This is a genomic window from Pseudomonas sp. GW821-FHT07G10 (genome assembly GCF_059418545.1).
In genome coordinates, this window is record NZ_JBWKQB010000015.1 from 1 (window position 1) to 57,337 (window position 57,337).

49 protein-coding genes and 6 pseudogenes (1 of these 55 cut by a window edge) are annotated in these 57,337 nt (G+C 57.8%); 35 read left to right on the forward strand and 20 right to left on the reverse strand.

Going from position 1 to position 57,337, the window contains the following annotated elements:
• The 8 genes from gcvP to AC07O1_RS17235 form a co-directional block, all read left to right on the forward strand.
• A partial coding sequence (gene gcvP / locus AC07O1_RS17200; RefSeq protein ID WP_495089484.1) for an aminomethyl-transferring glycine dehydrogenase occupies positions 1-2,453 on the forward strand: 2,453 nt, incomplete at its 5' end.
• 157 nt (positions 2,454-2,610) lie between these two features.
• The gene (glyA, locus tag AC07O1_RS17205) at positions 2,611-3,867 is read left to right on the forward strand and encodes a serine hydroxymethyltransferase (protein WP_495089485.1); all 1,257 of its coding nucleotides are present in this window, start codon (positions 2,611-2,613) and stop codon (positions 3,865-3,867) included.
• Positions 3,868-3,946: 79 nt separating this feature from the next.
• Positions 3,947-5,068: a glycine cleavage system aminomethyltransferase GcvT gene (gene gcvT / locus AC07O1_RS17210; RefSeq protein WP_495089486.1), complete on the forward strand. Its 1,122-nt coding sequence runs from the start codon at positions 3,947-3,949 to the stop codon at positions 5,066-5,068.
• 46 nt (positions 5,069-5,114) lie between these two features.
• The gene (gene lipA / locus AC07O1_RS17215) at positions 5,115-6,092 is read left to right on the forward strand and encodes a lipoyl synthase (RefSeq protein WP_495089487.1); all 978 of its coding nucleotides are present in this window, start codon (positions 5,115-5,117) and stop codon (positions 6,090-6,092) included.
• A 624-nt stretch (positions 6,093-6,716) separates the two neighbouring features.
• The gene (locus AC07O1_RS17220; RefSeq protein ID WP_495089488.1) at positions 6,717-8,147 is read left to right on the forward strand and encodes an APC family permease; all 1,431 of its coding nucleotides are present in this window, start codon (positions 6,717-6,719) and stop codon (positions 8,145-8,147) included.
• Positions 8,148-8,244: 97 nt separating this feature from the next.
• Positions 8,245-8,979, forward strand: coding sequence for an SDR family NAD(P)-dependent oxidoreductase (locus AC07O1_RS17225; RefSeq protein ID WP_495089489.1), 735 nt, complete (start codon positions 8,245-8,247; stop codon positions 8,977-8,979).
• Between the two features lie 89 nt (positions 8,980-9,068).
• A complete protein-coding gene (locus AC07O1_RS17230; protein WP_495089490.1) occupies positions 9,069-9,977 on the forward strand; it encodes an NAD-dependent epimerase/dehydratase family protein in 909 nt (302 codons plus the stop codon).
• A 61-nt stretch (positions 9,978-10,038) separates the two neighbouring features.
• Positions 10,039-10,932, forward strand: coding sequence for a polysaccharide deacetylase family protein (locus AC07O1_RS17235; protein WP_495089491.1), 894 nt, complete (start codon positions 10,039-10,041; stop codon positions 10,930-10,932).
• 110 nt (positions 10,933-11,042) lie between these two features.
• On the opposite strand, the gene AC07O1_RS17240 is transcribed toward AC07O1_RS17235, so the two are convergent.
• The 6 genes from AC07O1_RS17240 to AC07O1_RS17265 all read right to left on the reverse strand — a co-directional run bounded on the left by AC07O1_RS17240 (position 11,043) and on the right by AC07O1_RS17265 (position 16,757).
• Positions 11,043-12,146, reverse strand: coding sequence for a sugar phosphate isomerase/epimerase family protein (locus AC07O1_RS17240; protein WP_495089492.1), 1,104 nt, complete (start codon positions 12,144-12,146; stop codon positions 11,043-11,045).
• Positions 12,137-12,844, reverse strand: a complete 708-nt coding sequence (locus tag AC07O1_RS17245) for an HAD family hydrolase (RefSeq protein ID WP_495089493.1) — start codon at positions 12,842-12,844, stop codon at positions 12,137-12,139. Before AC07O1_RS17245 ends, AC07O1_RS17240 begins: the two co-directional genes overlap by 10 nt.
• Positions 12,841-13,869 (reverse strand): ABC transporter ATP-binding protein, encoded by a 1,029-nt coding sequence (locus AC07O1_RS17250; RefSeq protein WP_494993181.1) that lies wholly within the window; start codon positions 13,867-13,869, stop codon positions 12,841-12,843. Before AC07O1_RS17250 ends, AC07O1_RS17245 begins: the two co-directional genes overlap by 4 nt.
• A 9-nt stretch (positions 13,870-13,878) precedes the next feature.
• Entirely contained in the window at positions 13,879-14,649 is a 771-nt protein-coding gene (locus AC07O1_RS17255) for an ABC transporter permease (protein ID WP_495089494.1), read from the reverse strand.
• Positions 14,639-15,526 (reverse strand): ABC transporter permease, encoded by an 888-nt coding sequence (locus AC07O1_RS17260; RefSeq protein WP_495023515.1) that lies wholly within the window; start codon positions 15,524-15,526, stop codon positions 14,639-14,641. Before AC07O1_RS17260 ends, AC07O1_RS17255 begins: the two co-directional genes overlap by 11 nt.
• A 175-nt stretch (positions 15,527-15,701) precedes the next feature.
• Positions 15,702-16,757 carry an ABC transporter substrate-binding protein gene (locus AC07O1_RS17265; protein ID WP_495089495.1) on the reverse strand — a complete coding sequence of 352 codons (1,056 nt, stop codon included), beginning with the start codon at positions 16,755-16,757 and terminating at the stop codon, positions 15,702-15,704.
• A gap of 396 nt (positions 16,758-17,153) precedes the next feature.
• Here AC07O1_RS17265 and AC07O1_RS17270 point away from each other — a divergent pair, with 396 nt between their 5' ends.
• Positions 17,154-17,891, forward strand: a complete 738-nt coding sequence (locus AC07O1_RS17270) for a UTRA domain-containing protein (protein WP_495023516.1) — start codon at positions 17,154-17,156, stop codon at positions 17,889-17,891.
• A 783-nt stretch (positions 17,892-18,674) separates the two neighbouring features.
• Here the strand turns inward: AC07O1_RS17270 and AC07O1_RS17275 are convergent.
• Positions 18,675-19,589 carry a LysR substrate-binding domain-containing protein gene (locus tag AC07O1_RS17275; RefSeq protein ID WP_495023517.1) on the reverse strand — a complete coding sequence of 305 codons (915 nt, stop codon included), beginning with the start codon at positions 19,587-19,589 and terminating at the stop codon, positions 18,675-18,677.
• Positions 19,590-19,787: 198 nt separating this feature from the next.
• On the opposite strand from AC07O1_RS17275, the gene AC07O1_RS17280 reads away from it, so the two are divergent.
• The 4 genes from AC07O1_RS17280 to AC07O1_RS17295 all read left to right on the forward strand — a co-directional run bounded on the left by AC07O1_RS17280 (position 19,788) and on the right by AC07O1_RS17295 (position 23,819).
• Complete coding sequence (locus tag AC07O1_RS17280) at positions 19,788-20,537, forward strand: SDR family NAD(P)-dependent oxidoreductase (protein ID WP_495012139.1); 750 nt, start codon at positions 19,788-19,790, stop codon at positions 20,535-20,537.
• A gap of 97 nt (positions 20,538-20,634) precedes the next feature.
• Complete coding sequence (locus tag AC07O1_RS17285) at positions 20,635-21,933, forward strand: MFS transporter (protein ID WP_495089496.1); 1,299 nt, start codon at positions 20,635-20,637, stop codon at positions 21,931-21,933.
• Between the two features lie 18 nt (positions 21,934-21,951).
• Positions 21,952-22,800, forward strand: a complete 849-nt coding sequence (locus tag AC07O1_RS17290; RefSeq protein WP_495023520.1) for a transketolase — start codon at positions 21,952-21,954, stop codon at positions 22,798-22,800.
• Complete coding sequence (locus AC07O1_RS17295) at positions 22,797-23,819, forward strand: transketolase family protein (protein WP_495001931.1); 1,023 nt, start codon at positions 22,797-22,799, stop codon at positions 23,817-23,819. The genes AC07O1_RS17290 and AC07O1_RS17295 overlap by 4 nt, the downstream gene beginning before the upstream one ends.
• 167 nt (positions 23,820-23,986) lie before the next feature.
• Here the strand turns inward: AC07O1_RS17295 and AC07O1_RS17300 are convergent, their stop codons facing one another.
• On the reverse strand, positions 23,987-24,541 hold the full coding sequence (locus tag AC07O1_RS17300; RefSeq protein WP_495089497.1) for a TetR/AcrR family transcriptional regulator: 555 nt from the start codon (positions 24,539-24,541) through the stop codon (positions 23,987-23,989).
• 178 nt (positions 24,542-24,719) lie between these two features.
• On the opposite strand from AC07O1_RS17300, the gene AC07O1_RS17305 reads away from it, so the two are divergent.
• The 5 genes from AC07O1_RS17305 to AC07O1_RS17325 all read left to right on the forward strand — a co-directional run bounded on the left by AC07O1_RS17305 (position 24,720) and on the right by AC07O1_RS17325 (position 31,480).
• Positions 24,720-25,874, forward strand: coding sequence for an efflux RND transporter periplasmic adaptor subunit (locus tag AC07O1_RS17305; protein ID WP_495089498.1), 1,155 nt, complete (start codon positions 24,720-24,722; stop codon positions 25,872-25,874).
• 24 nt (positions 25,875-25,898) lie between these two features.
• A complete protein-coding gene (locus tag AC07O1_RS17310; protein ID WP_495089499.1) occupies positions 25,899-29,033 on the forward strand; it encodes a multidrug efflux RND transporter permease subunit in 3,135 nt (1,044 codons plus the stop codon).
• Between the two features lie 4 nt (positions 29,034-29,037).
• Complete coding sequence (locus AC07O1_RS17315; RefSeq protein WP_495089500.1) at positions 29,038-30,477, forward strand: efflux transporter outer membrane subunit; 1,440 nt, start codon at positions 29,038-29,040, stop codon at positions 30,475-30,477.
• Positions 30,478-30,519: 42 nt separating this feature from the next.
• Complete coding sequence (locus AC07O1_RS17320; RefSeq protein ID WP_495022522.1) at positions 30,520-31,218, forward strand: pentapeptide repeat-containing protein; 699 nt, start codon at positions 30,520-30,522, stop codon at positions 31,216-31,218.
• A 70-nt stretch (positions 31,219-31,288) separates the two neighbouring features.
• The gene (locus AC07O1_RS17325; protein WP_495089501.1) at positions 31,289-31,480 is read left to right on the forward strand and encodes a TetR/AcrR family transcriptional regulator; all 192 of its coding nucleotides are present in this window, start codon (positions 31,289-31,291) and stop codon (positions 31,478-31,480) included.
• On the opposite strand, the gene AC07O1_RS17330 is transcribed toward AC07O1_RS17325, so the two are convergent.
• Positions 31,470-32,396: a sugar ABC transporter substrate-binding protein gene (locus AC07O1_RS17330; protein WP_495089502.1), complete on the reverse strand. Its 927-nt coding sequence runs from the start codon at positions 32,394-32,396 to the stop codon at positions 31,470-31,472. The genes AC07O1_RS17325 and AC07O1_RS17330 overlap by 11 nt on opposite strands.
• A gap of 90 nt (positions 32,397-32,486) precedes the next feature.
• A pseudogene (locus AC07O1_RS17335) lies at positions 32,487-32,684 on the reverse strand (fatty acid desaturase); the annotation flags it as partial.
• A gap of 182 nt (positions 32,685-32,866) precedes the next feature.
• Between AC07O1_RS17335 and AC07O1_RS17340 the strand changes: the two are divergent.
• Positions 32,867-33,014: pseudogene (locus tag AC07O1_RS17340) on the forward strand (LacI family DNA-binding transcriptional regulator); the annotation flags it as partial.
• Here AC07O1_RS17340 and AC07O1_RS17345 read toward each other — a convergent pair.
• Positions 33,001-33,222: pseudogene (locus tag AC07O1_RS17345) on the reverse strand (integrase arm-type DNA-binding domain-containing protein); the annotation flags it as partial. The pseudogenes AC07O1_RS17340 and AC07O1_RS17345 overlap by 14 nt on opposite strands.
• Before the next feature lie 719 nt (positions 33,223-33,941).
• On the opposite strand from AC07O1_RS17345, the gene AC07O1_RS17350 reads away from it, so the two are divergent.
• Entirely contained in the window at positions 33,942-34,256 is a 315-nt protein-coding gene (locus AC07O1_RS17350; RefSeq protein WP_495089572.1) for a hypothetical protein, read from the forward strand.
• Here AC07O1_RS17350 and AC07O1_RS17355 read toward each other — a convergent pair.
• The 3 genes and pseudogenes from AC07O1_RS17355 to AC07O1_RS17365 all read right to left on the reverse strand — a co-directional run.
• A pseudogene (locus tag AC07O1_RS17355) lies at positions 34,194-34,608 on the reverse strand (alcohol dehydrogenase catalytic domain-containing protein); the annotation flags it as partial. The gene AC07O1_RS17350 and the pseudogene AC07O1_RS17355 overlap by 63 nt on opposite strands.
• Positions 34,609-34,746: 138 nt before the next feature.
• The gene (locus tag AC07O1_RS17360; protein ID WP_495089503.1) at positions 34,747-35,715 is read right to left on the reverse strand and encodes an ABC transporter substrate-binding protein; all 969 of its coding nucleotides are present in this window, start codon (positions 35,713-35,715) and stop codon (positions 34,747-34,749) included.
• A gap of 87 nt (positions 35,716-35,802) precedes the next feature.
• Entirely contained in the window at positions 35,803-36,615 is an 813-nt protein-coding gene (locus AC07O1_RS17365) for a phytanoyl-CoA dioxygenase family protein (RefSeq protein ID WP_495089504.1), read from the reverse strand.
• A gap of 109 nt (positions 36,616-36,724) precedes the next feature.
• Between AC07O1_RS17365 and AC07O1_RS17370 the strand changes: the two genes are divergently transcribed.
• Entirely contained in the window at positions 36,725-37,639 is a 915-nt protein-coding gene (locus AC07O1_RS17370; protein ID WP_495089505.1) for a LysR substrate-binding domain-containing protein, read from the forward strand.
• Positions 37,640-37,705: 66 nt separating this feature from the next.
• On the opposite strand, the gene AC07O1_RS17375 is transcribed toward AC07O1_RS17370, so the two are convergent.
• A complete protein-coding gene (locus tag AC07O1_RS17375; protein ID WP_495089506.1) occupies positions 37,706-38,353 on the reverse strand; it encodes an amino acid ABC transporter permease in 648 nt (215 codons plus the stop codon).
• A 1-nt stretch (position 38,354) separates the two neighbouring features.
• Entirely contained in the window at positions 38,355-39,032 is a 678-nt protein-coding gene (locus AC07O1_RS17380; protein WP_495089570.1) for an amino acid ABC transporter permease, read from the reverse strand.
• Between AC07O1_RS17380 and AC07O1_RS17385 the strand changes: the two are divergent.
• Together AC07O1_RS17385 and AC07O1_RS17390 are read left to right on the forward strand one after the other, a co-directional pair.
• Positions 38,960-39,334: pseudogene (locus AC07O1_RS17385) on the forward strand (NAD(P)/FAD-dependent oxidoreductase); the annotation flags it as partial. The gene AC07O1_RS17380 and the pseudogene AC07O1_RS17385 overlap by 73 nt on opposite strands.
• A gap of 28 nt (positions 39,335-39,362) precedes the next feature.
• Positions 39,363-39,713 (forward strand): RidA family protein, encoded by a 351-nt coding sequence (locus tag AC07O1_RS17390; RefSeq protein ID WP_495089507.1) that lies wholly within the window; start codon positions 39,363-39,365, stop codon positions 39,711-39,713.
• A 123-nt stretch (positions 39,714-39,836) separates the two neighbouring features.
• On the opposite strand, the gene AC07O1_RS17395 is transcribed toward AC07O1_RS17390, so the two are convergent.
• Positions 39,837-40,787 carry a LysR substrate-binding domain-containing protein gene (locus AC07O1_RS17395; protein WP_495012151.1) on the reverse strand — a complete coding sequence of 317 codons (951 nt, stop codon included), beginning with the start codon at positions 40,785-40,787 and terminating at the stop codon, positions 39,837-39,839.
• A 173-nt stretch (positions 40,788-40,960) separates the two neighbouring features.
• Here AC07O1_RS17395 and AC07O1_RS17400 point away from each other — a divergent pair, with 173 nt between their 5' ends.
• The 6 genes from AC07O1_RS17400 to AC07O1_RS17425 all read left to right on the forward strand — a co-directional run bounded on the left by AC07O1_RS17400 (position 40,961) and on the right by AC07O1_RS17425 (position 48,281).
• Complete coding sequence (locus tag AC07O1_RS17400; protein WP_495089508.1) at positions 40,961-42,502, forward strand: HAL/PAL/TAL family ammonia-lyase; 1,542 nt, start codon at positions 40,961-40,963, stop codon at positions 42,500-42,502.
• Between the two features lie 689 nt (positions 42,503-43,191).
• Entirely contained in the window at positions 43,192-44,871 is a 1,680-nt protein-coding gene (hutU, locus tag AC07O1_RS17405) for a urocanate hydratase (protein ID WP_495089509.1), read from the forward strand.
• Between the two features lie 293 nt (positions 44,872-45,164).
• Positions 45,165-45,929 carry a transporter substrate-binding domain-containing protein gene (locus AC07O1_RS17410; protein ID WP_494993365.1) on the forward strand — a complete coding sequence of 255 codons (765 nt, stop codon included), beginning with the start codon at positions 45,165-45,167 and terminating at the stop codon, positions 45,927-45,929.
• 66 nt (positions 45,930-45,995) lie between these two features.
• Complete coding sequence (locus AC07O1_RS17415; protein ID WP_493063474.1) at positions 45,996-46,712, forward strand: ABC transporter permease; 717 nt, start codon at positions 45,996-45,998, stop codon at positions 46,710-46,712.
• 21 nt (positions 46,713-46,733) lie between these two features.
• Positions 46,734-47,471 carry an ABC transporter permease gene (locus tag AC07O1_RS17420; RefSeq protein ID WP_495089510.1) on the forward strand — a complete coding sequence of 246 codons (738 nt, stop codon included), beginning with the start codon at positions 46,734-46,736 and terminating at the stop codon, positions 47,469-47,471.
• A gap of 18 nt (positions 47,472-47,489) precedes the next feature.
• A complete protein-coding gene (locus AC07O1_RS17425; protein WP_494993198.1) occupies positions 47,490-48,281 on the forward strand; it encodes an ABC transporter ATP-binding protein in 792 nt (263 codons plus the stop codon).
• A gap of 149 nt (positions 48,282-48,430) precedes the next feature.
• On the opposite strand, the gene AC07O1_RS17430 is transcribed toward AC07O1_RS17425, so the two are convergent.
• Entirely contained in the window at positions 48,431-49,342 is a 912-nt protein-coding gene (locus tag AC07O1_RS17430) for a LysR substrate-binding domain-containing protein (protein WP_495089511.1), read from the reverse strand.
• A gap of 106 nt (positions 49,343-49,448) precedes the next feature.
• Between AC07O1_RS17430 and AC07O1_RS17435 the strand changes: the two genes are divergently transcribed.
• The gene (locus AC07O1_RS17435) at positions 49,449-50,237 is read left to right on the forward strand and encodes a HalD/BesD family halogenase (protein ID WP_495089512.1); all 789 of its coding nucleotides are present in this window, start codon (positions 49,449-49,451) and stop codon (positions 50,235-50,237) included.
• Between the two features lie 96 nt (positions 50,238-50,333).
• Positions 50,334-51,191, forward strand: coding sequence for a transporter substrate-binding domain-containing protein (locus tag AC07O1_RS17440; RefSeq protein ID WP_495089513.1), 858 nt, complete (start codon positions 50,334-50,336; stop codon positions 51,189-51,191).
• 56 nt (positions 51,192-51,247) lie between these two features.
• Here the strand turns inward: AC07O1_RS17440 and AC07O1_RS17445 are convergent.
• Positions 51,248-51,439, reverse strand: a pseudogene (locus tag AC07O1_RS17445) (integrase arm-type DNA-binding domain-containing protein); the annotation flags it as partial.
• Between the two features lie 36 nt (positions 51,440-51,475).
• Entirely contained in the window at positions 51,476-53,083 is a 1,608-nt protein-coding gene (locus tag AC07O1_RS17450; protein WP_495089514.1) for a tyrosinase family protein, read from the reverse strand.
• A gap of 498 nt (positions 53,084-53,581) precedes the next feature.
• On the opposite strand from AC07O1_RS17450, the gene AC07O1_RS17455 reads away from it, so the two are divergent.
• The 4 genes from AC07O1_RS17455 to AC07O1_RS17470 form a co-directional block, all read left to right on the forward strand.
• Positions 53,582-54,331, forward strand: coding sequence for a DJ-1/PfpI family protein (locus tag AC07O1_RS17455; protein ID WP_495089515.1), 750 nt, complete (start codon positions 53,582-53,584; stop codon positions 54,329-54,331).
• 115 nt (positions 54,332-54,446) lie between these two features.
• Positions 54,447-56,627, forward strand: a complete 2,181-nt coding sequence (locus AC07O1_RS17460; RefSeq protein WP_495089516.1) for a multicopper oxidase family protein — start codon at positions 54,447-54,449, stop codon at positions 56,625-56,627.
• A 16-nt stretch (positions 56,628-56,643) separates the two neighbouring features.
• Positions 56,644-57,069, forward strand: a complete 426-nt coding sequence (locus AC07O1_RS17465) for a hypothetical protein (RefSeq protein WP_495089517.1) — start codon at positions 56,644-56,646, stop codon at positions 57,067-57,069.
• A gap of 133 nt (positions 57,070-57,202) precedes the next feature.
• Positions 57,203-57,337 carry the 5' portion of a hypothetical protein gene (locus AC07O1_RS17470; protein ID WP_495089518.1) on the forward strand. It continues 132 nt past the right edge of the window, so the window shows 135 of its 267 coding nt (coding positions 1-135); the start codon lies at positions 57,203-57,205; the stop codon falls past the right edge of the window.

Consider the following 57,337-nt stretch of genomic DNA (forward strand, 5'->3'; position numbering starts at 1 on the left):
CCGGCCTGCCGATCGCCAACGCCTCGCTGCTCGATGAAGCCACCGCCGCTGCCGAAGCCATGACCTTCTGCAAACGCTTGAGCAAGAACAAAGGCAGCCACGCCTTCTTCGCTTCCCGCCACTGCCACCCGCAGACCCTCGACGTCTTGCGCACCCGTGCCGAGCCACTGGGCATCGAGGTGGTGGTCGGCGACGAACGCGAGCTGACCGATGTCAGCGCGTTCTTCGGCGCCCTGCTGCAATACCCGGCCAGCAACGGCGACCTGTTCGACTACCGCGAGCTGACCGAACGCTTCCACGCCGCCAACGCCCTGGTCGCGCTGGCCGCTGACCTGCTGGCCCTGACCGTACTGACCCCGCCGGGCGAATTCGGCGCCGACGTGGCCATCGGCAGCGCCCAACGCTTCGGCGTGCCGCTGGGCTTCGGTGGCCCGCACGCCGCCTACTTCTCCACCCGCGATGCGTTCAAGCGCGACATGCCGGGCCGTCTGGTCGGCGTGTCCGTAGACCGTTTCGGCAAGCCGGCCCTGCGCCTGGCCATGCAGACCCGCGAGCAACACATCCGCCGCGAGAAAGCCACCAGCAACATCTGCACCGCGCAGGTGCTGCTGGCCAACATCGCCAGCATGTACGCCGTCTACCATGGCCCCAAAGGCCTGACACAGATCGCCCAGCGCATCCATCAGCTGACCGCGATCCTCGCCCAAGGCTTGAGCGATCTGGGCCTGAACGTCGAGCAGGAACACTTCTTCGACACCCTGACCCTGGCCACCGGCGCCAACACCGCCGCCCTGCACGACCAGGCCCGCGCCCAGCGCATCAACCTGCGGGTGGTCGATGGCGAACGTCTGGGTCTGTCGCTGGACGAAACCACCAGCCAGGCGGACATCGAAACCCTGTGGCGCGTGCTGGCCGACGGTAAGGCCCTGCCGAACTTCGCCGCCCTCGCCGCCTCGGTCGAAAGCCGCATCCCGGCGGCACTGGTGCGCCAATCGCCGATCCTCAGCCACCCGGTGTTCAACCGTTATCACTCGGAAACCGAGCTGATGCGCTACCTGCGCAAACTCGCCGACAAGGACCTGGCCCTGGATCGCACCATGATCCCGCTGGGCTCGTGCACCATGAAACTCAACGCCGCCAGCGAAATGATCCCGGTGACCTGGGCCGAATTCGGTGCCCTGCACCCGTTCGCCCCGGCCGAGCAGAGCGCCGGTTATCAGCAGCTGACCGATGAACTGGAAGCGATGCTCTGCGCCGCCACCGGTTACGACGCCATCTCCCTGCAACCCAACGCCGGTTCCCAGGGCGAGTACGCCGGCCTGCTGGCGATCCGCGCGTATCACCAGAGCCGTGGCGAAGACCGTCGCGACATCTGCCTGATCCCCTCGTCGGCCCACGGCACCAACCCGGCGACCGCCAACATGGCCGGCATGCGCGTGGTGGTCACCGCGTGCGATGCCCGCGGCAACGTCGACCTCGAAGACCTGCGCGCCAAGGCCATCGAGCACCGCGAACACCTCGCCGCGCTGATGATCACCTACCCCTCGACCCACGGCGTGTTCGAAGAAGGCATCCGCGAAATCTGCGGGATCATCCATGACCACGGCGGCCAGGTGTACATCGACGGCGCCAACATGAACGCCATGGTCGGTCTCTGCGCACCGGGCAAGTTCGGCGGCGACGTGTCCCACCTGAACCTGCACAAGACTTTCTGCATCCCCCACGGCGGTGGCGGCCCGGGTGTCGGCCCGATTGGCGTGAAATCGCACCTGACGCCGTTCCTGCCGGGTCACGGCACGATGGAACGCAAGGAAGGCGCGGTCTGCGCGGCACCGTTCGGCAGCGCGAGCATTCTGCCGATCACCTGGATGTACATTCGGATGATGGGTGGCGCGGGCCTCAAGCGTGCCTCGCAGCTGGCGATCCTCAATGCCAACTACATTTCCCGGCGCCTCGAAGAGCACTACCCGGTGCTGTACACCGGCAGCAACGGCCTGGTGGCCCACGAATGCATCCTCGATCTGCGCCCATTGAAAGACAGCAGCGGCATCAGCGTCGATGACGTCGCCAAACGCCTGATCGACTTCGGCTTCCACGCCCCGACCATGTCCTTCCCGGTGGCCGGCACCTTGATGATCGAGCCGACCGAAAGCGAAGCCAAGGAAGAACTGGACCGCTTCTGCGACGCCATGATCCGCATCCGCGAAGAAATCCGCGCGGTGGAAAACGGCACCCTGGACCAGGACGACAACCCGTTGAAAAACGCCCCGCACACCGCGGCGGAAATCGTTGGCGAGTGGACGCATCCGTACAGCCGTGAACAGGCGGTGTACCCGGTTGCATCGTTGATCGAGGGCAAGTACTGGCCACCGGTCGGTCGGGTCGACAACGTGTTCGGCGATCGCAACCTGATCTGCGCCTGCCCGTCGATTGCGGACTACCAAGACGCATAAAAACAACGCATTGCCCTGTAGGAGCGAGCTTGCTCGCGATGGTCGCTAACGATAACGCGGGCTTCCTGACGAAACGCGTCAGCTTCAAGTCCATCGCGAGCAAGCTCGCTCCTACAGGTGCACGTCAGCCCCCCAGAGAACAACAGAGGATTTCACTATGTTCAGCAAGCACGACCAGATCAAAGGCTACGACGACGAACTGCTGGCAGCGATGAATGCCGAAGATGCACGGCAAGAGCACCACATCGAGTTGATCGCCTCGGAAAACTACACCAGCCAACGGGTGATGGAGGCGCAAGGCAGTGGCCTGACCAACAAGTACGCCGAAGGCTATCCAGGCAAGCGCTATTACGGCGGCTGCGACCACGTCGACGTGGTCGAGCAACTGGCCATTGATCGAGCCAAACAGTTGTTCGGCGCCGATTACGCCAACGTCCAGCCGCACTCCGGCAGCCAGGCCAACGCAGCGGTCTATCTGGCCCTGCTGCAAGCCGGTGACACCGTGCTGGGCATGAGCCTGGCCCACGGCGGCCACCTGACCCACGGCGCCAAAGTCAGCTTTTCCGGAAAACTGTATAACGCGGTGCAGTACGGCATCGACACCACGACCGGGCTGATCGATTACGACGAAGTCGAGCGCCTGGCCGTCGAGCACAAACCGAAGATGATCATTGCCGGCTTCTCCGCCTACTCGAAAACCCTGGATTTCCCACGCTTCCGTCAGATCGCCGACAAGGTTGGCGCTTACCTGTTCGTCGACATGGCTCACGTCGCCGGTCTGGTTGCAGCCGGTCTGTACCCGAACCCGCTGCCATACGCCGACGTGGTCACCACCACCACTCACAAAACCCTGCGCGGTCCACGTGGCGGACTGATCCTGGCCAAGGCCAATCCGGAACTGGAGAAAAAGCTCAACGCCGCGGTATTCCCCGGAGGGCAAGGCGGCCCGCTGATGCATGTGATCGCCGCCAAGGCCGTGTGCTTTAAAGAAGCGCTGGAACCAGGCTTCAAGACCTATCAGGCACAAGTGATCCGCAACGCCCAGGCGATGGCTGAAGTCTTTATCCAGCGTGGCTACGATGTAGTGTCCGGCGGCACCGACAACCACTTGTTCCTGGTCAGCCTGATTCGTCGGGGCCTGACCGGCAAAGACGCCGACGCCGCCCTCGGTCGTGCAGGTATCACCGTCAACAAGAATGCCGTACCGAACGACCCACAATCGCCGTTCGTGACATCAGGCCTGCGCATTGGCACGCCAGCGATCACCAGCCGTGGTTTCAAGGAAGCTCAGAGCATTGAGCTGGCTGGCTGGATTTGCGACATCCTCGATCATCTCGGCGATGCCGATGTCGAGGCCCATATCGCCAGACAGGCCGCCGCCATGTGCAGTGATTTCCCTGTTTACCGCGACTGATTCGCCTCGCGCTACAAGGTGATCAGGAGCGAGCTTGCTCGCTCTTGCGGATCGTACTTTTCAGTTTGGAGTTTGTTGCATGACCACCGAAACCCTCGCGAAAACATCCTTGCACGCACTGCACCTTGAACTTGGCGCCCGCATGGTGCCGTTCGCAGGCTACCAAATGCCGGTGCAATACCCCTTGGGCGTTATGAAAGAACATCAGCACACCCGCGAACAGGCTGGCCTGTTCGATGTTTCACACATGGGCCAGATCCGACTTCACGGTGCCGGTGCGGCCAAGGCCCTGGAGGCGCTGGTGCCAGTGGATATCATCGATCTACCAGTAGGCATGCAACGGTATGCGCTGTTCACCAATGAAGAGGGTGGCATCCTTGATGACCTGATGGTGGCCAATGCCGGGGATCATTTGTTTCTGGTGGTCAACGCCGCCTGCAAGGACCAGGATCTGGCTCATTTGACCCAGCACCTGGGAGGGCACTGCGAGGTTGAATCGCTATTCGACAGCCGCGCCTTGCTCGCTCTCCAGGGGCCGCGTGCGGCCGAGGTCTTGGGTCGTCTGGCACCCGAGGTGAAGGCCATGACGTTCATGCAGTTCGCTCGCGTGTGCTTGCTCGGGGTCGATTGTTATGTCAGCCGTTCCGGCTACACCGGCGAGGATGGTTACGAAATTTCTGTTCCTGTGGAGCAGGCGATGGTCCTGGCCCGCTCGCTGTTGGCCGAGCCAGAGGTCAAGGCCATCGGCCTGGGAGCCCGCGACTCGTTGCGCCTGGAAGCCGGTCTTTGCCTGTACGGGCACGATATGGAACAGCGTACTACGCCGATTGAAGCCAGCCTGGCCTGGGCCATTTCCAAGTCTCGCCGGGCAGACGGTGTACGTGCCGGTGGCTTCCCGGGCGCCGAGCAAATCCTGGCTCAGCAGCGTGATGGAGTCGTCAGCAAGCGCGTCGGCCTGCTACCCAAGGAGCGTACGCCGGTGCGTGAAGGCACGCAGATCGTCAATGCGAATCAGCAAGTGATCGGTCGGGTCACCAGCGGCGGCTTCGGTCCCAGTCTGGGCGGGCCTCTCGCCATGGGGTATGTGGAGAATGCATACAGCCAGCAGGAGACTGAGGTGTACGCCCTGGTGCGAGGCAAGGTCGTGCCTATGCAAGTGGTCAGAACACCATTCATTGAGCAGCGTTACTACCGTGGTTGAACAGGTGCGCGCTCCATAGCAGAGCGCGACCTTTTGGAGCAGGGATATGACACAAATCCAGATAAGCGACAGGCGCCCCCAACCACTACAGCCCGGCGTAAAACTGCGCGGTGCCGATAAAGTGGCACGCATTCCGGTAAAAATTCTCCCCACTGAAGAGGTCCCGCGCAAACCCGATTGGATACGCGTACCGCTATCGACGTCACCCGAGGTGGCGCGGATCAAGGCGTTGCTGCGCAAGCACAAGCTGCACAGTGTCTGCGAGGAAGCTTCCTGTCCAAACCTGGGTGAGTGCTTTTCCGGCGGCACCGCGACCTTCATGATCATGGGCGATATCTGCACTCGCCGTTGCCCTTTTTGCGACGTCGGTCACGGTCGACCCAAGCCATTGGACGCAGAGGAGCCCGGCAATCTGGCGACCGCCATTGCCGATCTGCGTCTGAACTATGTGGTGATCACTTCGGTAGACCGCGATGACCTGCGCGACGGCGGTGCCCAGCACTTTGCTGACTGTCTACGTGAGATTCGCAAGTTGTCGCCGGACGTCATGCTGGAAACCCTGGTCCCGGATTATCGCGGGCGCATGGATGTGGCTCTGGCGATCACCGAGCAGGAGCCACCCGACGTGTTCAACCATAACCTGGAAACGGTGCCGCGCCTGTACAAGGCTGCGCGCCCGGGCTCGGATTTCCAGTGGTCGCTGGCGTTGCTGCAGAACTTCAAAGAGCGCGTACCCAAGGTGCCGACCAAGTCCGGCCTGATGCTCGGGTTGGGCGAAACGGACGACGAGGTGATCGAGGTGATGCAGCGTATGCGCGAACATCAGGTCGACATGCTGACACTCGGTCAGTACCTGCAACCCTCTCGCAGCCACTTGCCGGTGCAGCGCTTCGTGCATCCGGACACCTTCGCCTGGTTCGCCGAAATGGGGTTGGAGATGGGGTTCAAGAACGTCGCCTCCGGGCCATTGGTAAGATCGTCCTACCGTGCCGATCAGCAAGTACACGACAGCCGCAGTCGCTGACCTTGAGTGGGCTCGAATCTGAATGTCTTCAGCGGGCGCTGGCCAGTCATTGGGTTGTCGATTTGCTCATTTGCTTACTTCGGCAACTCAGATACAAGCATCTGTGATTGTGGATGTTAGGTATTTTTGGCCCGTTCTTATAATGCCCCACTCCCGCTCAGCGTCTAGACGACGCCAGCACATTCGGGTGGTTGCCAGGGAGCAGGCAAAAACAAGAATAATGTAGCCAGTATCGATAGGTAGACCATGAATAACTCTGTGAACGCGACCCCGGCTGGCCCAGGTGTCCAGCTCCCCCGACCCATAATCAATTATTGTCAACTTAATTGCTCAGTCCAAAATTCAACTGTTTACAGACATGGCGCACGTTGCGCGCATTGATGTGGGCAACTGAAAGTAAACCTGAATAAAATTTATTCCCGGCCGAAGATTTTTTCGGGACAACGAGATAAACGAACACAGAAAACAACACAAACCAAGTCGGGGGTAAACCGCCATAATTAGACCTGTTCGGACTTTCAATATCTGCATTCTGCTTAGCTGGATAATAAAAGCGACGCCCAAGTAACTAACTACTACTTGGCGTTATAACACCTTCTATAGCTATTAATCAGAGCCTGAAAAATGAACCTCTATGAAATAATCGGCTATGACCGTAACGGCACTGTCCGTGAGCTGGATACGGCGCTTAACAAAGCAACGCTCAATACCAGGGATGTCACTTTTTCGGCGCTTGGCTTCAATGCGCCAGGCTGGATCGCTGCCTCTTCGATGTCGATACTTTACTCAATATCAGGCCACCATGCGCCGCTGGCCATTTTGATTGCGTACTTCTTTCCGATGTTGGTGATGGCGTTCTGCATGATCTCGCTCACTCGACAGGCGCCGTCAGCAGGTGGAATTTTCACATTCACTACGCGATTTCTGCATCCCAGTATAGGGACGGTGCTCGGCTGGGCGTATGCGGTTGCATGCACTGCGGTGATGGCCATGTGCGCAATCATCGGTACTGAATACATACAGGCGCTGATCCCGGCAGTGGCTGGACTGCTGAGCGCTAAAGTGATCGGGACGAGCCTGATCCTGATCTTCCTGGTCATTTCCTGCAACGGAGTCAATGCCACAGCCAAAGTCGCCAGCGTCTTTCTGATTTTCGAAATCAGCGTTGTCGCTGGACTCGGGTTGCTGGGGCTGATCAATCCTCAGGTCAAAGACTTGTCGATCACCTCCATGTATTCATTGCAGGGCGCTGGTGGTTGGTCCGCGATTGGACCGGGTGTGCTGTTCGGCGTCTGGATGCTCGCCAACTTCGACTCAGCGATCAACTATATAGAAGAGTCGCGTATTCCGGTTCGGACGGTTCAACGCTCCATGCTGCTCGTGCTGACTTCAGCCTTTCTCATTTACAGCCTCGCGGCTATCGGCTGGCAGTTCGCGGTGCCGGTAGAGAAATTGGCGGCAATCATCGAAGACGGTAATGGTGGACCTATCGCTGCTGTCGCTAACGTCTACTTGCCACCCGCCATGGCCTGGATCGCATTGTTCGTGGTGATCACATCGGCCTGCGCCGGACTGCAAATTTCCTCTAGCGCGGCGGCTCGTACGCTCTACCGGATGAGTGAAGAAGGGCATCTGCCAGTAGCGTTGCGCTCAGTCAACAAAACGAAGTCCCCCTGGCTGGCCAGCGTCCTCGTTTCGGCCGTCGCCATCGCGCTGCTCTGGTGGAAACCGCTGGATAAGATCTCGTGGTACTACGACGTAGTGACCATCACGCTGGTCATGTCCTACATGGCCGCTATCGCGGCGTTCATTGCGATGAGCTGGCGCCGTCACAGTTTCGGTATGTGGCTGGCACTGTCGATCCCGGCGTCTCTGGCAATCCTTGTGCTGGGATACATTGGCTATACCGCTGGGGCAAATCCGGTTTCTCCGGAAGACATGTACACCGCCTGGTACTTGGGAGTGCTGACAATAGTGTCCGGGGTAATAATCCTGGTATGGCGCTCGTATATCTCCAAGCGAACTGTGCTTTCTAAAGTCTCCGTTCAATCATGATGCCGAGGGTAAGGCAGAACTTCACGATGAAGGCCTGCTTTAGCCGAATCTATTACCGAGCCTGAATATCACTCTAATTAAAACTATAGGTGAAACTATGAAGCGCGTTGTCGTTATCACTGGGGCTGGAAAGGGTATTGGGCTGGCGACCGCCAGGCGCTTTGCTGCCAATGGCGATCATTTGGTACTGAACTACTTCGACTGCAGCGATGAACTGGAAGCGGTGATAGGTCTCGCCGAAGAAAACGGTGGCGATGGCATCACAGTTCAAGCGGATGTCAGTGATCCTGAAGCGGCAGCCGGAATCATCCGGGAGGCAGAGCGTCGCTACGGGCGGGTCGACATCCTTGTCAATAATGCCGGGCGGCTGGTTTCTGCCACCGTTGCACAGACGACCTGGGCTCAGTGGGAGCAGATGATCAGCACCAATCTCGGGGGGACGTGGGCCTGTATGCAGGCCGTATTGCCAGGCATGCTGGCTCGCGGTCAAGGGCGGATCATCAATATCAGCTCCGAGTTGGGGCTGATTGGATTTGCGACCTACGCGGCGTACTGCGCCTCCAAGGGTGGGGTGATCGCGCTGACAAAAGCGGTTGCAAAGGAGGTTGCCTCGTCAGGTGTCCTGGTGAACACGGTGGCACCGGGCCCGATCGAGACGGACATGCTGATCAAGGACACCATCGAATACAACGATGAGACGCGCGAGGCGATTCCATTGAAGCGCTTCGGCAAGCCGGATGAGATTGCGGCCATGGTCGAAGCCCTGGCCGGCCCCGCGGGAGATTACATGGTTGGCCAGGTAATCAGCCCTAATGGCGGAACCGCAATCTGATTGGCTGGTTGAACTTGAGTTTCAGTGAGCCCGGATTTCTCCATATTAAATAAGTGGCTCGAGCGTAATTATAATAAGAGGAATACAAAATGAGCGCTGTAATGATTACCGGTGGTCTGGGTTATGTGGGTCGATACCTAACCAAGAAGCTCAGTGAGCAAGGTGTTCACGTGGTGAGCTACAATCGTGACTACTCAGAGGCCAAGTCGGAATTCATGACTGCCGTACAGGGTGAGTTGTTCGATATTCCGAAAATTGTCAGGACCCTCCAGGAGTTTGGGGTTGATCGCGTCATTCATACAGCGGCCATGTCGCACCCTGACTTGTCCATAGAGCTCCCGATCACCACGGTGGCGGCCAATATCGATGGCACCATTCATTTACTTGAAGCCATGCGCATGGCAGGCGTTAAAAAGCTCGTCAATTTCTCTTCCGAGGCGGTCTATGGGCATGTCGAGGGCGTGGTTAATGAACAAGTGCCGGTCAACCCAACCACGCCTTACGGTGTAACCAAGCTGGCCACTGAACACTTTGGTCGGGTCTATAACGAACTCTATGGCATGGAAGTCATCTCGCTGAGAATTGCGGAAGTCTATGGCCCTGAAAATAAAATGCCACAAATTCTCAGGGATATACTTAAAGCCGTTCATCGTGGTGAAAAGTTCACACTGCCTTCCGGTGGCGACCATCGATTCCATTATATTCATGTGCAAGACGTTGTCCGTGCGGTACTGATAGCGACGGAAGCTAAAGACATCAAAGGCAGTGTGTTTAATATTGCGGGCGATCGTCCCTGGAGGCTGCATGAGGCAGTCGATATCATCAGGAAGCTGATGCCTGCTGCCCAGATCGAAATCGGTGGTGGTTACTGGCATCTGGATCGACAGGGAGAGTGGGATCTTAGTGCTGCGGAGCGGGAATTGGGGTATCGAGCGCAGTGGAGCCTTGAACAAGGCATAGCACATTATTCTGACTGGCTAATTGATCACGAATATTGATATCAGTTCTCGGCAGCTGTTACAGACGTATTTTTGGTAATTATTGCAGTCAGGAGCAAGCATGATTAACAACCCTATTATTTGGCCAAATGGCGCACGCTGTGCCGTAGCCTTTACCTTTGATATGGATGCAGACAGCATTCTGCATGTGGCACACCCCAAAGACTCAGCGACACGGGTTGCCAGTATTTCAATGCTGCAATACGGTCCTGATGTGGCGGTGCCAAGGATTCTGGAGACGTATCGACGTTTCCAGATCAAACAGACATTTTTTATCCCGGCCTGGTGCATCGAGCACTATCCCAAAGCCATTGAGGCGATTGTCGAAGGTGGTCACGAGATTGCCCATCATGGCTACATACATGAGCATCCAAACGAGCTGAGTCGAGACGAGGAAGCTTACTGGCTCGATCGCGGCTGCGACACCATCAAGCGCTTTACCGGCCAGGCACCGCGCGGATGGCGGGCACCGCTCTATAACATGTCAGAGCACTCTGCTGACCTGTTGATCGAGCGCGGCTTCAGTTATGACGCATCATTGATGGGAGATGATATTCCTTATCTGTTACGGACCTCTGCTGGCGAACTGGTGGAGCTGCCTTCAAGCTGGGCCCTGGATGACTGGCCTCAGTATATGCACAGTATCGACCTTGATTTTCAGATGCCGATTCAATCGCCTCAACGAGCAGTTGAGGTGTTCAAGGCCGAGTTTGATGCCGCGTGGGAATACGGAGGTCTGTTCATACCGGTTTGGCACCCGTTCCTTTCTGGTCGTCTGGCGCGGTGGCATGAGGTCACCAAACTGATCGACTATATGATGTCTAAAGGCGATGTTTGGTTCGCTCGTATGGACGAGATCGCGGCGCATGTTCAGAACAGCGTGGCGAGTGGCGCCTACACGCCACGGATTGATAACCTGCCTTACTATCGAGGGCCAGTGAAAGCCAATAAATAGTCTGCTCTGGTGGAAGGCTGATTGAGAGCGGCCATCTGTGGATGGCCGCTTTTTTACTGCTTGTAGTCATCAAACGGTATTGAATATGGACCGCGACCCAAGTATGAGTTTTACGATTTCGAAGGAATGATGGATGAACTCTTTCCTCCTGGCAGGGACCCCTCCCGCTGAAGCGCAAGTTCTGCCAGCAATCTGAACTCTTGCAGCAGACCGCGGACATAAGCGATCTGGTTGATTGCCCAACGCTCCTCCTCGGCCATCATCTGCTCCAGCGTAAAACCTTCGGGCAATGAGGTTTGACTCATCTCTCGGTAAGGAATAATGGGGTCTTCGCCCTCGTCCACTTGACGGAATGCGGGGGCGATATAGTGGTTTTCCTGCTCCAGGATAAAAGCGATGACCTGGGATCCATTCTCTCCGAGCATCAACAGCTCGAACAACATACGGGCATTGGGCAGGTCATCCTCGGCACTGCCCTGTAGCACGCCATAGTGACCGACTCCATTTTCCTCGGGAACGACACGCACACCTTTCATGTGCACTTGCCGGATATGCGAAGCCAGGGTTTTCAGCGCCGCTAACGGTTGTTCGGCGGCATTGATCATATTGCCGAAATCGAACAGCGCGTGCAGCCGTGGATGATTGATGCGCTCGAGCAGCGTGACAATCTCGCTACTTTTCAGCTCTTCATGCTGTTCAAAGTCAATGTAGAGGTCATACCGTTCGGCTTGTCTGGCGAGGTAGTGCAAGTCCGATTCGATGGTGTTTAAAACGTCGGAAAGCCGTCCTCCATAGCGCGAATAGACGCGGATGTTCTGCACCCCCATAACATGCGCCACCTCAACCACCCGATCCACGTCCGCCTTTTGGGTACTACTGATTTCCAGGTGGATGTCCAACCCCAGCGCCTCGGCCCTTTGGCTGACAATGCGCAGTTGATCGTCGCTCATCCACTGAAGACTGCGCTCTTCGCCATCCAGCAGATGAATGCTGATGCCGTCGAGTGCATGACGATAGGCGAAATCCAGCAGGTCAATCGGCCGGTATGTTCCATAGGTCAGCTTCATCAGCTGGGGGTAAGCATGGGCGAACAAGCGCATGCCATCGAGTCGTTCAAGCAGCTTGGTCGCCAGCGCCGGGGTTAGCTGAGGTACCGGCAGGCCTGCTGCTTTGTGGCGCAATAATGCATCGAAACGCAACTGGATCAACGGCATGCTACCCCTTGGGTCTGACCCATAACGCTGGGCTCATGTTGCGCCAACTGCCAGTCATACTGTCGCCATTGATGCTGGTCGGATACCTGTTTGAGCGCTGGCGCGGGGTTGACGACGCACGCGTGCTGGACCGCGTGCAATAGCGGCAAATCATTCACCGAGTCACTGTAGCCATAGCTGCCCTGCAAGCTGTTGCCATGGTCCTGCAGCCACGCCTGCAAGCGCTCTACCTTGCCTTCCCGAAAACTGAGCACCCCTTTAGTCGCACCGGTAAAGCTGCCTGCTACCTGTTCAAGCTCGATGGCGATCACCTCGCTCACGCCCAGCATGGCCGCGATACGGCGGACGATAAAGTCAGCCGTAGCCGAGATGATTAATAGCGTGTCTCCCTGTTGGCGATGCCACTCAATTTGCCGACGCGCGGCTGGAAATATGCGCGTGGAAATCATGCTGGAGACAAAGTCATCAGCCCATCGTTCCACTTCGCTGACGGCCACTCCAGACAACGGTTGGAGCGTAAAGTCCATGTACTGCGCCATGGATAGTTCGCCCAGATGATAGGCTTGCATCATCGCCTGCTCGGTGACCAGCATGTCGGCTGCTGCCACTCCGCGCTGCACCAGATAGCGCAGCCAGAGACTGGAGCTATCGCAATCGATAATGGTGTCGTCCATGTCAAAAATAGCCAAAATAGTCATGCAACCTCCTGCAGTTCTTCACGATTGAACAGCAGGTCGAGCCGCGCGCCTGCCGGCAGCAAGGATTGCGAACTGCGATTGAGCATATCGACCATCAACGAGCAGCCTTGCGCATCGACGTGGTAACGAATGACATTACCGAGCAGTTGATGGTGACGTACCGTGGCGCGGCACGGCGCGCCCAGATGTGGGCCATAGCTGCGGCCGGCTTGCGCCACATGGATCGCTTCCGGCCGGATTGCCAGTTGTCCTTGTATGTGCAGGCCAAGCAGTTGTTCCGCCTGGCTGGCATCCAGCAGGTTGTAGCTGCCCATGAAGCGCGCTACAAAACCATTGGCTGGACGGGTGTAGATGGTCTCCGCGCTCCCTTCCTGTACGATGCGACCGCCATCCATGACAATGATGCGGTCGGACAGCATCAGCGCTTCTTCCTGATCATGGGTCACGAAAATGGTCGTCAGTTTCAGCTGCGACTGGATCCGTCTGATCTCTTCCTGCAAGTTCTTGCGGATGCGCGCATCCAGTGCCGACAGTGGTTCATCCAGCAACAGGATGCGCGGCCGCACCACCAATGCCCGCGCCAGGGCGACACGCTGACGCTGGCCGCCGGAGAGCTGACTCACGAATTTATTCTCGTGCCCCTGCAATTCAACCAGACGTACCGCGTCGGTCACTCGTTGGAAGGTTTCATCGACACAGACGCCCTGCATTTTCAGGCCGAAGGCAATATTGCCCATCACCGTCAGATTCGGAAACAACGCATAACTCTGGAATACCATGCCTATGCCGCGTTTTTGCGGAGCAACATGGGTAATGTTATTTCCCGCCACATGAATCTGGCCGCTATCGACTTCAGTTAAACCGGCGACGCAGCGTAATAAGGTCGACTTGCCGCAGCCACTGGGGCCGAGCAGGGTCACCAGTTCGCCTTCCTTGATATTGAAATTGATGTCGTCAAACACGCGGGTCTTGCCCGAGCCTTTGCCGAAGTATTTCGACAAGTTGGATACTTCAAGATAATTCATCGCACAGTCCTATCGACTCAAGCGGGTGGCAATCCAGGTCACGCCCAGCGTAAATATGAAATAGCTCATCACCACGGCACTCATAAAATGGCCGCTGGTGGAGCGCACGGAATAGAGATAGACGTTCAAGGTTTCGTAACGGCTGCCAACCAGTATGTTGGCAAATACAAACTCGCCGAGCAGGAAGGAGAACGAGAGAAACAACGATGCCATCAGGCCCTTGCGGATATTGGGCAAGATCACCCGCAAAAAAGCCGCGGTAGTGCTTGCCCCTAGCAGATGCGCCGCATCCATCAGGTCACGCACGTTCAGCCCTTGCAGACCGTTGGCGAGTGCCCGGTACATGAACGGCAGGACAATCGTGAAATAGCACCCTATCAGTACCCACGGAGTACCGATCAGCGGTAACGGGCCGTCGGCATAAATCTGCAACAAGCCCACTGACGAGACCACAGGCGGCACCGCGAACTGGATCAAAATCAGGATGTTCATCCAACGATCCAAGTGTGGAAAATAATAGAACACAACAAATGCGGCAGGCACGATGACCACTGTGCTGAAAACCAATGTGCCCAGTGCAATCAACAGGGAGTGGCTAAATGCGGTCAAGAAGCGCGGCTCTTGCCACAACTTTAGATACCAGTCGAACGTCAGCCCCTCGGGTAATATCGTTGCACTCCAGTGCTGGGAAAATGAATAAATCAGGGTCGCCAGAACAGGGATACTGAGTAGAGCCATCAAGCCAAACAGCACCAACTGGTGATAACGGTTAGTGTGCATGGTAGCTTCTCTTCATTAAGAACTGGTTGACCATCGCCACGAACACCAGCATCGCCACCAGAAGCACGGACAGTGCTGCCGCCAGATTCGGTTCCAGAGAAATGTCCCCAGCTACCAGGCTGGAAATGCGGATGGTGACCAGGTTGTAGTTAGAGGTCATCAGTGCGTATGCACTGGCATACGCCCCCATGGCATTAGCCAACAACAAAATGAAAGTGCCGAATATCGCTGGCAGCAGCACCGGTAACGCAACCAGGCGCCAGTAACTGGCACGGCTGGCACCCAGCAAGGAGGCGGCCTCTTGCCAATCGTCTTGCAGCGCATCAAAGGCTGGATAGAGCAACAGTACCGCTAGTGGTATCTGGAAATAGCTGTAAATCAGCGTCAGCCCAGTCTGCGTGTATAGATTAAAGTCAGCCAGCCAACCCCATCGCCGCAAGAGCAATGTCACGGCGCCATTGGTTCCCATCACGATAATGAAGGCGAATGCCAATGACACCCCACTCAGATTGCTGGCCATATTGGTGAATGCCACCGTCATGTCGCGGACAACGCAATCCACCCGTTTCAACGAAGCGGCGGCCACCAGCGCGATGGCTAATCCAATCAGGCTGGAGCAGACGCAAACCCAAAGGCTGTTGCCAAAGGCCTGCCGGTAAAACGGCGAATGCAGGATCTCGCTGAAATTGGCCAGCGACCATGCGCCATCAACCTGCACGCTGTTGATCAGCAGCCATGCTGTCGGTGCCAGTGAAAACAGCACCAATACACATAACAAGGGCAGCAGGACCAACGCCGCCCGCCAGTGGCGAAAGCGCGGGTAATGCGGGGTGTCGATAGTCGCTGGGATTGCCAGCGGATTCGATGCAGATGTCATACAGCTAGCAATTCCGTATTACATGGTTTTTGATAAGTGAGCGCGAGATACGGCCGCAGCAAAACCTTAGTGCGACCATTGCCCTGCTCTCTGTTCTAATGCTCGCCTCTAAAAACCATAGCGAACGACTCAAGTCGCGCAGCAGGTTTTTAGAAGCGAACTAACGCGGGTGGAATTACTTGTTATAAATCATGACTTGTTCTTGCCACTGTCGTGGTATGGCCTTGGTGGTCGTCTCCCAAGCTGCAAAATCCTGGATCGGTTTGGCGTTACGATATTGCTCAGCCGACAGCATCTTGTCTGTTACATCCTTCGGCAGGACGACGTTGCTGCGAATCGGACGCGCATAACCACGCGCCAGGTTAATCTGGCCGGCATCGCTGAAGATGTATTCACGCGCCAGTTTGGCGGCGTTCGGATGCTGTGCGTATTTGTTGATGAGGGTTGAATAGCCAGCACTCACGCTACCGTCCACGGGAATGGATACCGTGAACTGGGATGGATCAATCTTGTCGCGGTAGCTTAATGATGTGAAGTCCCATAACAGCGCAACTTCCACCTCACCTTTTTCCATGTTGGCGATATTCGCATCGGTCATGGAAAGCCGCCCTTGTTTAGCCAGCTCGGCAAATAACTTATACGCAGGTTGCAGATTCTTTTCATTGCCGCCATTGGCAATCGCCGCTGCCAGCAGAGCGCTATTGGCCTGCGCCGAGACGCCCACTTCGCCTACGGTGACCTTATAGTTGCCTTTGAGCAAATCGCCCCAGGTCTTGGGCGGATCCTTGACCAGCTTGTTGTTGCTGATGAAGGAAATGGTCCCGCTGTAAGCCACCACCCAATGACCGTCTGCATCCTTGGCCCAAGCCGGAATATCGTCCCAGGTGGTCGGCTTGTAGGCCTGGGTAACGCCCTTTCTGACTGCAATCGGGCCGAAAGATTGGCCAACGTCGCCGATATCGCCTGACGCGTTTGATTTTTCAGCGTCGAATTTTGCGACTTCCTGTCCCGAACTCATGTCGGTGTCCTGATGTACCAGGCCGTATTTTTGCGTGATCTGGGCCCACGTATCTTTCCAGTTCGCCCAGTTATCCGGCATGCCCAAGCTATTGACCGCGCCTTCTTTTTTGGCGGCGGCGACTAAAACATCCAGGTCCGGCTGCGCGTACGCACTAGAAACTGCAATCGACAAGGCACTTGCAAGCAAACTCGTAATCAGCATTTTTTTCATGGGATAGCCGTGTGGTATAGACCAGATTGAGGCGGAAACTGGATGCTACCCATAAAAAATGACCGAAATGTGACAGTTGGGACGCGTTAAGCGCCTGATCGAGATGGAACAGGTGCTGCCCTGGAACGACCTGCTGGCGTTGATCGAGGCGCACTGAGGGCTGTCGTTGCAGCACATTCACGTGCCCGGCTCGACCAGGAACAAGGAAGGTAAACGCGATCCCAAGATGCACCTGAGCGCAAACGCGGACGAAGGTCGAGCACCCGCTTCGGGTGATCAAACGTCAGAGGGGTAGTGGGCGAGGTGTGCCCGAAGAGAGTCAGTTGAATGTCGTAAAGGTAATGAAATCATGAACTGGGATAATATCAGCGCTCTAAAATCATCCAGACCAACACCGTGACAGAAAAAATCACTACCCAAGCTGCCACCATCTATCACGCATTGGCAACGCAAATCATCAATGGCACGCTGGCGTCCGGTAGCAAGCTCCCTTCCGAGCGAGAGCTGAGCGACCTGTTTTCCACAACCCGCATCACGCTCAGAGAAGCCCTGCAAAGAATGGAGGCGGAAGGATCGATCTATCGGGAAAGCCGGCGCGGCTGGTTTGTTACCCCACCTCGACTGGTGTACAACCCCTTCACAAATTCGCTGTTCCACCAGATGGTCGAAAGTCAGGGGCGCAAGGCGCTCACACAGGTCATTTCGACGAGTACGGAATTGGCGAGCCCGGAGTTATGCCTGAAGTTGGCGCTGCCACCGTCAAGCATGCTGCACTGCATACGTCGCCTACGTTATGTCGATGGGCGCGTCGTCATGTTTGTAGAACATTATCTGAAACCAGAATTTGTCCCGGATATATTGAAGCTTGATCTGACTCAGTCGCTGACATCCATTTACCGAAAGCATTATGACATCCAATGCGGCCGCGCCACTTTTGATATCTACCCCACTGCGGCGCAGGCTAGCGTGGCGAATTATCTCAACCTGCCAGAAGGTAGCCCGCTGTTAATGATCATTCGCGTCAACTATGACCAACATGGACAAATTCTTGATTGCGATCGCGAGTTTTGGCGTCATGACGCAGTCCGAATTTCTATGGATAGCCAAACACTGCATTCTGACAAGATAGCTTAACCATCTTCATGGTTGAGCGGATGATACACGGCCTCTGCTGACTTCTCGCTCCGGCTAGCGCCGTCGCCCTTTCAGGCACAAGGCGAGATCTCCCCAGGTAAGAACGCAATCCTTCACCACACAACCGCCGGATTTACGCCGCCTGACCCTTGACCACAAGAGCTTCGCGATTTTGTGCCCGCTCGCCCTGGTCGGCTTCGCCTTGTATCCGGTTCTTGTCCATCGGCTCGCGGCTTCGATTCACGCTTCCTCCCCACACTCGGTCGCCCTCATGCAGTTGCGCTTCACTTCGTTCGCTGTGGTCAGCTTACGGCGGGACTTTCACCCACAAGATTGCGCCCATGCTGGGCGCACACAAAAACGCCACTCTATTGAGTGGCGTTTTTGTAAATCCTGGAGTGGGAAACGAGACTCGCATCTGGCGTCCGACCCATTGAAATATAAAGGTTTTTTAATATCCCCTCAGTGGGAATGGACTCATTTTTGGACTTGTTCGGAGGGCATGTCAAGAACGAGAAGAACATAAGTCCGAGTCGCGCTACCGAGTGCTTTCTACAGCCACGTGGAGAAGCAGCTATCAGGCCGTGGGTATCATTTTCCACAGGATTGCCGCGATGGTCGGAGGTGCGTCGATCAGATGTGTTCTCTCGCTTATCGTGGCGATTCAAAAACGACATCGCCCGATCGAACACCACTCCAAATATCGAACGCCGCAAAAGCGGCCTCGCCGTCGATGGACTCTTGATGAGCATGGTATCGGAGCTCCCCGCACCTAACTGACAGTCAATAACTGAAATCATGCCCCAACTCTTTCTGCATCCATTCCAGGAATCGTCTGACCCGAGGAAAGTTTGAGTGGGCCCTTGGGAAAACCAAATGGTGTGCAGTAATCGAAGCGCTCAGCTCCGGTGCTACCTCTACCAAAGCACCGCGTGCGAGATAATCCTGTGCCAGCAACGTGCTTTCCAAAGCAAAGCCAAGCCCGTGGCTGGCAGCCTCGAGCGTCATGTAAGACCGGTCGAAACTCAGAGAATACGGTTTTTCAGGACGTGACAAGCCATGTTGTGCAAACAACTGTGGCCATTTGATCAGCGTGGCTTCCGACAGGATCAGATTGCTGTCCAACAAATCCGCAACAACTCGGATGGGGCGCTTTTCCAATAGCTTCGGGGAAGCCATCACCGCAATCTTTTCATTGCGCATCGTCCGCACTTCGTAGCTGGGCCAATTGGGCATCCCATGGCGGATGTCGACATCGATCTTGTCTCGACTGAAGTGCAGTGATTCGTAGGAACACGAGAGGTTGAGCTGAATATCGGGATGGCTCTGGCGAAACTGCTCCAGACGCGGCATCAGCCATAACAGGCCAAAACTGGGCGACGAGTGCAATCGCAGACAATCAAGGCTGACATCACTGGCGGCGCGCTCGGTCGCCACGGCGAGACTGTGCAGGATGCCGGAAACCTCAGTGAGGTATTGCTCGCCGATCGGGGTCAGCGTCACGCCTCTGGCCGTTCTGAAAAATAACTGTCGACCGATCATCGCCTCCAGTTTGGCCAACTGGTGGCTGACCGCCGAGGGTGTCAGGTCGAGCAGCTCAGCCGCGCGCGCTACATTGCCAAAGCGGGCGGTCTGTTCAAAGGCCTGAATGGCTTTCAGGGGTGGCAGTATCGCAGGTGCATCGCCGGGTGAACGCATGATTATTGTTATTCCGCTGCAAGTGGCATAGGCCGGGCGTTCACCTATTCAACCATCCGATCACTTCATTGGCGAGTGCTGAATTTTTTTCAGCATCCAGTGAAGTTCACGTTATTGCTCAAGGCGGGCCTGGGGAACAAGCTGAGTCATCGATTCGATTCGGATCGACCCAATAACAACAATCAGAGGTACCCTCCCATGCTTCTTCAAGGCAAGGTCGCGATCATCACCGGTGCAGCTTCAGCACGTGGCATTGGCCGGGCAACAGCGATCACTTTCGCGCAACAAGGCGCCCACGTCGTGATACTGGATCTGGATGAATCCGCCGCACGTGATGCCGCAGCTTCCCTGGGCGAAGGCCATCTCGGGCTCGCAGCCAACGTCGCTGACGAATCGCAAGTTCAACAGGCAGTCGCCAAAATCATCGAGCATTTCGGCCGCATCGATATTCTCGTCAACAACGCCGGCATCACCCAACCACTCAAGACCCTGGACATCCGCCCTGCCGATTACGACAAGGTGCTGGACGTCAGCCTGCGCGGCACCCTGCTCATGTCACAGGCAGTGATTCCAACCATGCGTCAACAGTCCTCCGGCAGCATCGTGTGCATGTCGTCCGTTTCCGCTCAACGGGGCGGTGGCATTTTCGGTGGCCCTCATTACAGTGCCGCCAAAGCGGGCGTGCTGGGTCTGGCCAAAGCCATGGCGCGCGAACTCGGGCCGGACAAGGTACGCGTCAACTCGATTGCTCCCGGGTTGATTCACACCGACATCACCGGCGGCCTCATGCAGGACGAGCGCCGGCACGCGATCATCGACGGCATCCCCCTGGGACGTTTGGGTGAAGCTCAGGATGTCGCCAACGCGGCGCTGTTTCTGGCCAGCGACCTGTCCTCCTACCTGACCGGCATCACTCTGGATGTGAACGGCGGAATGCTGATTCACTGAGCACACCTGGCGGGCCTCGCGGCCCGTGCGGTTCTGGATCGACGATGCAGCCGGGCCTTATGGCTTGGCGATCAATAAAAACAAGAGATCAGACCTCATGACAACCCTGTCGCTCGAAGCGGTTTCGACCGTGCGCTCCAACGCCTACCGTAAAACCGCGTGGCGCTTGATGCCTTTTCTGATGCTGTGCTACCTGTGCGCTTACCTTGATCGGGTCAACGTCGGCTTTGCGAAGTTGCAGATGATGAACGATCTGTCGCTCAGCGAAACGGTCTACGGACTGGGCGCGGGCATGTTCTTCATTGGGTATTTCCTGTGCGAAGTGCCGAGCAACATCATTCTGCATCGGGTGGGTGCGCGCATCTGGATTGCGCGGATCATGATCACCTGGGGCATCGTGTCTGCCCTGTTCGCCTTCGTCGAAACCGCCTGGCAATTCTATGCACTGCGCTTTCTGCTCGGCATTGCCGAAGCTGGTCTGGCGCCTGGACTGTTGCTGTATTTGACCTACTGGTTTCCGTCCTACCGTCGCGCCCGTATGACCGTGCTGTGGTTTATCGCCATTCCGCTCTCCGGGATGGTGGGCGGGCCCCTCTCCGGCTGGATCATGAACCATTTCGCCGGTATGCATGGCTGGGCTGGATGGCAGTGGATGTTTGCCCTGGAAGCCGTTCCCACTGTCGTGGTCGGATTGCTGGTGCTGAGCTACCTCAAAGACGGCGTGCATCAAGCCACCTGGCTCGACGACGAAGAGAAAGCACTCATCAGCCGGGAGCTGGCCGAGGATGAGGGCAAGAAGGTTACCCACGCCTCCCCTGGTGCATTCATCCGTGATCGGCGTCTCTGGTTGCTCGCCGCCATCTACTTCTGCGTGGTGATGGGGCAATACGCAATCACCTTCTGGCTGCCGACCCTGGTGCGTAACGCAGGGGTTTCCGATCCGCTGAAAATCGGCCTGCTGACCAGCCTGCCCTACCTCTGCGCGATTGTGGCCATGCTGTATGCCGGACGCAGTGGTGACAAACATCGCGAGCGCCGTTGGCATCTCATTGTACCGATGATCGCAGGTGCTATCGGGCTGAGCCTGGCGGCTCTAATGGGGGGAAATGTGACGCTCTCCATTCTCAGCCTTTGCCTGGCCGCTTCCGGAATTTTGTCCGCCACGTCGCTGTTCTGGATGCTACCCACCACGTTGCTGGGTGGCGTATCCGCTGCCGCGGGCATCGCGGCCGTCAACAGCTTTGCCAACCTCGCGGGCTTCTGTTCGCCCTATCTGATTGGCTGGATCACCACACTGACCGGCTCCAGCGCCATTGGCATGTATCTGATCACCGGCGTACTGGTCGGCGGCGCCTTGTTGGTGCTGCGCGTTCCCGCCGCCCTGGTCAATCGTTGAGTTAACGGAGTTTTCACCATGACGACTAATCCTTCATACGTTTCATCCAAAACCCTGGTGGAGCGCGCCCACAATATTCGCCGCCACGCGCTGCGAATGGGTCAAGTCCAGGGACAAGGCTATGTCGGCCAAGCCCTGGGGGCCGCTGACCTGCTGGCAGTGTCCTACTTCCACGCGCTGAGCTATCGGCCCGAAGACCCCGAATGGGAAGAGCGCGATCGCTTCTACCTCTCGATCGGCCACTACGCGATTGCCCTGTATGCGGCCTTGATCGAAGCGCAAATCATCCCGCTCGACGAGCTTGAAACCTACGGATCGGACGACAGCCGCCTACCCATGTCGGGCATGGCCACCTACACCCCGGGAATGGAAATCACCGGAGGCTCACTCGGCCAGGGCTTGGGCATCGCGGTAGGTGCCTGCCTGGGCCTGAAGCGGAAAGGATCGCCCTCCTTCGTCTACAACCTGCTATCGGACGGCGAACTGAATGAAGGTTCGACCTGGGAAGCGGTGATGTCGGCGTCTCACTGGAAGCTCGACAACCTGATCGCGATTGTCGACGTCAACAACCAGCAAGCCGATGGTTACTCAAGTGAAATTCTGTCGTTCGAGCCGATCGTGGATCGCTGGCAGGCATTCGGTTGGTTCACCCAGCGCGTCGATGGCAATGACCTTGATGCATTGGTCAGCGCATTCGACGCCGCCCGCAGCCACCCTGGAACCCAACCACGCGTCATCATCTGCGATACCCGCATGGGCAAGGGCGTGCCGTTTCTGGAAACCCGCGAAAAGACACATTTCATCCGCGTGGAAGAACACGAATGGGATCTGGCGCTGAACAACCTTGAAGAAGGAAAAAACCAATGAGTAACGCAGCCAACACTCCGACCTCGACGGGCGAACCGGCAAAAAAACGCCTCACCACCTCGGCGATGATCGCCTCGATCGCCTCCGAAGGCCAAGCCACCAAGTCGGCACCTTTCGGGCATGCGTTAGCCGCGCTGGCGGATCAGCGTCCGGATATCGTCGGCATGTCCGCCGACTTGTCCAAGTACACCGACCTGCACATCTTCGCCAAGGCGCATCCAGATCGCTTCTATCAAATGGGCATGGCTGAGCAACTGCTGATGAGTGCGGCGGCGGGGATGGCTCGGGAGGGCTTCGTTCCCTTCGCCACAACCTACGCGGTTTTCGCCTCCCGTCGCGCCTACGACTTCATCTGCATGGCGATTGCCGAGGAAAACCTCAACGTCAAAATCGTCTGTGGATTGCCTGGCCTCACGACCGGCTACGGCCCAAGCCACCAGGCCACAGACGACTTGGCGATCTTCCGCGCCATGCCCAACCTGATGATCGTCGACCCGTGCGATGCATTGGAAATCGAACAGGCAGTGCCGGCCATTGCCGCGCATCAAGGGCCCGTCTACATGCGTTTGCTACGCGGGAATGTGCCGCTGGTGCTGGATGAATACGGCTACAAATTCGAGATCGGCAAGGCCAAGACCCTTCGCACCGGCAACGATGTTTTGATCATCTCCACGGGTTTGATGACGATGCGCGCACTGGAAGCGGCCAAACAGCTGCAGGCCGACGGAATTGATGTCGCCGTGTTGCACGTGCCGACAATCAAACCACTGGATGAACAGACCATTCTTGCCGAAGCGAGAAAAACCGGTCGATTGGTAGTGACCGCAGAGAACCACTCCATTATCGGTGGGCTAGGTGAAGCCGTTGCCGGGGTATTACTGCGCAATGGGGTGACACCAACCTTCAGGCAAATCGCCCTGCCTGATGCGTTTCTGGATGCGGGTGCATTACCGACGCTGCATGATCGCTACGGCATTTCGACTCAGGCTGTCAGCGCCCAAATCAAAGCCTGGCTTTGACCGCAGACACCAGCAGCACCCACAACATCAGACTCAATCGAACGGTTTGAAAACCTGAATCTGCGCCCAGATAGCGGCCTATGGAGACAGCGGTCGCTATTCATATACGTGCAAGTCCCCTGCCCCGCGAGCATCGACACCGCAGCATCGGTTCCGAGGCCAAGCCTTTAACGGCTGGTAGCCCCCTGCAGAAAAAACTGCATGACCTGCGGCGCCATACCCACCCGGGCAACCCGCCCGCGCCGTTCTGCATCAACAAATCCGTAAATGATCGAGGCAAACATCTCTGTCAGCACCTGGGCATTGATGTCGATGCGAAACACCCCTTCGTGCTGACCGCGCAGGAAGAAATTGTCCAGCGCGTCCGAATAAGGCTTCCAGCGACTGCCGCCTGCGCATTCATCCAGCGAATCAGGCCGCCACTGGAAGGCCAGGAAAGTCAGTAGTTCACGATGGGTCAAATGACTTTCGATCAGGCGCTGGAGGGCCTCAAGAGGCGGTGCCTCCTGCAGGTTCGCGTTATCCATGACCTGATTGATCACAATAGCGCCGTAATTGAACAGCATCTCAATGAGGTTGTTACGCGTGCCACAGAAGCGATTCAACGTGGCCTTGCTCACACCTGCGGCTTCGGCGATGTCTTTGAACGTCCCTGCCGGGTGATCGACCATGGCAATCGCTAGGGCCTTCAACAGTTTCTCGTTCGCTGCGGATAAATCCATTTGGCGTTTCTTCGATGATCAGAATGACGTGCGGGCCATTGTGCAGAAATGGCCCAGCTTCTCAAGTGCTATGGCTAAGTTGCTCACAAAAGCATCTTATGAGTCAATATTGACTCATTTGATAAAGTAAACAATCATTCGCATCTTTAGCAGCTAACGGGCCTTGCCCAGGTGAAAGATGAGTACGTCGCGCAGATGGCAAGTGGTTCCGGTACTCCCTTTACTGGCTGTGTTGAGCCTGGCAGGTTGTGATAAGCCGCCGCAGGGTTGGGGCGGACCCGGGGGGCCGCGTGAAGTCGAAGCGATGACAGTCAGCAGCGAACCACTGACCCTGATCGCACAACTACCGGGGCGTGTAGAGCCGGTGCGCGTGGCTGAAGTGCGCGCACGGGTAGCGGGCATCGTGCTGGCTCGGCATTTCGAGGAAGGCGCGGATGTCAAAGCCGGCGATCTGCTGTTTCAGATCGACCCGGCGCCGTTCAAGGCTGCACTCTCGCGGGCTCAGGGCGAGCTGGCCAAGACCGATGCGGCGCTGTTCCAGGCTCAGACGACCGTCAAGCGTTATGAACCGCTGGTCAAGATCGAGGCCGTAAGTCAGCAGGACTTTGATACCGCCAAAGCGGCCCTGCAAAGCGCTCTGGCAGCCAAGCGCTCGGCCCAGGCCGATGTCGAGACAGCCCAGTTGAACCTGAGCTACTCCACGGTCAAAGCCCCTATCGCCGGGCGCATCGGCCGAGCCCTGGTCACCGAGGGTGCATTGGTCGGTCAAGGCGACGCAACCATGATGGCGCGCATCCAGCAACTGGACCCGATCTACGTCGACTTCACCCAGCCCGCAGCCGATGCATTGCGTATGCGCGCCGCCATCGAACAGGGGCGCCTTACCGGCAACGCTGAAACACCGCTGACCCTAAGTGTCGAAGGCTCAGAGCACCAGAGCCAGGGCGAGTTGCTGTTCTCCGATGTCGCCGTGGACCGCGCCACCGGCCAGATCTCGCTGCGCGGGCGCTTCGCCAACCCGGGAACGGCGCTGCTGCCGGGCATGTACGTGCGCGTCAGTGCGCCACAAGGCCTGGACAAGGCCGCCATTCTGATACTGCAACGCGCCGTGCAGCGCTCTGCCGATGGTCAGGCACGAGTGCTGGTCATCGGCCAGGACCAGACAATCGAAGCCAAACCGGTGAACACCGGCGCCATGCAGGGCTCCCGCTGGCAGATCACCAAGGGACTGGTCGTTGGTGACCAGATCGTCACCGGCGCAATGAACGGCATCAATCCTGGCGACAAAGTCATTGCCAAATCGCTGACTACCCAGCAGGCCAAGGTCCAGTAAGGGCGTAGCGCTCAAGGAAACGACATGTCTCAGTTTTTTATCCGACGCCCGAATTTTGCCTGGGTCGTCGCGTTGTTCATCATGCTCGCCGGTCTGCTGGTCATTCCTTTGCTTCCGGTGGCCCAGTACCCGGTCGTCGCGCCACCGCAGATCACCATTACCGCCAACTACCCGGGCGCCTCGGCGAAAGTCCTGGTGGATTCGGTCACCAGCGTCATTGAGGAAGAACTCAATGGCGCCAAGGGCCTGCTCTATTACGAGTCCACCAGCAACTCCAACGGTACCGGCGAGATCGTCGTGACCTTCGAGCCCGGGACCAGCCCACCGCTGGCCCAGGTCGACGTCCAGAACCGGATAAAAAAAGCCGAGGCCCGCCTGCCCAAGGCTGTGCTCGATCTGGGCCTGCAGGTCGAGCAAGCCAGTTCCGGCTTCCTGATGATTTACACCCTGAGTTACAAAGGCGACAGCGCAGGCAAAGACACCGTGGCCCTCGCCGACTACGCCGCGCGCAACGTCAACAATGAAATCAGTCGCGTCAACGGTGTCGGTCGGCTGCAGTTTTTCGCGGCTGAAGCCGCCATGCGGGTCTGGATCGACCCGCAGAAACTGATCGGTTACGGGCTGTCCATCGACGATGTGAATGCGGCGATCCGCACGCAGAACGTCCAGGTACCGGCCGGCAGTTTTGGCAGCACTCCCGGCTCGTCACAACAGGAGCTGACCGCGACCCTGGCGGTCAAGGGTACCTTGGACAACCCAGAGGAGTTCGGCCGTATCGTCCTGCGGGCCAAACAGGACGGCTCGACTGTGCGCTTGGCCGACGTGGCGCGCATCGCCGTGGGCAGTCAAAGCTACAACTTCGAGTCGCGCCTCAACGGCAAGCCTGCCGTTGCCGCCGCGGTGCAACTCGCCCCCGGCGCCAATGCCATTGCAACCGTGGCGGCAGTCAAACAACGCCTGAACGAACTGTCAGTCAACCTGCCCAGCGATGCCGAGTTCTCCGTTCCCTACGACACCTCGCGCTTCGTCGACGTAGCCATCGAAAAGGTGATCTACACCCTGATCGAAGCCATGGTCCTAGTGTTCCTGGTGATGTTGCTGTTTCTGCAGAACATCCGCTACACGCTGATCCCCGGCATCGTGGTGCCGGTCTGTCTGCTGGGCACGCTGACCTTCATGTACTTGCTGGGTTTCTCGGTGAACATGATGACCATGTTCGGCATGGTGCTGGCCATCGGCATCCTGGTGGACGACGCCATAGTGGTCGTAGAGAACGTCGAGCGGATCATGGCCGAGGAAGGACTCAGCCCCGCGGCGGCAACCGTCAAGGCGATGGGCCAGGTGTCGGGTGCAATCATCGGCATCACCCTGGTCCTGTCGGCAGTGTTCATGCCGCTGGCCTTTATGTCCGGGTCGGTAGGTGTGATCTATCAGCAGTTTTCATTATCGCTGGCAGTGTCCATTCTGCTTTCGGGTTTCCTGGCCCTCACCTTCACCCCGGCGCTGTGCGCCACTCTGCTCAAACCCATCCCGGCCGGGCATCACGAAAAGCGCGGTTTCTTCGGCGCGTTCAACCGCGGTTTCAACCGCCTCGCAAATCGCTTTGAGCGCCTCAACAGCACCTTGGTCAAACGCACCGGGTGCTACATGTTGATCTATGCGGGCATCGTCGCCCTGCTGGGCTTTTTCTACCTGCGCCTGCCCGAGTCTTTCGTCCCCGTCGAGGACCAGGGTTACCTGATTATCGATGTCCAGCTCCCTCCTGGGGCCACCCGTACCCGCACTGACCAGACGGCCCGAGAACTGGAACGCTACATGATGTCCCGGGACACCACAGCCTCGATGACCATGTTGCTGGGTTTCAGCTTTTCCGGTCAGGGCGAAAACGCCGGCATCGCCTTCCCGACGTTGAAGGATTGGTCGGAACGCGGCAAGGGGCAGTCAGCAGCGGATGAGGCGGCAGCCTTCAACCAACGGTTTGCCAGCCTGAATGACGGCACCGTCATGGCTGTGAGCCCGCCGCCGATCGAGGGCATGGGCACTTCCGGCGGCTTCGCCCTGCGCCTGCAGGATCGCGCTGGACTGGGCCGAGAAGCCCTGTTGGCAGCGCGTGACCAGTTGCTGGGCAAGGCCAACGGCAATCCGAAGATTCTCTACACGCTTATGGAAGGTCTGGCTGAAGCACCGCAGTTGCGCCTGGATATCGATCGGGAGAAGGCCCGAGCGCTAGGGGTGAGTTTCAACTCGATCAACAACGCTCTGTCAACGGCGTTCGGCTCCACGGTGATCAATGACTTCGCCAACGCAGGCCGCCTGCAGCGCGTAGTGGTGCAAGCCGAACAGGCCGCCCGCATGACGCCCGAAAGCGTGCTCAAGCTGTATGTCCCCAACGACAGCAACGCCTTGGTGCCCCTGAGCGCGTTTGTTTCTACCCGCTGGGAGGAAGGCGCGGTACAGATCGCCCGCTACAACGGCTACCCGGCCATCAAGATCGCCGGAGATGCGGCGCGCGGCGTCAGCACCGGCGAAGCCATGGCCGAGCTGGAACGCCTGGCCGCCGAACTTCCAGCGGGTATAGGTTACGAATGGACCGGCCTGTCCTATCAGGAGAAGGTCGCCAGCGGCCAGGCCTTGACGGTCTTCGCCTTGGCCTTCCTGGTGGTGTTTCTGTTGCTGGTCGCGCTCTATGAGAGTTGGGCCATCCCGTTGACGGTGATGCTGATCGTACCGGTAGGCGCTCTGGGCGCCGTACTGGCCGTCACTGCCGCCGGCATGCCCAATGACGTCTACTTCAAGGTCGGCCTGATCACCATCATCGGCCTGGCGGCGAAAAACGCGATCTTGATTGTCGAGTTTGCCAAAGAACTGTGGGAGCAAGGCATGCCCGTACGCGAGGCGGCGATTCAGGCCGCGCGCCTGCGCTTTCGCCCCATCGTGATGACCTCCATGGCCTTCATCCTCGGTGTCGTGCCGCTGACCCTGGCCACCGGAGCCGGCGCTGCCAGTCAGCGGGCCATCGGCACCGGGGTGATTGGCGGCATGCTCAGCGCCACCTTGCTGGGGGTGATTTTCGTCCCGGTGTTTTTCGTCTGGGTGCTGTCCTGGCTGCAACGCAAACCCCAATCATCAGTCTCTGGCGAAACCCGGACCACGGAGTAACCCCATGCAGTCGAATAACTTCCGCTGGTCCACCGTAGCGACACTGAGCGTCGTACTGGGGGGCTGCTCGCTGGCCCCTGATTACCAACGGCCCGAATCACCGGTTGCGGTGCGATGGAGCGACGCTTCAGCACAAACGCCCGGCACCGCAGCCGTCGATGCCGACGCCCTGAATTGGCAAGCCTTTATCGTCGATCCGCAGCTGCGCCTGCTGGTGGTGGCCGCCCTGAACAACAATCGCAGTCTGCGCCAGGCGTTGCTGGACATCGAAGCGGCGCGGGCCCAGTACCGGATCCAGCGCGCCGACCGAGTACCGTCGCTCAACGCGATCGCCAGCGGCAATCGCCAGCGCCTGCCCGGTGACCTTTCAACCACAGGCAACCCGCAGGTCAACAGCACTTATCAGGTCGGCCTTGGGCTGAGCGAGTTCGAGCTCGATCTGTTCGGTCGAGTGCGCAACCTGTCCGACGCGGCGCTGGAACAGTACCTCGCGACCGCAGAAGCAACACGTGGCACACAGATCGCCCTGGTGGCCGAAGTCACCCAGGCCTACTTGACCCGTGACGGCGCACAACGGCGCCTGGCACTTACCCGACAGACCCTGGAGACGCGCATGGCCTCGCTGGAACTGGTGACCCAGCGACGTAAGGCCGGCACCGCCACTGCACTGGATTATCAAGAGGCCCTGGGGCTGACCGAACAGGCCCGGGCCGAACTGGAGAGCACCGATCGAGAGCTGCGCCAGGCCGGGCATGCCCTGCAACTGTTGATCGGGACCCAGGATGCAGCGAGTTACCTTCCCGCCAGACCGCAGGATGAGCTGTTGGTGGTGCAGGACATTGAACCCGGCACCTCGTCGACGCTGATCGAACGGCGCCCGGATATCCTCGCCAGCGAACACCGACTCAGGGCGCGCAATGCCGATATCGGCGCCGCCAGGGCGGCCTTCTTCCCGCGCCTGTCGCTGACCGGCTCGGTCGGCAGCTCCAGCAAGGAGTTGTCCGGCCTGTTCGACGGCGGCTCGAATGCCTGGACCTTTGCCCCGAGCCTGTCACTGCCGATCTTCGCCGGCGGACGTAACCGCGCCGGTCTGGACCTGGCCAAGGTGCGCAAGGATTCGGCAGTGGCCAACTACGAAGGCACTATCCAGAACGCTTTCCGCGAGGTCGCCGACAGCCTCGCCGCCACTGACACGCTGCGCCGCGAGGAAGTCGCCCGCCAGGCACTGGCCGATTCCAGCCAAGAGGCACTGAAACTAGCCAAGGCCCGCTACGAAGGGGGAGTGGATACCCATCTGCGCTACCTGGATGCCCAGCGCAGTGCCTTCAGCGATCAATCCACGCTGATCCAGGTCAGCACCGAACGGCAGATCGCACTGACCAGCCTGTTCAAAAGCCTGGGCGGTGGATGGCGAGCTGATGCAGCCGAAAATCGCAATCAATAACTGAGCCCGGCCACTTATCGTCAACCACCCCCAGGAGGGTCAATGCACACTGAAAGTGATTATCTGAAGATCGGTCCCGGCGAGCTCGACGCAACTTCTCTAGCGGAGTTGATCCAGGGGCAGTCCTTGCCCCTCTGGTTCACCGGCGTCGACTTCAGCGGTCAGGATCTGTCGCGGGTCAATCTGCAAGGCGCACGCTTCGAGCGCTGTCTCTTCTCAGGCAGCAATCTGACCGCGGCAAAGCTCGATAATACCGAGTGGCTGAATTGCCGAGCAGCGCAAGCAATGTTTCGCTCGGCAACCTTGGTAGACGCCAAGTTCATCAGTTCCGATCTGAACAATACCCAGTGGCAGCACAGCAAGCTGGCTCACGCCTCCTTTGACGGCTGCAAGCTGACGGGCGCCAATTTCATTGACACCTCAACCCTGGGTTTAAGTTTTTCCGACTGCGTGCTGCGCAGCGCCTGCCTGTCCGGCCTTTCATTCTACAAATCGCAACTGCGAGGCCTCGACTTTGCCGACGCCGACCTGAGTTACTGCGACTTTCGTCATGCCGTCTTTCTTGAGGGGGGAAGCTTGTCGTTGGCTCGGGTCAATAATGCTCGCTTTGACCAGGCTGATTTGCGGGAGGCGAGTCTGGATGGACTGCGCCTTGTCGATGCGAAGATGTTCAAGGGCGCGATTATCTCCAAAAGCCAGGCGGCGATGCTGCTATCAGGTTTAGGCCTGACAGTGTTGTAGCGCGGCTCTGTCGTTTACATTGCTCATAGGAATTGAGCCGCTGGCAACCCACAGTCAGGCGGCGATCGAATTGTTCGAGCGTCAGGGTTTCCAAAACACCAAAGAACAGATCGCCAACCAGACCGGGGTCTTGGTGTCCGAGGTCTTCAAGTACTTCGGCAACAAGCAGGAAATCATGCTGGACATCCTGCGCAATGCCGACAAACTTGCACTCCAAGACCTTCGAAACCCTATCCAGTCAATGGACAATTCTAGTTATTAGTTAGCCGTTGAAATTCCGCAACATTCTCGGCTGTGATAAGGCGATAGGGAATAAACACACTTCGTTCAACTGCTTTTTTATCAATCATTTTTATGGCAGCCTCCAGAGCACCTTCTGATTGACCTCTAGCATCCTGGAATACGGATACCGTCATGAGGCCTCGTTGAATCGCGGCCAACCCGTCGGGAGTACCGTCAACCCCTCCAACAAAAACTTCCTTTACGCCTGATTGACGTAGTGCCATGGCCGCCCCAATCGCCATTTCATCGTTATTTGATAAAATCGCGTCAATTTTTTTACCGGCCACCAACCAATTATTTGTAATATCCATACCCTTTTCACGGAGCCAGGAACCACTCTGCTCCTCGACTACATTAATATTCGGATACTTGGCCAGGACCTCCTTAAAACCAGCCGTACGACTGTGAGTTGCATTGTTGGCCAAGTCCCCCAACAAAATGGCCACTCGACCTTTGCCATCCAGCTTCTGAGCCAAGAATTGCGCTTGCATTCTCCCAGACTCCTTGTCATCAGAGGTCACTGTTACTACGCCGTTAGGCAGCTGAGGCTTATCGGGTCTCCGGTTAAGGTAAACCAACGGAATTCCTGCTTTGACGGCCGATTCAGTAATGGCGTCCGTGGCACCGGTATCCACCGGATTGACTATGACGGCATCGACTTTCTGGCTAATGAAGCTCTGAACCTGGTTTAATTGTTTGACTACGTCATTCCGTGCATCTTCAAACTGTAGATCCACCCCTTCCTTTTTGGCCCGACTGCTTAAATAATTTCGCAAGGCCGTTAGATAAGTATCATCAAATGTCGGCATACTGACACCGATTCTGAGCTCAGCCAGCACAGAAGTACTCATCAGCAGCAACATCGCAGAAGCCAGCACGCGAGACTTGATATGCATATTTACAACTCCTATTTTTATTGTTGGTGTTTGTACGTTATCAAAACAATTAGAGCGCAATAAAAAAGAGGCTATCGGGGGTATTTATCAGATCGCAGTGTCGCGCAAACCCGGGCCATCACGGCGCCGCATCAGTTCCTTGAGGCGTTTGCGCAGTAGCGCCGATTGATACCAGTGGGCCGATACCAGGCTTTTTTCCGCCGCTCGGGCGACTTCGGGACCGGTCAATCGGTAGTCACGGGATAAAGGCTGGATGACATGTACAAAAGCCAGACTGGGTTCGGACATGTTCTTATTCTCCGCAAGCTTGATGGTTTCAGGCGCTTGCATGGATGTGGAATCACATCGCTGGAGAAAATATAGGGGACCGGGAAATTGCACTCAATCCCTTGCACCGATTCCCTATCAAGCTTTCATCCGGCCCCTATAGAGCTTGATAGTTTTCTATCAAGGCACTCCTGGGGCTCGCCATGAACAGGCGCACACGCCCCACCATCACGACCGTCGCCGAGCAGGCCGGCCGGCCTGAGTGTCGCGACCGTCGACCGGGTGTTCAACACCCGTGCCCCGGTCAATCCGCAAACCGCCGAGCGAGTGTTCCAGGCAGCCGAGGCAGTTGCGAGAGCGCGCTCCGGCGGCCTTCCTTCAGGCTCAGCCTGCGGAACTCGACCCAGTGATTGAACACCGCTTCGAAGGTATGCTCTGCCACGCTACGAACAGCACGGCGTTGCTGTTTACGGTGCTCATAGGGATTGATGCCTTGGGCAACCAAGGCACGTGCCTCATCACGACGGATACGCGCTTCTTTGAGGCTGATTTGCGGCTTGCAGGTGTCTTGTAGCCGCTGCCGAAGGCTGCGCCAAGGTCCGAAGGACCTTCTTGCGAGAGCTCCGAAGGATCTTTCGCAGCCAAAAGCACGACCGCTTCGCGCTCGAGCGCAGCCTGTCGGCAGCGGCTACAGGATTTGCGCAGTCATCTGGTTTTCATGACTGACTAGTATTAGGCCAAAGCCTCTTTTCTCAATGCCAGACACAAATCACGCGCACACAAAAACGCCACTCTATTGAGTGGCGTTTTTGTAAATCCTGGAGTGGGAAACGAGACTCGCATCTGGCGTCCGACCCATTGAAATCTAACGGGTTTCTTTTATTCCTGAAGTAGGAAAAGACTCAATTCTGGACTTGTTTTTTGGGTGTATCAAGAACAAAAAAGGAGTGATCCCAAGCCACGCTATTGGATTCTACCCATAGCCACCCGGACGCACGATTATCAACCTGGCGGTGTCAATTGCACAGAATCAACAGGAGATGAGTCCTCACCAAAAATACATTTCACGTCCACCGCAAGGGTCTTACGTCATTTAAAACACGATAACGACACGGGCTCCTGGACAAATATCCAAACAAAACTCAATAGAAACCCTAGGCGTCGGCAAAGCATTCGGTCCGGCTGACAAGCAAACTTCCGGTAATGAGTAGCGCCACATTGTCGCCTGCGGACCTCCCTGCTACCGGAGCGCCCTTGGCCAAGCCCTCGAAACGCCCCATGGCAGGTCTCGCTGGCATTTTCCTCGCGGCCATGATGGCGGGGTTGAACAGCCGCGTCGGCGCATTAGCGCTGGCAGATGTGCGCGGTGCACTCGGTTTTGGCCTCGACGACGCCTCCTGGCTGACCACGGTGTACAGCGCCGGGGAATTGATTGCCATGCCATTTTCGGCGTGGTTTGCCATTACGCTCTCGGTCCGTCGCTTCGAACTGTGGATACTCGGTACTTGCACGCTGCTGGCGCTGATCCTGCCCTTCATCGTGGAATATGGGTTGGCCCTTGTAGGAAAAGCGGCTGGTACCGTCAGGCATTAGCCCTTTGCCCTGAGTCGCACGAATTTTCTGGTAGAGATTGGTCTTGCCGGACATGCAGGATTTGCACTTGCCGCATTCCGGGGGTGTAGAGCGGGATCACGTGATCGCCCACCGCCACGGAGGTAACGCCCTCGCCAATGGCCTCGACGACACCGCCGCCCTCGTGACCGAGGATAGCCGGAAAGATACCTTCCGGATCGGCGCCGGACAGGGTAAAGGCGTCGGTATGGCAGACACCGGTTGCGATAATGCGGACCAGCACCTCACCGGCTTGCGGAGGCGCCACATTGACTTCAACGATTTGCAGAGGCTGGTTGGCCGCGAAGGCTACGGCGGCTCGCGATTTGATTATTATCTTTATTCCTGGGTGCCAAGGGGTACTTCGCAATTGGGCGAAGAAAGAACATGAATGGGATTGTGCTGACGGGGATCACGCAAAGTGATGCTGCAACGATGGTAAGAGACAGGGCATCCATGCCCCTATAGCGAGCTAGAGCGTTGCGTCGATTTTTTTCGCAGCAGCTTCACTTACCCAGGTGTGCCAGATTTCCGGGTGCTCTTTGAAGAAAATTTTGGCCAGCTTGGGAGAATCAATGTGCTCCTTGGTCATCCGAGCCAAATTCTGATTTAACAGGTCGATCGGCAGATTGACCTTCTCCAGCACCGTAACCAGTTCTGGCGCCTGCTCGTGGAAGACGCTAGACAGACCCACTTTGATGCTGATCTTTTTGTCGATGCCCGGCTTCTCTTCCAGCTTGACCAAATCGACTTGCCCCATCAACGGCGTCGGCGACCAGTAGTAGAACAGAATAGGCTCGCCACGCTTGTAGCTCGACAGGACTGCGGCATCCAGGGCCGGGCCGGTACCTGGGCGGAAGTTGGTGTAGCTCGCTTCGAGGCCGTAACTTTTAAGCATTTCGCTGTTTTCCAGTTCGCAGGTCCAGCCGGCCGGGCAGTTGTAAAAACGGCCCTTGTTCGGCTCTTCCTGATCCTTGAAAAGTTCGCCGTACTGGGTCAGATCGGCGATTTTTTTCAGGTCCGGAGCCTTGGGTTTGAGGTTGCGTTTAACATCGCCCTCGACCACATAACGCGGCACATACCAGCCTTCGGTTGCACCGATAATCGGTGCACCGACACCCACTACCTTTCCGGTATTGGCTGCCTTGTTCCAGACCTCACTTCGACCAACCCACTCTTCAGCTAACACTTGAATGTCGTTGCTGCTCAAGGCGTTCTCCATGGTGATGGAATTGCCCGGCAACGTATCGATATCACAGCCGTAGCCATCCTTGAGCACTATCTGCAACACGTCGGTGAGCAACATGCCGCTTTCCCAATTGAGCCCGGCGAATTTCACCGGTTTACCCGACTCGCACCAATTGGCGGCCTGGCTCGCAGCACTACCAACCAACAGACCAACGGAAAGCAAAGGGACTACCAGACTTTTTTTGATTTTCACAATCGCACGCTCCAACACAGTGAACAGGGTTATGGCAGTGCAAGTGTTCGCCACGTCAGTGGCGAACATCTGTCATCAACGTGAAACTCAAGCTCCTTGATGTATCGTCGGGAACCAATCTTCGCGCAGTCTCTGACCGGTCTGCATCGCATGCCCTGGATACGGTGGAGAGGTCCGTCCTGGACGCTCGATGTAACGTATATCGTCGCCCAGCCAGCGAAGCGACAACACACGTCGACGCTGCGCTGACGCATTGCCTCTGGCGCCATGTACCGTCCGAAAATCGAACAGCACCGCATCGCCAGGTTGCATCTCCCACTCCAGTACGTGCATGCCCTCTTCCGTGTCGGGATTGGGCGCGTCCCGGAATCCGTCTGCGTCCCTGTAAAAATCGCTTTGATCGGCCCAGTGGACGGGTTTTATCCCTTTCTCCCAACGATGTGAGCCTGCAAGAAGTCGCAGCGTCGACTCGCGTACCGGGTCCACGGGTATCCAGAAACTGACGTTCTGGTTGCCTTCGACGAAGTAGTAGGGAATGTCTTGATGCCAGGGCGTGGCTTTCTGCGCACCTGGCTCCTTGACCAGCACATGGTCATGGAAGAACTGCGCCGAACGCGAACGCATCACGGCCGCAGCGACGGAGGCGGCAGGTGACTGCTCCACCATTGCACGAAACTCTGGAATACGCTGCCAGTTGCAATAGTCATCGAAAAAGCCGCCCGGCTTGTCATCCTTCTCGACGTATCTACTGGCATAAACGCCCGGCTCGGCGAGGTTACGTTCAATACCGGCGGCGATGGTCTCGATCCAGCCACTGAAAATGCCGCGCAGGCAGACCGCTCCATCGCGCTGAAAGGCCTCGATGTCTTTTTCATTAATGGTGTATGAGCTGTGTGTCATGACCTGAAACTCCCAGAAGCAAAAAATAAAGGTGGGCGCAGGACAAATATTTCATGACACTCAACAATGATAAAATAATATGTATTGATTTATCACCCAAGAAAATCTTATGAAGTTCAGCCTGCGACAACTCCGTTACGCACTCGCTGCAGCCAAACACAGCAACCTCACGCTGGCTGCCGAAGAGTTGCACGTTTCCCAGCCATCGATCTCCACCGCCATTACCGAATTGGAGACCCTTTTCGGCCAACCACTCTTTGTTCGCCAGCGCGGGCTCGGCGTGTCCCTGACCCCCTTCGGCCGCACGGTGATGGCCCAGGCAAAACGCGTCTTGGCCGAGGCTCGGACCTTTTCGGATATCGGGAGCAATAGCAGCGAGTTTGCCGGGGAACTGGTACTGGGGTGCTACGAGGACCTGGCTCCATATTGCCTGCCGCAGATTCTGAGACGCCTCCAACAAGACTATCCTCAGGTCAATGTCGATATGCGCGAAGGCGGGTTCGACTATCTGGGCAAGCGTCTCGCTGAGGGCACTTTGGAGCTGGCGTTGACGTACGATCTGGGGTTGCCGGCAAATATGGAATGCATAGAGCTATGCCAGCTGACCGCCCATGCCCTACTGTCTGCTGATCACCCGCTGGCAAATGAGACCCGTGTCAGTCTGGCAGCGCTAAGCGAATGTAATCTGGTGGTGACTGATCAAATCCACAGCTGGCAGCACGTGCTGGACCTGTTCAACTTCTATGGACTCGCGCCCGACAGCGTCCAGCGCACACACAGCTTCGAGTTTCAACGCAGCCTTGTTGCAAACGGATTCGGTGTGGCGCTGACCTATACCAGACCCTTCGGCGACCATAGCTACGATGGTCAGCCTCTGGTCTGTCGTCCCATACGGGAAGAGCTGCCCGCTCAGCGCATCGTCTTAGCCTATGATCAGCGCTACCCTTTAACGCCACCTGCTGAAGCGTTCAAAATGCAAGCCGTGACCTGGTTCAAGGAACGACTGCCGTTTGCGTCAAATTGAATATTCCGCAGGGGCCATCCGCATCCAGCACGGCTCGTCCGGATGAAAACCGGACGAGCCATTGGTTCAATGCCTCGTCTTGCGCTCCAGTAAACGCACGCCGAGTGACAGCGGATAACACAGCGCAAAGTAGATCACGCCCACGAGGATGTAGATCTCCAGCGGCATGAAGTACACGCTACTCAAGTCCTGAGCCCGCAGCATCAAATCCGGCGCCGCGATCAGCGAGGCAACCGAGGTATCTTTCAACAGCGAGATCGCCACATTGCCAATCGGCGCCAGCACAATACGAATGGCTTGGGGCAACACAACCCAGCGCAACACCTTGAGATGAGGCATACCAATCGCTTTCGCCGCCTCCACCTGCCCCTTGGGCACCGCCTCCAGACCCGAACGGTAAATCTCCGACAGGTAGGCGGCAGCGTTCAGCCCCAACCCGATCATCGCTGCCTGGAACGAGCTGAACTGAACGCCGATTTCGGTCAGGCTGAAATAGACGATGAACAACTGCACCAGAGCCGGAGTACCGCGAAACACTTCGATGTAGATCAGCGCCGCGCGCCGCAATGCCCGATTGCTCGAGAGTCGCGCCAGCGCCACCAGCAGACCGACGATCAAGCCAATGACCAGCGCACCGAATGCCAATTGAAGAGTGGCCCAGGCCGCTGCAAGAAGTTCGACATGGGTTGCTTCCCACAGGTCGCCATAGCCCATATCAATTCTCCTTGACGACTTTGAGCCGCCGTTCGGTCCGCGCTGCCCAGTGGGAAAGTACCAGGCTCAACACCAGGTAGATGATCGCCAACAGGAAGTAGATCAGGTTGGTCTGGTAGGTTTCGCTGACCAGCATCCGCGCCTTGAAGGTCAGCTCCGGCACCGCCGCCGCTGACGCCAGAGACGTGTCCTTGAGCAGGCCAATGGCGAAGTTGGCCATCACTGGAATGGCGACCTTGAACGCTTGGGGCAGCACGATGATGCGCATCGCCAGGGAGCGGGTCATGCCGATGGAAAACGCCGCTTCGCTTTGCCCACGATCGATGGTGCGGATGCTCGAACGGAACACTTCCGAAAGAATCGCCGCACCGTTGAGACCAAAACCAATGATCGCCGCACCAATCGCCGGCAACGTGATTCCGATGTAGGTGAGCCCGAAGTACAGAATGAACAGCTGGGTCAGGATCGGTACGTTGCGAAACACCTCCAGGTACACGCTGGCGATCAAGCTCAGCACCCGGCTGCGCGAGAGCCGCATCAGCGCCAGGCAAAACCCCAACAGCGCAGCCACAACGAACGCAGCGGCGGTCAGACCGACGGTGGTCAGCGCCCCGATGCCCAGTGGAAAGTGCGTTCTACATGACGCCCATGGCCGGCCGCCTGAGGGTGGCGGGCACAGTGGAGCTCGGCTCGATCAATGACCCGGCCAATCCCAAGCGTTTCGATTACCTGGAGCGACACGTGCGCCGGGTTATGGGTCTGACCGAACCGGTGGCCCGCAAGTGGCTTGGGTTCCGCCCGTCCCTGCCCGACTCGTTGCCAGTGATCGGCCCATCGCCGAACGAACCACGACTGATCTATGCCTTTGGCCATCAACACCTGGGCCTGACCCTCGCCGGGGCGACCGGCCAGTTGGTCGCGGACTGCATCGCCGGCAAGGCGCCTGGCTGGCTGGACAGTTTTTCCGTGCAACGCTTCTAAACCGCGCTATTCCACAGGAGAGCAATTGATGCCAACCATCGAACGCAAACACACCAATCAGCGCATGAGCCAAATTGTCATTCACGGCAACACCGTGTTCCTCGCCGGTCAGGTCGGCGAAACCCACCACAACGTCGCCGACCAGACCCGCGATGCCTTGGCACGGGTTGATGCCTTGCTCAAAGAGGCTGGCTCGACGCGGGAGCATTTGCTGCAAACCACCATCTGGCTGGCCGACATGGCGGACTTCGACGCAATGAACGCAGTATGGGACGCCTGGGTACCGAAGGGGCATGCCCCGGCTCGTGCCTGTGGCGAGGCGAAACTGGCTGACCCACGGTTGTTGGTGGAAGTCATCGTCTGCGCGTCGAGGAAGTGAACTCTCAGGACGTTCTCATACGTTTCAAATGTCAAGTACGGCCGATAGATGCCTTCAGTGAAGGGCAGCAATCGGCCCAGATTGTCAAAAGCTCGAAACCTGGTAGCACTCTGTGGTTGCGAATCACTTCTTGCTAGCGGGCTGCGCAGCTATCAAGGAGTCAGTAATTTCCTCTTGTGCTCTCCCTCGGCCAATCAGCCAGCGTTGAAATGCCCGACATTGCGCTTTCTGCAGAGTGTTAGGGTGCCAACTCAGGTAATACGGCGAGGGAAGAGGCATGGCTCGCTGCCAGGGAATGATCAAGCGCCCTTCATCGATGTCACGGGCAATCATGGAAAACTGCGCCAGCACTATTCCTTGGTGATCGATGGCGGCTTGAATAGCCATGCTGGACGAAGAAAAGCTACGACGTATGGCAATCGTCTGCTCGACGGCAGCGCCTCCCAGCTCAAACCATTCGGCCCATGAGGGGGGTGAGTCAAATTTCGGCCGCGAATCGATACGGATAAGTGGGTATTGGAGCAGGTCAGCGGCATGCTCCACATTGCCTGGATGGCCTAAAAGCGTCGGTGAGCATGCCGGTACCACACAGTCGCGGAACAGTACAACGCTATGCCCGGCATATTGGCCGGGTTCGCCATAGCCGATACGAAAATCTGCGTTTTCCTCCTCCGAAGTATCCGCCAGCGTGCCATCCAGATAGATGTCGAGATCACCATCCTCATGCTGCCATTCGTAGGTGAGAGGCGCCAGCCACTTGGTCATGAGAGAAGGCAGGCCACTGACATACAAATTGTTGGGGTTTTTCGAACGCTCTACTTCGGAAACAGCGGCTCTCAATTCTTCAAATGCTATAGAACACCGCGCATGAAAACGCTGGCCAATGGCGTTCAGTCGCAAGCGCTGTCCCTCCTTGACCGTCAAGCTCATGCCCAGCGCCTCATCAAGCAACTTCATCTGCTGACTCACCGCGCCCACGGAGATGTTCAATCGCTTTGCGGCTTGGGATATACCGCCGCAGTGACCGACGGTTTCAAATATTTGAAGTGCTCGTAAGGGAGGTAAGCGACTCATGGCGATGCGAAAGTCTCGAAAGCATTTTATGTTTAGAAATTCTATTAAAACTGACAGAAATTACCATATTTTCTTCATATCAAAACCGCTTTAGCCTTCTCCCACGCTCAATCGAGCGACGGCCTGGCCGGTCCAGCCCCCCCCTCAATCATTTCGTTTCTCGGGAGTTCGCAATGAAAGCTCATCCTCAACAGATCACTCAGGTAGTCCTCGGCGATAGAGAGCCCTCCATCGAAGAGTTTGTCGCGGTAGCCCGTTATTCGGCCAAAGTGTCGTTTTCGGAGACCTACAAAAACCGCGTGAAAAAGTCCCGTGGCCTGGTGGAGCGTTTCCTCGATGAAAATCGCCTGGTCTATGGGGTGACCACCGGGTTCGGCGATAACGTTCGGCATGTGATTTCTCCGCAGAATGCCAAGGAGCTCCAGGTCAATATCGTGCGCTCCCACGCCGTCGCCGTGGGCGAGCCGCTCAAGCGTGAGCAGGTTCGTGCGATCCAGTTGATGGTTCTGATCAGCCTTGGCAAAGGTTTTTCGGGGGTGCGCCTGGAGTTGCTGGAGCTGATTGCCGCTCTGCTCAACAACGAAGTCGTGCCGTTTGCGCCTGGCGAGGGTTCGGTGGGCTATCTGGCCGTCGAGGGGCACCTGGCCTTGGTCCTGCTGGGCGAAGGCCAAGCCAGGGTCAATGGCGGCGAATGGGTGGATGGCGCCACCGCGCTGGAACAGGTCGGCCTGCAACCGACGGACCTGCAGTGCAAAGAAGGCCTGGCCATGCTCAATGGCACCATGTCGGTGACCGCCATCGCCATTCTGGCCCTCTATAACGCCATGCAAACCGCCTCGCTGGCCGACGTCGCCGCGGCCCTCTCCCTTGAAGCGCTGAAGGGCACGATTCGGGCCTTCGATCCGCGTTATCACTCGATCAAGGCACACAAGGAGCAGGCGCAAACCGCCAGGGATATAAAGGCGATGCTGCATGACAGCCAACTGATCGCCGAAAACATCGACTACCGGCTTCAGGACGCCTACAGCCTGCGCGCCATTCCCCAGGTGCATGGTGCTTCGAAAAGATTCATCGATCACGCCCGAGAAAATATCGAGAACGAAATTCACTCCTCAGGCGATAACCCGATCATCTACCCGCTTGAGGACGGTGACGGCATTGCCATCTCAGGCGCCAACTTCGACGGCAGCTACATCGGCATGTCAGCGGATTCGTTGTGCGTGGCGCTGGCCAACCTGGCGAAGATTTCCGAGCGCCGTATCGACCGTATGGTCAACTCACACTTCAGTGAAATGCCGGCGTTCCTGGTGCGCAACCCGGGCCTTAACAGCGGGTACATGATCCTTCAATACACCGCGGCTGGCCTGTACGCGGAAATGAAGACGCTGTCGTTCCCCTCCTCTGTCGACAGTTTCTCGACCTGCGGCAACCAGGAGGATCTGGTCAGCCTCGCCTACAACGCCGTCATCAAGGCTTACAAGGTTTCCGAAAAACTGGAGTCGGTGCTGGCGATTGAACTGCTGGTGGGTTGCCAGGCCTTGGACTTCCATGATGTGCACAAGGCCTCCAGCGTCACCAAGGCAGTTTATGATCTGGTGCGTAGCCGAGTACCGGTCGCCGACAATGATCGTGCATTCTATTCGGACATGATGAGTGTCACCGAACAGGTACGTAGCGGTGAAGTACTTGCCACGGTGCTGAAAAACCTGAAGTAAATTTGTTGTACTCCAAGGCTGTCCATTGGTTGTCAAGGGTATGCGTTTCTCTGCATTTCGACGACTGATGGATTGCCTTGGGGCCGAGCCTGGATCTGTATCAGCGTTTTCGGAAGCGATGTGGGGCACCTCCTCAACATGGTCACCAATCAGCAAATCCGGGAAGTCGATAACCTCACCTGCTTTGCCCCCATCTGATAAACATAGCTACGGTGTCCGTGCCAATCCTGGACATGATGACCGCCTCGAACCGCTCACTGGCCATAAACCAAAGTACTCGCGAATGCTGAATGTGAGCGGCCCGCAAATCTAGTCTGAAAGAGCCGATTCGGCCCTGGCTTGAAGCCGTTTCCAAAGCGCACCAACTTGTTACCGAACGCCCCAACGTAGCGCAAAACCATATTCAAGTTACAACCACCACGCCTTCGCAAAAACCCTCTGAAAAAATTCGATACCCGGCAAACCTTTGCCCCAAGGGCTTTTCAGCCAGATCCAACACTTTATTGAACGACTATCCAATAAGTTGGCCGCTTGATTGCATATTCTTGTATGTACAAGTAAAGACGTATGAGTATGGGTCACGAAGACTCGACCATCGTCCATTGATTCGCTTGTGGCGCAACGATGCGCACAGGCTGGCTTACCCACTGCCTGGGTTAGTTTGGATTGATCGCTGAGGAGTTTTTTTCGTGACCGAGAATAAGCCTACTAAATACCGTGACGTCGAAATCCGCGCTGCTCGCGGCAACAAGTTGACCGCCAAGAGCTGGTTGACCGAAGCGCCGCTGCGGATGCTGATGAACAACCTCGACCCGGAAGTGGCCGAGAACCCCAAGGAGCTGGTGGTTTACGGTGGTATCGGTCGTGCGGCACGTAACTGGGAGTGCTACGACAAGATCGTCGAAAGCCTGACCAATCTGAATGACGACGAAACCCTGCTGGTGCAATCCGGCAAGCCGGTCGGCGTATTCAAGACCCACAGCAACGCCCCGCGCGTGCTGATCGCCAACTCCAACCTGGTGCCGCACTGGGCGAGCTGGGAACACTTCAACGAACTGGACGCCAAAGGCCTGGCCATGTACGGCCAGATGACTGCCGGCAGCTGGATCTACATCGGCAGCCAGGGCATCGTTCAGGGCACCTACGAAACCTTCGTTGAAGCCGGTCGCCAACACTACAACGACAACCTCACCGGTCGTTGGGTCCTGACTGCCGGTCTGGGCGGCATGGGCGGCGCTCAACCGCTGGCCGCGACCCTGGCCGGCGCGTGCTCGCTGAACATCGAATGCCAACAAGTGAGCATCGATTTCCGTTTGAACAGCCGTTATGTCGACGAGCAAGCCACCGACCTCGACGACGCGCTGGCCCGCATCGCCAAATACACCAGGGAAGGCAAGGCGATTTCCATCGCCCTGCTCGGCAACGCGGCTGAAATTCTGCCGGAACTGGTCAAGCGCGGCGTGCGCCCGGACATGGTCACCGACCAGACCAGCGCCCACGATCCGCTCAACGGTTACCTGCCAGCCGGCTGGACCTGGGAAGAGTACCGCGCTCGCGCCAAGACCGAGCCGGCTGCCGTAGTCAAAGCCGCCAAGCAATCCATGGCCGTGCACGTCAAAGCGATGCTCGACTTCCAGAAAATGGGCATTCCGACCTTCGACTACGGCAACAACATCCGTCAGATGGCGCAAGAAGAAGGCGTCGAGAACGCCTTCGACTTCCCGGGCTTCGTACCGGCCTATATCCGTCCGCTGTTCTGCCGCGGTATCGGCCCGTTCCGTTGGGCGGCGCTGTCGGGCAATGCTGAAGACATCTACAAGACCGACGCCAAGGTCAAAGAGCTGATCCCGGACGACGCCCACCTGCACAACTGGCTGGACATGGCGCGCGAGCGCATCAGCTTCCAGGGTCTGCCGGCACGTATCTGCTGGGTGGGTCTGGGTCTGCGCGCCAAGCTCGGTCTGGCGTTCAACGAAATGGTTCGCAGCGGCGAGCTGTCGGCACCGATCGTGATCGGCCGCGACCACCTGGACTCCGGTTCGGTGGCCAGCCCTAACCGCGAAACCGAATCGATGCAGGATGGCTCCGACGCCGTGTCCGACTGGCCACTGCTCAACGCCTTGCTCAACACCGCGAGCGGCGCGACCTGGGTGTCCCTGCACCACGGCGGCGGCGTCGGCATGGGCTTCTCCCAGCACTCGGGCATGGTGATTGTCTGCGACGGTACGGACGAAGCGGCCGAGCGTATCGCTCGCGTGCTGCACAACGACCCGGCCACTGGCGTCATGCGTCACGCCGATGCCGGTTACCAGATCGCGATCGACTGCGCCAACGAGCAGGGCCTGAACCTGCCGATGATCACCGGTTGATCTGTCGGTCAGGGGCACATGGAGATGGGGAAGCTGTCCAGGCTGAAACCATTATGGGTGCGAATTAACCGGCGTAACTGACGGTGGCTTTTATGGTTTTGTCTTGTGTGCACAAAAATAGTTGTGCGCACAGACATTGGAGATTCGGCCTGAGCCGGATCAGTTCGCAACACTCCATTGATTAGGCAGGAAGTATCAAGATGTCGAAGAAATCAAGCTGGTTGGGTTCTGTAGCGCTCAGTGCAATGGTTCTGGCCTGTGCTCCGGCACTGCAGGCCAAAGAGTGGACCTCGGTGAATATTGCAACAGAGGGCGCCTATGAGCCCTGGAACCTGACGCTGCCAGGTGGAAAAATCGGCGGCTTCGAACCGGAGCTGATGGATGTCATCTGTCCGCGCATGAAGCTCAAGTGCAACATCGTCGTACAAAACTGGGACGGCATGATCGCCAGCCTCAACGCCGGTAAATTCGACGTGCTGATGGACGCCATTGTCATCAACGACGAACGCCAGAAGGTCATGGCCTTCTCGACGCCTTACGCCCAGACACCGGCCAGTTTCGTCGCGCTCAAAGCCGATCTGTTGCCGGGCAAAACCGGCGCCGACGCCGCCGTCACGCTGGGTACCGATGCCAAGGAAGTACGTGCCGGCGTTGAAGAGCTGCGCAAGGCGCTCAAGGGCAAGACCATTGGCATCGCCTCTGGCACCATTTACACGTCATTCATTGATCAGAACTTCAAGGATGTGGCGACCATTCGTGAGTACGGCAGCTCGGCCGAAGCCATTCTCGATCTGCTGGCCGGCCGTATCGACGTAGCGTTCGATGACGTGACCTTCTTCAATTCGGTCATGGACAAGCCTGAGAACAAACCGCTGGTCTTTACCGGTCCGGTCATCAAAGGCCCGATCTGGGGTGCAGGCGAAGCGCTGGGCTTCCGTCAGAAAGACCCGGAACTCAAAGCCCAGTTCGACGCAGCCCTCAAGGAAGCCATGGCTGACGGCACAATCAAGAAACTGAGCGAGAAGTGGTTCAAGGCAGACCTCACCCCTCAGCATTGATTCTGAATGGCCCGACACCGTGAAGGTTGCCGGGCTGCTTAAACCTTCTCATAAGTAGGACCCTCTATGAACCTCTTGCAGCTACTCAGTTTCGGTGACTCAGGCTGGGGAATGGCGCTGCTCAAGGCAGCGGGCATGACCGTGATATTGACCCTGGCAGCCCTGCTGGTGGGTGCGGTATTTGGCAGCCTGGTCGCTGCTGCCAAGCTATCCCGTCGACGCAGCTTGCGCTGGCTGGGGGATCTGTATTCGATACTGTTCAGGGGGATCCCTGAGTTGCTGGTGATCTACCTGTTCTACTTCGGCGGTGCCAGTGTGGTTACGGCGGTTGGCCACTGGTTCGGTGGTGAAGGCTATATCGACGTACCGCCTTTTCTGGTCGGCGCGTTGGCGGTCGGGCTGATTTCCGGCTCCTATCAGGCTGAAGTCTACCGTGGCGCTTTTCTCGCGGTATCGCGCGGCGAACTGGAAGCAGGACTGGCCATCGGTATGACCCGCGCGATGCGCTTCAAACGTATTCTGGTCCCCCAGGTGCTGCGATTTGCGCTGCCCGGGCTGGGAAATGTCTGGCAAATGAGTCTGAAAGACTCCGCTCTGATTTCAGTCATCGGCTTGGTGGAATTGATGCGTGCCAGCCAGGTCGCGGCCGGTTCCACTCGTCAATATTTCACGTTCTACATCATCGGGGGCATCGTGTACCTCATTCTCACTGGCCTGTCTGGTCGGCTTTTCCACATGGCTGAGGCTCGCGTGCGTCGCACGCGGCAACGCAGCCCAGTCTAGTTCGAGTCGGGAGCGCCACTTATGATCGATTTTCCGTTTCTCGCTGACACCATGCTCAAGCTTTTGGCAGCGCTGCCCACAACGCTGACGCTATTTTTCAGCTCATTGGTGATCGGCCTTACCCTGTCCGTAGGCATTGTCAGCCTGCGGGTCAGCCGCTGGTGGTTTTTCAGCTATCCGGCGCGGTTCTACATCATGTTGTTTCGCGGTACGCCGCTGCTGATTCAAATGTTCCTGATTTACTACGGGTTGGGCCAGTTCCCCGCCATTCGCGACAGCTTCGCCTGGGTACTGCTCAAGTCGCCCTATGGCTGCGCGGTGGTTTCACTGGCCTTGTGTACCGCCGGTTACACCGCCGAAATCATTCGCGGCGGGCTGCTTAGCGTGCCACAGGGGCAGATCGAGGCGGGCAAGGCCGTGGGCATGTCGCCCTGGGAACTGCTACGCCGGATCATTGCGCCGGTTACCCTGCGCCAGGCCTTGCCGGCCTACTCCACCGAAGCCATTTTGCTGGTCAAGTCCACGGCGCTGGCCAGCCTGGTGACTGTCTGGGACGTCACTGGCGTCGCGCAACAGATCATCCAGCGTACCTATCGCACGATGGAAGTGTTCATTTGCGCGGCCTTGATCTACCTGGTGCTGAATTTCCTGGTCGTCCGTGCTGTCGCCTGGCTCGAGCATCGCCTCTCGCCGCACTTGCGTGAGCGGCCAGTCGACGCCATCAAAAAAGCCAGCCCTCCGCTGACTACCCATTCCTGATTTGATACGGAGCATGCCATGAGCACTCAGCCCGCTTCAGCCTTGTCGGTAACCAATATCCAGAAGTCCTTCGGCAGCGCACATGTCCTCAAGGGCATTTCCCTGGAAGCCCACAAGGGCGACGTGATCTCGATCCTCGGTGCCAGTGGATCCGGTAAAAGTACCTTCCTGCGTTGCATCAACCTCCTGGAAACGCCCGATCAAGGCATCATCAGCGTCAATGGTGAAGTGATCGAAATGAAACAGCATGCCGACGGCCGCCAGACCCCGAGCAACAGCCGCCAGGTCGAGCGCATGCGCAGTTGCCTGGGTATGGTGTTCCAAAGCTTCAATCTCTGGTCGCACATGACGGTGCTGCAAAACATCATTGAGGGCCCGATGCGGGTGCTCAAACGCTCCCGTGCCGAATGTATCGAGGAAGCTGAGGCCCTGTTGCACAAGGTCGGCCTGTACGATCGCCGCGACTATTACCCCGCGCACCTGTCCGGCGGACAGCAGCAGCGGGTAGCGATAGCACGCGCGCTGGCGATGAATCCACAAGTCATGTTGTTCGACGAACCGACCTCGGCACTTGACCCTGAACTCGTTGGAGAGGTGTTGCGGGTGATGCGCTCTCTGGCCGAGGAAGGCCGCACCATGCTTGTAGTCACGCACGAGATGGGCTTTGCCCGGCACGTGTCAAATCGGGTGGTGTTCATGCACGGTGGCCTGATCGATGCCCAGGGCACACCAGCAGAACTATTCGAAGGTTTGCCCACCGAACGCTTTCGGCAATTCGTCTCAAGCCATCATGAGAGAAGTACCGAATAAGCATCACCCAGGGTGCGCGCCTTGGCGCGCACCCTGCCAGTCCGCTTCAGACTGGGTGAGAAGCGAAAGCGCACAGCCGGCAAAAGCAACTCACTTACTCATACGTTCCAATGAAGCGATCACGTTGGATTTCGCGGATACATCCGCGCCTACAGGCCCGCCTCAACTTTCGAAAGCTGCAACAACCCAATCAGCCTCTGCACATCCACCCGCCCCCGCTTGGCCGCTGGCACAAACGCACAATAAGCATGCCCCAACTTCAACGACGCAGTAGAAAGCGCAATCAAACGCCCCGCCTCCAAATCCCGCTTCGCAATCACCTTCTGCCCCAAAGCAATCCCCATCCCCAGCTTCGCAAGGGTCACCGACAGGCTCGACAACCCCGAGCGGCGGCCATGTGCGGGGTCCGGTGAGTCCCCTACTTCGCTGGTGAACCAATCACTCCACGTAGGATGCGACGCATAGTTGGGCCCCCATTGGGTATGGATGAACAAACTTTCGTGAATCTGTGTGAGATCGAAGTCCTTGTTACCGTGCCGATACCAAAGCTCCGGCGCGCAAACCGGCAGCACTTCGTCATGGAACAAGGGGATGGCCTCAAACGAGGGGTAGTGATAATCCCCATAGCTGACGCGAAGATCCACGTCATGCCGGGCGAGGTCGACCGGGTCATCTTCCACGCGAACATCCACCGACAGTTGTGGGTAGATCTCCAGCAGCTCTGACAACTTCGGGGCCAGCCAGCATTCGGCCAGGGAAAACGGCACGCTGACAATAAGCCGTGTGCGCATTTCCCCTTCGAGTATGCGCACGGTCATCGCGGCAATGTCACCCAGCGCCCGAGAGGTTTGCGGATAGATCGCCAGGCCGGCGTCGGTGAGGGCCAGGCGGTTGCCGTTGCGTACGAAGAGTTTCTTGCCGAAGTAGTCTTCCAAATGGCGAATCTGCTGGCTGACGGCCGCCGATGACACGCCCAGTTCTGCCCCCGCCAGCACAAAGCTGCCCAGCCGTGCTGCGACTTCGAAGGTCCGAACGGCATTGAGGGGTGGTAACCGTTGCATGAGCGCGTCTCCCATAAGTTTTACTAGGGGGATCCTAACAATTTATGCCGTTGTTACGAAGATTTTCATGGGGTACGTTGGAGCCATCTACAACGAGAGGGGCATCATGAACAACGTCATAGATCTTGAGCGCTATCCACTCGACCGTGAAGGCAGCGAAGAGTGGAACCGCCTGGTTGAGAAGTCCCGCAACGAGCTGAACCTGAATGGCATGTTCAATCTGGAAGGCTTTATCGCAGAGGACAAAGTGCGCCTGGCGACCAAGCAAATTCAGCCGACCATGAACAGCGAATCCCATACCCACAGCCGCACGCACAATATTTACTTCAAACCGCAGATCGAGGGCTTGGCGGCGGATCATCCGGCATTACGCAACGTCGAGACGGTCAGCCATACCCTGTGCGCAGACCAACTCAAGGGCAGCCTTGTCAGTGACGTCTACGAGTACCCGCCCCTGGTGGCCTTTCTGGCCGCCGTCATGGAGAAGCCGCACTTGCACGTGATGGCCGACCCCTTGGCGCGCGTCAACGTGATGAGCTACCGCCAGGGCGAGACCTTGAATTGGCACTTCGATCGCTCCGAATTCACCACCACACTGATGCTGCAGGCCCCCGAAGAAGGTGGCGAATTCCAGTACCGCAGCGACTTGCGCACCAGTGATGATCCCAACTACGCCGGCGTGGCCGAACTGCTTGAGGGGCGTGATCCCCAGGTGCAGAAACTCAAGCTGCGCGCCGGCACGCTCAATGTGTTTCGCGGTAAAAACACGGCGCACCGCGTCACCCCGGTCAAGGGTAACCGCGAACGGATGGTGGCGGTTTTCTCGTACTACGAAAAACCCGGTGTGCTGTTCAGCGCTGAGGAACAACTGGGCTTTTACGGCCGAACTGCCTGACTCGTACGCAACACTCTAATAAAAAGGCCCTAGCCTCGCCTTATGGCGGTCATTGCTTGCCCCTGCCGATCCTTTTCGAACTCTTTGGGGAAACACATGCATTCCATCACTCGCTTTACCCGAAAGCTGCTCGCCTGTACCGCCCTGGGCAGCAGCCTGCTGTTTACTGGCATGGCCGCTGCGAAGGACTGGACAACGGTTCGTGTGGCCACCGAAGGGGCTTACGAACCCTGGAACACCACACTACCCAACGGCGAGATTGCCGGTTTCGAACCTGAACTGCTGAAGGACCTATGCGCGAGGATCCAGCTTGAGTGCAAGCTTCAAGCCCAGGACTGGGACGGGATGATCGCGGGGCTTAACGCCAACAAATTCGACATGCTGATGGATGCCATCGTGATTACCCCGGAGCGTGAGGCCATCGTCGCTTTCTCACAGCCGTATGCGGCCACGCAGGGTGTATTTGTCAGCTCAACGCCAGCGGCGACTTCAAGCGCCCCGAGTGATGAAGTGGTCAAGCTCAGCGGTGATCAGAACAACGACCAGGCCACCATCGATCAACTGCGCTCGCTGGTCAAAGGTAAGGTCATTGGTATTCAGTCCGGCACGGCTTACACGGACTTTGTGGAGAAAAACTTTAAAAGTGTCGCGACCATCCGGGTCTACAAAAAGTCCGGCGAGCACATGATGGACCTGAACGCAGGCCGCATTGATTTTGCTTTCGATGACGTGACGTTTTTCTCCTCCGTGCTGCAAAACCCGGAAAACCAGGCGGTGCACATGGTCGGCCCCAAGATAGGTGGGCCCATCTGGGGCCCGGGCGAGGCCCTGGCGTTCAGGAAGGGTGATACTGACTTGAAGGAAAATTTCAACCATGCCCTGAGCGCAGCCCTGGCGGATGGGACGGTCAAACAGCTTTCGCAGAAGTGGTTCAAGGCTGACATAGCGCCTTAGGGAAGGCTGTTCGCCACGGCCTGACGAGCCGTGGCGCGCTAATGGTCACCGCGACCTCAGGGCGCCAAGGTGACAGTCAGGCGCCTGGCATTTCGCTCCAGCCGCCGAAGGGTACGCGGATCGATCCCCCTGGCAATCAGAGCCCTGGCAGCATCACGCAACGCGCGTGCGTCCGGTAAACCAATTTCAGGATAGGTACCGAGGGAAATACGGGGTTGCTTAGGCGCAGCGACCGAAGATTGCCTTCGGCCGCCGCGCCAGCAGTGGGCAAAGCCCGCTGTGGATCAGTAGGTTTCCAGCTTAAACGGCGCGTCCGCAGTGGCGGCGTTGCCGGTGCTGAGCAGACTTGCCGCATTTGGCCGCTTCAGGACCGTGTCACGGGTCTGTATTTCCACCTCGATACTGTCATCGTCAATCGCCGAGTTATCGGCGTTGAGCGGCAGCTTGAAGGTGGCCTTGGCTTCCAGGTGCGTCTGGCAGTTCATGCAACCTTCGACGTGCCAACGGCTGAGGATCGGCCGGGTACCCAGGTACTCGCGCTTGCCGTCGACCTTGGCGTAGGCCGAGATCAGGAACGAACCACGGATTTTCGCTCGGTTGATACGGCTGACCCGCAGGGTCTTGCCGGTTGGCTGCGGTGCCTCGGCCTTGAACAGCAACTGCTTGGCGGGTTGGGCATAGGCATCCAGGGAACCGGCGCCATAGACGTAGCCCAGTTGCTTCTCGATGTTGATGCAGTCACGGGTGGTGATGGGTTTGCCGTCGGCCTTGACGAAGGGGTCCAGGGTGGTGTCCAGGCTCAGTATGGCGTTCGGGTCCAGGCCCGCGCCGCCCGCAGGGGGTTGCACGCCGTCGGGTTTATAGTAAGTGGCTCCGGGATCCTTGGGGTCGATGCTGAATTCATCGGTGGCCCCTTGCCGGCGCTGCCAGGTCCAGAACACATAGTCGATAAAGCAGTGGTGGAAGAAGAAAACCGGGTCCAGGCCGGCGGTTTCATTCTCGCCCATATCGCCATTGGCCCCGGGAATCGCCGAACTGTCGCCCTGGCCCGGGTAGTCGAAACCGCCGACCGCCAGGTGCATGAAGTTGTGGGGCTCCTCCAGCGGTACATAGTGAGGGCCCTCTGGGACGGCGTCGTTCTTCGCGCCGGCGGAGGTGGTATTGGAGAACAGCGTGTAGCTCGGAGAGTCGAGGCAGGCTTCGAAGCGACTGAACACCTCGCCGCGCCACTTGCCACCGATCTTGATCTTGCCGCTCAGCCAGGTGCTGACGTTCTCATTGAGGTAGGTGATGTTCTTCGCCGGGTCCTTGAACTGCGCGTTGTGTGCCGCCGTGGCTACGCGGTCCGGTTCGGTGCCCAACAGCCCGGACAGCGGATAGCGCACGGTCTCGTAGCCTTCGGGCTTGCTGTAGATGATCGGTGTGCCCGTGACCTCATCGGCGATGGCTTGCGGGAACACGAAAGAGCGCAGCGGGTTTTCGATCTTCTGACCGTCGATCACGAAGGATTCCTGGGTCAGGGCCGAAGGCAGGCCATTTTCTCGTGACTCGTCGCTACATTCATCCCAGAACGGCAGGGTGACGTTTTCACATTTGGGAATGCTGCGCAGCGCCTCTTCCAGGCGCCAGAGATAGGCGCGGTGCCAGCTCGGAAAGAGCACCGTGCCGTGCTGGCAGTAGCCGCCCCACCAGTTGGGGTCGGTCTTGCCTTCACCACGGAACGGCTCGCCATGCAGGCCACCGATGGAGAAGAAGGAGTTGGGGTGGCTGGCGGGAAGATCCTTGATGCCTTTCCAGGCACGGATCAGTGCTTCAAGTTCATCTTTCTTGCCGTGGTCATAGTCGTACTGAACATCACTGAGAGAACGGCGTACACGAGGGGCGGATGACATGGTGACCTCCTTGTTGCCAGAAGTCCCGAAAGGCTCGGGGGGTTACTGCTCCATCGTCAGCATATATGGGATCTAGCAACGTGCCAGTACGAACGCCGATACAGCACAGACCAGCGGCTCATATTGGTCGAAAACAGATGAGCGGCACCTGACGATTTCAGCCTTCGGGCCGGAAACCTCCGGTTACCCGTATAGGCTTTCGGCCTGAAACGGTCCTGCCACGACCGCGAAAAACACCACCCGAACTCCCCTCCTCGCTGATCACTACCTCACCCCATAGATACAGCCGGCGTCGATCAGTACCACTCAGCACATGCCAACGAAAACGCCTTGCAGGTGGGCTGGCGTCAACTACGCTCCCCAAAAGCTGCCCTTGGGTATTCCTTTCAGGCAGCAGGACCGCCGGTTTTTCCGTCCGGGCATCGCAACGCTTATTAGCAGGACGCTATACACCTGACGACGCAAGCGCGTTCGCCGCGGTGTTCCCCAGGAGGGGCCATGCCCGCACCAGGCCAGTACTTGATTGCAATCCCGGTCTACGATGGCGTGGACTTGCTCGACGTCAGCGCCCCTTACGAGCTGTTCAACTGGATGGCCCGGATCGAACCGCAGCACAACCCCGCAGCCCCACCCCGGGTAGTTCGGCTGATATCCCTTGATGGGCCGTCCATCACCACCCGGGACGGCCTGACGCTCGGCGGCGATTTACCGATTTTCGATCAACACTCTGAATACATCAGCCTGCTGTGGATTCCCGGCGGCGAACCTGACGACTTACAACGCCTGATGGGCGATACCCTGCGTATGAACTGGCTGTTGCGACAAGGCGAGGCCGCGAAATTTTCCGCCTCCGTCTGCGAGGGTGCATTGCTGGCTGCCGCAGCCGGTTTGCTGGATGGTTACGATGCCACGACTCATTGGGCCTTCATCGCCTGCCTGAAACTCTTCACCCGCGTCAATGTGGTGGAAGGCTATCCGCGCTACATCGTCGACAGACAACGCATCACCGGTGGTGGTATTTCGTCGGGGCTGGATGAGGCATTGGAAATTATCGCAATGATCTCCAGCAATATCGTCGCCCAAAAGGTGCAGTTGACCATCCAGTACAACCCCGACCCTCCGTTCACCAGCGGTGATCCTTCCGTCGCCCAGCCGCCGGTCTACACCCCAGGGGCCGGCAGCACGTGCGACTTTTCCGGCATGGCCGCGACCATCGCCAATGTGCTCAAGCGCAAAGGTTCTTCCTAGGAGTCGCGCAGCCACCGGAAGGTCGATGCCGGTTCCCATGTAAGTCAGTTGATCAAAGGACACACAGCCGTCGAGGCTGTCGCTCACATTCGCGCAATGGCGCAGGGAGAACCACATGACTTCGCTTCGTATAGTCCTGGCCGGGTTGATGGCCTGTACAACCTCCTCGGCAGCGCTCGCCGAACTCGCGGCCCAGCCTTTCCTCGCACCGCCCAGACTCCTTGAAAAGGGACCACCGGGCACACTGAAGGCGACCGAACTGGCCCTTCCGGAAACAGGTTGCAACCCGGCGGGCGACATCACCCGCGACGGTCAAACCGTCGAACTCAACCTGCAAGTGCAGAAACGCGAAAATTATATCTACAACCCGGGCAATCCCGACGGCGCCAAGGACAAGGTCAAGCTGCGTTCCTATGGCGGTTGCCTGTCGGGGCCGCTCATTGATGTGCAGCCAGGCAACACCCTGCGGGTGCACCTGGACAACCAGCTGGATAAAAACGATCCCAGTTGTCCGGGGGGAAGCGATCCGGCGAATGGTGGGGCGGGTTGCTTCAATACAATCAATCTGCATTACCACGGTATGCACGTCTCACCGTCGGGCAACAGCGACAACGTGCTGTTGAACATCGCCCCGCAAACCAAATTCGAATACGAAATCAACATCCCCACCGACCACCCTTCGGGCACCTTCTGGTACCACGCGCACCGGCATGGTTCCACGGCGCTGCAGGTCGCCAGCGGTGCCGCGGGCGCCCTGATTGTGCGCGGCAGCCGCCCCTACGCCGGTGGCAAACCAGGTGACATCGACACCATTCTCAAGGACGCTGCCGGGAAGCCCATTACCGAACAAGTCTTTCTGTTCCAGCAAATCCCGTATGCCTGTTTCGACGACAAGGGCGCCATCATTACGCAAAAGGATGGCACCTGGACGTGTCCCAGCGACAAAACAGGTGTTGTAGAAAACTTCGATGCGCAACTCTCCTCGGCCACTGTCTGGGATGAGAGCGGTCGGTTCACCAGCATCAATGGCGTGGTGCAACCGACCCTCCAAGGCATTGCCGCGGGAGAAATCCAACGCTGGCGCTTCATTCACGGGGGTATCCACGACACCGTGAACCTGCAGATCGTGCCCATGAACACGACCAGCCCCAAAGCCAGTCTCGCGCTCAAAGGCGTGCTCAGCGGTACACCGAAGGAACAGGCTGCGCTGATCGCCGACCTGTGCCCGGTGACCGTGCCCGATTCCAGCAAACCGGTCGAGCTCGTCCCTCAATTCGAGATCGCCGCCGACGGACTCACGCGCACCGCTATTCGCCCCATCGGAGTGAACAAAAAGAGCGTCAGCGGTGGCATCGGCAGCAACTTCCTGCAACCCGGTTATCGCAGTGATGTGTTGCTGATGTTCCCCCGCGACGGCACCTACTGTGTGCTGAACCAGGCGGCAACACCCGCAGAACGCGCCAATGCCGGCCCCAATGGAGGCCCGGGCGGCCAGGGCCCGAACGAAACCCAATTGTTGGCGACGGTGATCGTCTCTGGCGGCAAGGTCGTGACCGACGATCCACAACGCTATATCCAGCAGGCGCTCTACGATGCCAACAAAACGGACCCATCGCTGCCCGCCGCCGCCCTCGAAGGATTGCGCAGCGGCAATCTGAACCCTTGGCGCGGAATGGACAACCTCAAGGATGCGGTGGTCAACAACGACATCCAGAAGGTTGACTTCTTCATCGGCAATCCACCATTCCCGCCCTCACCGCCTGCCACCCCGCCGACAAAACCGGGAGATCCGTGGACAGGCGCGTTCGGCTTCTTCATCAACTACAAGTCCTATGACCCGGACCGCATCGACTTCACTCGCCAGGTCAACACCACCGACGACTGGGTGCTGAGCTCGCAGGGCGAACCCCACATCTTTCACATTCACGTCAACCCGTTCCAGGTGATGGACGTGCTCTACGCCAAACCCGGCGATAAACCCAAAAGTATCTTCGGCCCCAATGGCGAGTGCCTGGTTCCGGCCGACGAACTGGGCCTGCAAAACCAATACTGCGGGATGTGGCACGAGTTCAAGGACACGATCTTTGTGCAGAACGATTACCAGGTGCTAGTGCGCACGCACTACGACCGTTACATCGGCGAGTTCGTCATCCACTGCCACATCCTCGACCACGAAGACGGCGGCATGATGACCAATATCCAGATCGTTCCAGACGTCAATGCCATCGGCGGTGGCATTGGCATGGCAGGTATGAAGCACGCATCGAATCAACACTCAGATTCCAAGCAACACTGATAAGGAGATGTCAGTAATGAGCAATCCCTTTGCAGGAAAATGGACTTACAGGAGCTTTCTCAACAACCCTGCGTTGACAGACGGTGACCCGGAAAAACTGGCGAACCTGTTGTTCGCGGAAGGCGTGTGGACAGTGGAGGACACCTTCAACGGGGCATTCATCGGCGAACTCGGTTTCGGGTCGAACGCCGTCATGGACTTGAAGGGGGTCATCACCCCCGCCCACAACGGTGTTCCAGACCACGTACACATTGAGGGCAGCGGACGGCCCGGGACCTCGACACAAGACTACTTCTACGATTATGACGGGTCGCTGACGGAGCGCTGGCCGAACGGAGTGAATCAGGTTCCGGCCATCACCGGATCGGTCATCCGCATGAAGCCTCACAACGGCGCGCCAGCTGGACTGGTCGCCTCGTTCATCGCCATCAAGGCAACCTAGGCGCTGCTGGTCGGGATACTACCGAGTCGCCAGGGCATTTCGAGCAAGGTGCATGCGTTGAGCACGAGCATGCTGGCGACCAGGATCCGGTCCACTGGAACTTTTGTTTGTTATTGAGGACAAGGAGTCGGGCATGACAATGACCTCCACCACAGCGCCTATCACCCACCCTGCCTGGTATGGGCAGATCCGCGATATGTTCACTTCCGAAGACCGGGAGCACATGGCCAGGCAAGGCCTCGACCTGGCCAGCTACGACGCAGTGATG

Excerpts from the sequence above, each read along its gene's own strand:
- glyA (WP_495089485.1), top strand. The coding sequence starts at position 2,611 with ATGTTCAGCAAGCACGACCAGATCAAAGGCTACGACGACGAACTGCTG.
- gcvT (WP_495089486.1), top strand. The coding sequence starts at position 3,947 with ATGACCACCGAAACCCTCGCGAAAACATCCTTGCACGCACTGCACCTT.
- lipA (WP_495089487.1), top strand. The coding sequence starts at position 5,115 with ATGACACAAATCCAGATAAGCGACAGGCGCCCCCAACCACTACAGCCC.
- AC07O1_RS17220 (WP_495089488.1), top strand. The coding sequence starts at position 6,717 with ATGAACCTCTATGAAATAATCGGCTATGACCGTAACGGCACTGTCCGT.
- AC07O1_RS17225 (WP_495089489.1), top strand. The coding sequence starts at position 8,245 with ATGAAGCGCGTTGTCGTTATCACTGGGGCTGGAAAGGGTATTGGGCTG.
- AC07O1_RS17230 (WP_495089490.1), top strand. The coding sequence starts at position 9,069 with ATGAGCGCTGTAATGATTACCGGTGGTCTGGGTTATGTGGGTCGATAC.
- AC07O1_RS17235 (WP_495089491.1), top strand. The coding sequence starts at position 10,039 with ATGATTAACAACCCTATTATTTGGCCAAATGGCGCACGCTGTGCCGTA.
- AC07O1_RS17240 (WP_495089492.1), bottom strand. The coding sequence starts at position 12,146 with ATGCCGTTGATCCAGTTGCGTTTCGATGCATTATTGCGCCACAAAGCA.
- AC07O1_RS17245 (WP_495089493.1), bottom strand. The coding sequence starts at position 12,844 with ATGACTATTTTGGCTATTTTTGACATGGACGACACCATTATCGATTGC.
- AC07O1_RS17250 (WP_494993181.1), bottom strand. The coding sequence starts at position 13,869 with ATGAATTATCTTGAAGTATCCAACTTGTCGAAATACTTCGGCAAAGGC.
- AC07O1_RS17255 (WP_495089494.1), bottom strand. The coding sequence starts at position 14,649 with ATGCACACTAACCGTTATCACCAGTTGGTGCTGTTTGGCTTGATGGCT.
- AC07O1_RS17260 (WP_495023515.1), bottom strand. The coding sequence starts at position 15,526 with ATGACATCTGCATCGAATCCGCTGGCAATCCCAGCGACTATCGACACC.
- AC07O1_RS17265 (WP_495089495.1), bottom strand. The coding sequence starts at position 16,757 with ATGAAAAAAATGCTGATTACGAGTTTGCTTGCAAGTGCCTTGTCGATT.
- AC07O1_RS17275 (WP_495023517.1), bottom strand. The coding sequence starts at position 19,589 with ATGCGTTCACCCGGCGATGCACCTGCGATACTGCCACCCCTGAAAGCC.
- AC07O1_RS17280 (WP_495012139.1), top strand. The coding sequence starts at position 19,788 with ATGCTTCTTCAAGGCAAGGTCGCGATCATCACCGGTGCAGCTTCAGCA.
- AC07O1_RS17285 (WP_495089496.1), top strand. The coding sequence starts at position 20,635 with ATGACAACCCTGTCGCTCGAAGCGGTTTCGACCGTGCGCTCCAACGCC.
- AC07O1_RS17290 (WP_495023520.1), top strand. The coding sequence starts at position 21,952 with ATGACGACTAATCCTTCATACGTTTCATCCAAAACCCTGGTGGAGCGC.
- AC07O1_RS17295 (WP_495001931.1), top strand. The coding sequence starts at position 22,797 with ATGAGTAACGCAGCCAACACTCCGACCTCGACGGGCGAACCGGCAAAA.
- AC07O1_RS17300 (WP_495089497.1), bottom strand. The coding sequence starts at position 24,541 with ATGGATTTATCCGCAGCGAACGAGAAACTGTTGAAGGCCCTAGCGATT.
- AC07O1_RS17305 (WP_495089498.1), top strand. The coding sequence starts at position 24,720 with ATGAGTACGTCGCGCAGATGGCAAGTGGTTCCGGTACTCCCTTTACTG.
- AC07O1_RS17310 (WP_495089499.1), top strand. The coding sequence starts at position 25,899 with ATGTCTCAGTTTTTTATCCGACGCCCGAATTTTGCCTGGGTCGTCGCG.
- AC07O1_RS17315 (WP_495089500.1), top strand. The coding sequence starts at position 29,038 with ATGCAGTCGAATAACTTCCGCTGGTCCACCGTAGCGACACTGAGCGTC.
- AC07O1_RS17320 (WP_495022522.1), top strand. The coding sequence starts at position 30,520 with ATGCACACTGAAAGTGATTATCTGAAGATCGGTCCCGGCGAGCTCGAC.
- AC07O1_RS17330 (WP_495089502.1), bottom strand. The coding sequence starts at position 32,396 with ATGCATATCAAGTCTCGCGTGCTGGCTTCTGCGATGTTGCTGCTGATG.
- AC07O1_RS17350 (WP_495089572.1), top strand. The coding sequence starts at position 33,942 with ATGGCAGGTCTCGCTGGCATTTTCCTCGCGGCCATGATGGCGGGGTTG.
- AC07O1_RS17365 (WP_495089504.1), bottom strand. The coding sequence starts at position 36,615 with ATGACACACAGCTCATACACCATTAATGAAAAAGACATCGAGGCCTTT.
- AC07O1_RS17370 (WP_495089505.1), top strand. The coding sequence starts at position 36,725 with ATGAAGTTCAGCCTGCGACAACTCCGTTACGCACTCGCTGCAGCCAAA.
- AC07O1_RS17375 (WP_495089506.1), bottom strand. The coding sequence starts at position 38,353 with ATGGGCTATGGCGACCTGTGGGAAGCAACCCATGTCGAACTTCTTGCA.
- AC07O1_RS17390 (WP_495089507.1), top strand. The coding sequence starts at position 39,363 with ATGCCAACCATCGAACGCAAACACACCAATCAGCGCATGAGCCAAATT.
- AC07O1_RS17395 (WP_495012151.1), bottom strand. The coding sequence starts at position 40,787 with ATGAGTCGCTTACCTCCCTTACGAGCACTTCAAATATTTGAAACCGTC.
- AC07O1_RS17400 (WP_495089508.1), top strand. The coding sequence starts at position 40,961 with ATGAAAGCTCATCCTCAACAGATCACTCAGGTAGTCCTCGGCGATAGA.
- AC07O1_RS17415 (WP_493063474.1), top strand. The coding sequence starts at position 45,996 with ATGAACCTCTTGCAGCTACTCAGTTTCGGTGACTCAGGCTGGGGAATG.
- AC07O1_RS17420 (WP_495089510.1), top strand. The coding sequence starts at position 46,734 with ATGATCGATTTTCCGTTTCTCGCTGACACCATGCTCAAGCTTTTGGCA.
- AC07O1_RS17425 (WP_494993198.1), top strand. The coding sequence starts at position 47,490 with ATGAGCACTCAGCCCGCTTCAGCCTTGTCGGTAACCAATATCCAGAAG.
- AC07O1_RS17430 (WP_495089511.1), bottom strand. The coding sequence starts at position 49,342 with ATGCAACGGTTACCACCCCTCAATGCCGTTCGGACCTTCGAAGTCGCA.
- AC07O1_RS17435 (WP_495089512.1), top strand. The coding sequence starts at position 49,449 with ATGAACAACGTCATAGATCTTGAGCGCTATCCACTCGACCGTGAAGGC.
- AC07O1_RS17440 (WP_495089513.1), top strand. The coding sequence starts at position 50,334 with ATGCATTCCATCACTCGCTTTACCCGAAAGCTGCTCGCCTGTACCGCC.
- AC07O1_RS17450 (WP_495089514.1), bottom strand. The coding sequence starts at position 53,083 with ATGTCATCCGCCCCTCGTGTACGCCGTTCTCTCAGTGATGTTCAGTAC.
- AC07O1_RS17455 (WP_495089515.1), top strand. The coding sequence starts at position 53,582 with ATGCCCGCACCAGGCCAGTACTTGATTGCAATCCCGGTCTACGATGGC.
- AC07O1_RS17460 (WP_495089516.1), top strand. The coding sequence starts at position 54,447 with ATGACTTCGCTTCGTATAGTCCTGGCCGGGTTGATGGCCTGTACAACC.
- AC07O1_RS17465 (WP_495089517.1), top strand. The coding sequence starts at position 56,644 with ATGAGCAATCCCTTTGCAGGAAAATGGACTTACAGGAGCTTTCTCAAC.